The sequence below is a fragment of the Streptomyces sp. KL116D genome (assembly GCF_030766975.1).
GTDB classification, from domain to species: domain Bacteria; phylum Actinomycetota; class Actinomycetes; order Streptomycetales; family Streptomycetaceae; genus Streptomyces; species Streptomyces longispororuber_A.
The window spans coordinates 1-46,392 of the sequence record NZ_JASERH010000081.1; the positions used below are offsets into that span (position 1 = coordinate 1).

At 72.5% G+C, this 46,392-nt stretch carries 36 protein-coding genes and 1 pseudogene; 12 read left to right on the plus strand and 25 right to left on the minus strand.

Annotated features, from left to right (window positions below; all coding sequences use genetic code 11):
- Positions 1-20 precede the first annotated feature (20 nt).
- The 7 genes from RBJ77_RS30985 to RBJ77_RS31015 all read left to right on the plus strand — a co-directional run bounded on the left by RBJ77_RS30985 (position 21) and on the right by RBJ77_RS31015 (position 7,797).
- Positions 21-1,223 carry an ROK family protein gene (locus RBJ77_RS30985; protein WP_372348003.1) on the plus strand — a complete coding sequence of 401 codons (1,203 nt, stop codon included), beginning with the start codon at positions 21-23 and terminating at the stop codon, positions 1,221-1,223.
- Positions 1,224-1,562: 339 nt separating this feature from the next.
- A complete protein-coding gene (locus RBJ77_RS30990) occupies positions 1,563-2,585 on the plus strand; it encodes an acetamidase/formamidase family protein (protein ID WP_372348004.1) in 1,023 nt (340 codons plus the stop codon).
- Between the two features lie 62 nt (positions 2,586-2,647).
- Positions 2,648-3,271, plus strand: a complete 624-nt coding sequence (locus RBJ77_RS30995; RefSeq protein ID WP_255972679.1) for an N-acetylmuramoyl-L-alanine amidase — start codon at positions 2,648-2,650, stop codon at positions 3,269-3,271.
- A gap of 118 nt (positions 3,272-3,389) precedes the next feature.
- Positions 3,390-4,649, plus strand: coding sequence for a GAF domain-containing protein (locus RBJ77_RS31000; protein ID WP_372348005.1), 1,260 nt, complete (start codon positions 3,390-3,392; stop codon positions 4,647-4,649).
- Between the two features lie 97 nt (positions 4,650-4,746).
- On the plus strand, positions 4,747-6,270 hold the full coding sequence (locus RBJ77_RS31005; protein WP_255972683.1) for an aldehyde dehydrogenase family protein: 1,524 nt from the start codon (positions 4,747-4,749) through the stop codon (positions 6,268-6,270).
- A gap of 140 nt (positions 6,271-6,410) precedes the next feature.
- Positions 6,411-6,914 (plus strand): hypothetical protein, encoded by a 504-nt coding sequence (locus tag RBJ77_RS31010; protein ID WP_372348006.1) that lies wholly within the window; start codon positions 6,411-6,413, stop codon positions 6,912-6,914.
- 217 nt (positions 6,915-7,131) lie between these two features.
- Entirely contained in the window at positions 7,132-7,797 is a 666-nt protein-coding gene (locus tag RBJ77_RS31015) for a phosphatase PAP2 family protein (protein ID WP_372348007.1), read from the plus strand.
- Positions 7,798-7,804: 7 nt separating this feature from the next.
- Here RBJ77_RS31015 and RBJ77_RS31020 read toward each other — a convergent pair whose 3' ends face one another.
- The 24 genes from RBJ77_RS31020 to RBJ77_RS31135 all read right to left on the minus strand — a co-directional run bounded on the left by RBJ77_RS31020 (position 7,805) and on the right by RBJ77_RS31135 (position 38,294).
- Entirely contained in the window at positions 7,805-9,130 is a 1,326-nt protein-coding gene (locus tag RBJ77_RS31020; protein WP_372348008.1) for a glutamate-1-semialdehyde 2,1-aminomutase, read from the minus strand.
- A 7-nt stretch (positions 9,131-9,137) separates the two neighbouring features.
- The gene (gene rfbC / locus RBJ77_RS31025; protein ID WP_372348009.1) at positions 9,138-9,689 is read right to left on the minus strand and encodes a dTDP-4-dehydrorhamnose 3,5-epimerase; all 552 of its coding nucleotides are present in this window, start codon (positions 9,687-9,689) and stop codon (positions 9,138-9,140) included.
- Complete coding sequence (locus RBJ77_RS31030) at positions 9,686-10,876, minus strand: polysaccharide pyruvyl transferase family protein (protein WP_372348010.1); 1,191 nt, start codon at positions 10,874-10,876, stop codon at positions 9,686-9,688. The genes rfbC and RBJ77_RS31030 overlap by 4 nt, the downstream gene beginning before the upstream one ends.
- On the minus strand, positions 10,873-11,820 hold the full coding sequence (locus RBJ77_RS31035; RefSeq protein ID WP_372348011.1) for a glycosyltransferase family 2 protein: 948 nt from the start codon (positions 11,818-11,820) through the stop codon (positions 10,873-10,875). Before RBJ77_RS31035 ends, RBJ77_RS31030 begins: the two co-directional genes overlap by 4 nt.
- Positions 11,817-13,124: a hypothetical protein gene (locus tag RBJ77_RS31040; RefSeq protein WP_372348012.1), complete on the minus strand. Its 1,308-nt coding sequence runs from the start codon at positions 13,122-13,124 to the stop codon at positions 11,817-11,819. The genes RBJ77_RS31035 and RBJ77_RS31040 overlap by 4 nt, the downstream gene beginning before the upstream one ends.
- Positions 13,121-14,404, minus strand: coding sequence for a DUF4910 domain-containing protein (locus RBJ77_RS31045; protein ID WP_372348013.1), 1,284 nt, complete (start codon positions 14,402-14,404; stop codon positions 13,121-13,123). Before RBJ77_RS31045 ends, RBJ77_RS31040 begins: the two co-directional genes overlap by 4 nt.
- The gene (locus RBJ77_RS31050; protein ID WP_372348014.1) at positions 14,392-15,417 is read right to left on the minus strand and encodes an NAD-dependent epimerase/dehydratase family protein; all 1,026 of its coding nucleotides are present in this window, start codon (positions 15,415-15,417) and stop codon (positions 14,392-14,394) included. The genes RBJ77_RS31045 and RBJ77_RS31050 overlap by 13 nt, the downstream gene beginning before the upstream one ends.
- 3 nt (positions 15,418-15,420) lie before the next feature.
- Positions 15,421-16,068, minus strand: coding sequence for a PIG-L deacetylase family protein (locus RBJ77_RS31055; protein WP_372348015.1), 648 nt, complete (start codon positions 16,066-16,068; stop codon positions 15,421-15,423).
- The gene (locus tag RBJ77_RS31060) at positions 16,065-16,862 is read right to left on the minus strand and encodes a glucose-1-phosphate cytidylyltransferase (protein WP_372348016.1); all 798 of its coding nucleotides are present in this window, start codon (positions 16,860-16,862) and stop codon (positions 16,065-16,067) included. The genes RBJ77_RS31055 and RBJ77_RS31060 overlap by 4 nt, the downstream gene beginning before the upstream one ends.
- Positions 16,859-18,112 (minus strand): class I SAM-dependent methyltransferase, encoded by a 1,254-nt coding sequence (locus RBJ77_RS31065; protein ID WP_372348017.1) that lies wholly within the window; start codon positions 18,110-18,112, stop codon positions 16,859-16,861. The genes RBJ77_RS31060 and RBJ77_RS31065 overlap by 4 nt, the downstream gene beginning before the upstream one ends.
- Positions 18,109-19,320 (minus strand): glycosyltransferase, encoded by a 1,212-nt coding sequence (locus tag RBJ77_RS31070; RefSeq protein ID WP_372348018.1) that lies wholly within the window; start codon positions 19,318-19,320, stop codon positions 18,109-18,111. The genes RBJ77_RS31065 and RBJ77_RS31070 overlap by 4 nt, the downstream gene beginning before the upstream one ends.
- Positions 19,321-19,322: 2 nt before the next feature.
- On the minus strand, positions 19,323-20,558 hold the full coding sequence (locus RBJ77_RS31075; RefSeq protein ID WP_372348019.1) for an O-antigen ligase domain-containing protein: 1,236 nt from the start codon (positions 20,556-20,558) through the stop codon (positions 19,323-19,325).
- Between the two features lies 1 nt (position 20,559).
- A complete protein-coding gene (locus tag RBJ77_RS31080; RefSeq protein ID WP_372348020.1) occupies positions 20,560-22,122 on the minus strand; it encodes a right-handed parallel beta-helix repeat-containing protein in 1,563 nt (520 codons plus the stop codon).
- A 9-nt stretch (positions 22,123-22,131) separates the two neighbouring features.
- Positions 22,132-24,069, minus strand: a complete 1,938-nt coding sequence (locus RBJ77_RS31085) for an alginate lyase family protein (RefSeq protein WP_372348021.1) — start codon at positions 24,067-24,069, stop codon at positions 22,132-22,134.
- Positions 24,066-26,243: a bi-domain-containing oxidoreductase gene (locus RBJ77_RS31090; protein WP_372348022.1), complete on the minus strand. Its 2,178-nt coding sequence runs from the start codon at positions 26,241-26,243 to the stop codon at positions 24,066-24,068. The genes RBJ77_RS31085 and RBJ77_RS31090 overlap by 4 nt, the downstream gene beginning before the upstream one ends.
- A 32-nt stretch (positions 26,244-26,275) precedes the next feature.
- Positions 26,276-28,204 (minus strand): asparagine synthase (glutamine-hydrolyzing), encoded by a 1,929-nt coding sequence (asnB, locus tag RBJ77_RS31095; RefSeq protein ID WP_372348023.1) that lies wholly within the window; start codon positions 28,202-28,204, stop codon positions 26,276-26,278.
- A 3-nt stretch (positions 28,205-28,207) separates the two neighbouring features.
- Entirely contained in the window at positions 28,208-29,728 is a 1,521-nt protein-coding gene (locus RBJ77_RS31100) for a Wzz/FepE/Etk N-terminal domain-containing protein (RefSeq protein WP_372348024.1), read from the minus strand.
- Positions 29,725-31,095: a Wzz/FepE/Etk N-terminal domain-containing protein gene (locus RBJ77_RS31105; RefSeq protein WP_372348025.1), complete on the minus strand. Its 1,371-nt coding sequence runs from the start codon at positions 31,093-31,095 to the stop codon at positions 29,725-29,727. Before RBJ77_RS31105 ends, RBJ77_RS31100 begins: the two co-directional genes overlap by 4 nt.
- Complete coding sequence (locus RBJ77_RS31110) at positions 31,092-32,297, minus strand: glycosyltransferase family 4 protein (protein WP_372348036.1); 1,206 nt, start codon at positions 32,295-32,297, stop codon at positions 31,092-31,094. Before RBJ77_RS31110 ends, RBJ77_RS31105 begins: the two co-directional genes overlap by 4 nt.
- Before the next feature lie 148 nt (positions 32,298-32,445).
- Entirely contained in the window at positions 32,446-33,762 is a 1,317-nt protein-coding gene (locus RBJ77_RS31115) for a nucleotide sugar dehydrogenase (RefSeq protein WP_372348026.1), read from the minus strand.
- Between the two features lie 79 nt (positions 33,763-33,841).
- Positions 33,842-35,320 (minus strand): sugar transferase, encoded by a 1,479-nt coding sequence (locus RBJ77_RS31120; protein WP_372348027.1) that lies wholly within the window; start codon positions 35,318-35,320, stop codon positions 33,842-33,844.
- A 793-nt stretch (positions 35,321-36,113) separates the two neighbouring features.
- A complete protein-coding gene (locus RBJ77_RS31125) occupies positions 36,114-36,260 on the minus strand; it encodes a hypothetical protein (RefSeq protein ID WP_372348028.1) in 147 nt (48 codons plus the stop codon).
- Positions 36,261-36,525: 265 nt separating this feature from the next.
- Entirely contained in the window at positions 36,526-37,311 is a 786-nt protein-coding gene (locus RBJ77_RS31130) for a class II aldolase/adducin family protein (RefSeq protein WP_372348029.1), read from the minus strand.
- Complete coding sequence (locus tag RBJ77_RS31135) at positions 37,308-38,294, minus strand: C-terminal binding protein (protein ID WP_372348030.1); 987 nt, start codon at positions 38,292-38,294, stop codon at positions 37,308-37,310. Before RBJ77_RS31135 ends, RBJ77_RS31130 begins: the two co-directional genes overlap by 4 nt.
- Positions 38,295-38,462: 168 nt before the next feature.
- Here RBJ77_RS31135 and RBJ77_RS31140 point away from each other — a divergent pair, with 168 nt between their 5' ends.
- The 3 genes from RBJ77_RS31140 to RBJ77_RS31150 all read left to right on the plus strand — a co-directional run bounded on the left by RBJ77_RS31140 (position 38,463) and on the right by RBJ77_RS31150 (position 42,667).
- Positions 38,463-39,362 (plus strand): Lrp/AsnC family transcriptional regulator, encoded by a 900-nt coding sequence (locus RBJ77_RS31140; RefSeq protein ID WP_372348031.1) that lies wholly within the window; start codon positions 38,463-38,465, stop codon positions 39,360-39,362.
- Positions 39,363-39,534: 172 nt separating this feature from the next.
- On the plus strand, positions 39,535-41,190 hold the full coding sequence (locus tag RBJ77_RS31145) for an amidohydrolase (RefSeq protein WP_372348032.1): 1,656 nt from the start codon (positions 39,535-39,537) through the stop codon (positions 41,188-41,190).
- A 127-nt stretch (positions 41,191-41,317) separates the two neighbouring features.
- Positions 41,318-42,667: an MFS transporter gene (locus RBJ77_RS31150; RefSeq protein WP_372348033.1), complete on the plus strand. Its 1,350-nt coding sequence runs from the start codon at positions 41,318-41,320 to the stop codon at positions 42,665-42,667.
- Positions 42,668-42,755: 88 nt separating this feature from the next.
- Here the strand turns inward: RBJ77_RS31150 and RBJ77_RS31155 are convergent, their stop codons facing one another.
- The gene (locus RBJ77_RS31155; protein ID WP_372348034.1) at positions 42,756-44,570 is read right to left on the minus strand and encodes an alkyl/aryl-sulfatase; all 1,815 of its coding nucleotides are present in this window, start codon (positions 44,568-44,570) and stop codon (positions 42,756-42,758) included.
- Positions 44,571-44,721: 151 nt separating this feature from the next.
- Between RBJ77_RS31155 and RBJ77_RS31160 the strand changes: the two genes are divergently transcribed.
- Both RBJ77_RS31160 and RBJ77_RS31165 read left to right on the plus strand, forming a co-directional pair.
- Positions 44,722-45,921 (plus strand): AAA family ATPase, encoded by a 1,200-nt coding sequence (locus RBJ77_RS31160; protein WP_372348035.1) that lies wholly within the window; start codon positions 44,722-44,724, stop codon positions 45,919-45,921.
- A 5-nt stretch (positions 45,922-45,926) separates the two neighbouring features.
- Positions 45,927-46,392: pseudogene (locus tag RBJ77_RS31165) on the plus strand (hypothetical protein); the annotation flags it as partial.

Consider the following 46,392-nt stretch of genomic DNA (forward strand, 5'->3'; position numbering starts at 1 on the left):
CGCCCTGGGAACATGGCCGCATGACCGCACCACTGCACCGGTCCCGCCCGGGGACGCCCGACACCCAGCAGGGCATGCGCCGCCGCAATCTGTCCCGCGTGATGTACGCGGTCGCCGCCGAGGGATCGCTGTCGCGGGCCGCGGTCGCCCAGCACATCGGGCTGACCAGGGCCGCCGTGTCCACGCTGGTCGACGAGCTGATCAGGGCCGGGCTCCTGGAGGAACTGGGGCCGCAGCGGCCGGGCGGCGTGGGCCGGCCCGGTTCGGCGCTCACGGTCAGTGGCCGGGGCCCGGCCGGGCTCGGCGCGGAGGTCGGGGTCGACCACCTGGCGGTGTGCGCGGTGGACCTGCGCGGCGAGGTGCGGGCGCGCGCCGAGCGCCGGGTCGGCAACCGGGGCCGGGCGCCGGAGCCCGTCCTGGCCGAACTCGCCGCGCTGGTGCGGCAGGTGAGCGCGGAGGCCGAGGCTGCCGGGCTGCGTCCGGCCGGTCTCGCGGTCGCGGTGCCGGGTCTGGTCGCGCGCGGCACCCACACCGTGGTGCGCGCCCCCAACCTGGACTGGCACGGCACCGACGTCGCCGCGCTGCTGCCCGGCGACGTCCCGCTGACCGTCGACAACGAGGCCAACTTCGGGGCGCTCGCCGAACTCTGGCTCGGCACCGAGTCCCCCGCGGACTTCCTGCACGTGTCGGCGGAGATCGGCATCGGCGCAGCCCTCGTCGTCGACGGCCGGCTGCTGCGCGGCACCCGGGGGTTCGCGGGCGAGCTGGGCCACGTGCCGGTCCGCCCCGAGGGCCCGGCCTGTCCGTGCGGCGGGCGCGGCTGCCTGGAGCAGTACGCGGGCGAGGAGGCGGTGCTGCGCGCGGCCGGCGTCGAACCGGGCGCCGACCGGGTCTCGCTGCTCGCCGAGCGGGCGGCCGCGGGCGACACGGACACCCGGCGTGCGCTGCGCGCCGCCGGTACCGCGCTCGGGATCGCCCTGACCGGCGCGGTCAACCTCCTCGACCCGCGCGCGGTGGTCCTCGGCGGCGCCCTCTCCCGCCTGGCCCCCTGGCTCCTGCCGTCCCTGGAACGCGAGTTGACGCGCCGCACGGCCACGCCCGAGGACGGGGTGGCCGTCTCCCACCTGGGCTCGGACGGCCCGCTGCTCGGAGCGGCGCACTCCGTGGTCCGCACGGTCCTCGACGATCCGATCGGGGTGGCGGGGCAGATACCCGGGGCGTGAAGTGACGGGCCCGGGGCGGCGGGTCCGAGGCGGCGGGGCTCCGTCGACGAGGTGCCGCCACCCGGGCGCGGCCCGCACCCGGCACCCGTCATCCCGCGGCCCCCACTCGGCGCCCCGCGGCCCGCACCCGCACCCGCACCCGCACCCGCACCCGCACCCGCAAGAGTTCGGACTCGCCAGAGGTTCGGACCTCTGACGTGCGGTTGTTCACAACGAACGGGTTGTCCACAGGCGGGTCGCGCCCTCTTCCGCCCCAACCTGCGGGCGCCGTACCGTACTTCACGCGAGGCCGCTCCACCGCCTCGCGGCCACCCCCCTGCAGAGCGGAGCACCGCCGTCATGAGCGACCCCCGGATGCTGACCGTCCGGCCCGGACCCGGCGAGTACGCCTGGACGTTCGGCGGAGCGCCGCCCGTCGCGCGCATCGCGCCGGGCACCGTGCTGGACCTCTTCACCGAGGACTGCTTCGCCGGGCGGGTGCGGTCGGAGAAGGACCTCGTCTCGCAGGTCTGCGAGTTCCCGTACCTCAATCCGCAGACGGGCCCCTTCCACGTCGAGGGCGCGGAGCCCGGCGACACGGTCGCCGTGCACTTCGTGTCGGTGGAGCCGGCCCGCGACTGGGCGGCGTCCACGACCGTGCCGCTGTTCGGCGCGCTGACCTCCACGCACACCACGGCCACGCTGCAGCCGCCCCTGGAGGAGGCCGTCTGGATCTGGCAGCTCGACCGGGAGCGCCGCACGGCCCGGTTCGCCGCCCGGGACGGCGAGTTCACCGTCGACCTGCCGATGGACCCGATGCACGGCACGGTGGGAGTGGCACCGGCGAACCTGGAGGTCCGCTCGGCCCTCGTCCCGGACGCGCACGGCGGCAACATGGACACGCCGGAGATGCGGGCGGGCGTCACCTGCTACCTCGGGGTGAACGTCGAGGGCGCGCTGCTGAGCCTCGGCGACGGCCACGCACGGCAGGGCGAGGGCGAGACGTGCGGCGTGGCCGTGGAGTGCGCCATGCGGACCGTCGTCATCGTCGAGCTCCTCAAGGGCGTGGCGACGCCCTGGCCGCGGATCGAGTCGGACACCCACATCGTGTCGACCGGTTCGGCGCGCCCGCTGGAGGACGCGTTCCGGATCTCCCAGCTCGACCTGGTGCAGTGGCTCGTACGGGACTACGGATTCAGTGAGCTGGACGCGTACCAGTTCGCCACCCAGACCGTCGAGTCACCGCTCGCGAACGTCTGCGACACCAACTACACGTGCGTCGCCAAGCTCCGCAAGGAGTGGCTGCCCGCACGTGAGACGCACCGCGGCATCCACGCCCGGCTGCGCGAGATCGCGGCGACGCTGCCCCGCCCCGAGCGCTGACGGGCGCCGCGGCGCCGCCGGTTCCCCCCCACCGTCCGAGCCCTTCGAAAGGCAGGATCGTCATGGACCGAGCAAGACACGTTCCCGACCAGGCCGGTCGCCCGCGCCCGACCCGCCGCCGTCTCCTCCAGGCCGGTGCGCTGGCCGCCGTGCCCGGTGCACTCCTGCCCGCGGGCCGGGCCGGCGCCCGGGCCCTGGCCGTCGACTACCCGCCGGCCGAGTCCGTCCCCGCCAGCACCTCCAACTACACGGCGTCCAGCCGCCCTTCCTCGTATCCGATCGACTACGTGATCATCCACGTCACGCAGGAGACGTACGCCGACACCCTCGCCATCTTCAAGAACTCCGCCAAACAGGTCTCCGCCCACTACCTCGTCCGCTCCGCCGACGGGCACGTCGCGCAGTGCGTGCGGGAGAAGAACGTCGCCTGGCACGCGGGCAACTGGGACTACAACACGCGCAGCATCGGCATCGAGCACGAGGGCTGGGTGGATCAGCCGGAGTACTTCACCGACGCCATGTACCAGCAGTCGGCGGCGCTCACCGCTTCGATCTGCGCCCGTTACGGCATCCCGATGGACCGTGAGCACATCCTCGGCCACGTCGAGGTGCCGGGCACCGACCACACCGACCCCGGCCCCTACTGGGACTGGACGCGGTACATCAGGATGGTCAACTTCGTCTGATCTCCACACCCGTGTGCGGCATGTGCCACCTCGCGACATCTGTGTCCGGCTCCTTGTCGACCCGCTCCCCCGGAGCGACGATGGCCCCAGCGCCGCATCGCCGTTCCTGGAGGCCGAGTTGACCGATCCGTGGGTCGCCCTGGAGCCGGGCGCCGATCCGTCCGAGCGGGTGCGGGCGCTGCGCCGTGCCCATGAGCGCTTCACGGCGGCGGGCACGGTGGCCCGGCCGGTGCGGCCGGTGGTCGCCGCGTCGTGGCGGCGCTCGGCGGGCGCCCACGTCAACCCGGACGCCTCGGCGTCGGTCGAGCTGACGGACGGGGATCTCGGGGCGTACCGCGCGGAGCATCCGCTGACCCGGGTCATGCCGCTGTTCCGGGAACTGATGGGCACGTTCGCGACCGACGGCGAGCACCTCCTCGCGGTGTGCGACGCGCACGGCCGGCTCCTGTACGTGGAGGGCCACGCCGGGACGCGGCAGCGGGCGGGCCGGATGAACTTCGTGCCGGGTGCCCGCTGGTCGGAATCCGCGATGGGCACGAACGCGCCGGGCACGGCCGTGGCCGTCGACCGCCCGGTCCAGGTGTTCGCCGCCGAGCACTTCATCCGCAAGGTGCAGCCGTGGACGTGCGCGGCGGCACCGGTGCACGACCCCCGGTCGGGGCGGCTGCTCGGCGCGGTCGACATCACCGGCGGCGACGGGCTCGCGCACCCGCACAGTCTGGCGTTCGTGCAGGCGGTGGCGCGCGCCGCCGAATCCCAACTCGCCCTGCTCACACCGCCGTCCACGACGGACCAGGGACTGCGCCTGAACGTGCTGGGCCGCGACGAGGCCCTGCTCCTCACCCCGTCGGGCCACAAGATCAGGCTCAGCCGCCGGCACAGCGAACTGCTGGTCCTCCTGGCCCGCCACCCCGAGGGCCTGACCGGCGACGAACTGCTCTGCTTCCTGTACGAGGACGAGTCCGTGACGCCGGTGACGCTGCGGGCCGAACTGGCCCGGCTGCGCCGGGTGCTGGGCCCGGACGTGCTCAGATCCCGCCCCTACCGGCTGGCCGCGCCGGTCGACTCGGACCTGGCCACGGTCGAGCGACGCCTCGCCTCCGGTGCGGTGACGGCGGCGGCGTCCGCGTACACGGGACCGCTGCTGCCCGCCTCGCAGGCACCCGCGGTGGCGCGGGTGCGGCGCAGGCTCGCCGACGAGCTGCGGGCCGCGCTCGTCGCGCGCGGCGATCCGGACCTGCTCGCGGACTGGGCGCACGCGCCGTGGGGCGAGGACGACCTCGACGTGTGGCGGGCGCTCGCGGCGGCCCGCCCGACGCCGCCGGTCCTGGCCCGGCTGGCGGCGCTCGACGGCGAACAGGGCTACGCCGCGACGTAACTGTTCGGTACGACGCAACGTAGCTGCAACGTCGGCACTCCTAACCTCCGGCGCGAAAGCTGCCCAACGGCGGGCAGCCCGCACAGGAGGCCCCCAGATGACCCGTTACGCAGCGCCCGGCACGCAGGGCTCCGTCGTCTCCTACCAGGCCCGCTACGACCACTTCATCGGCGGCGAGTACGTACCGCCGGCCCTCGGCAAGTACTTCGAGAACCCGAGCCCGGTCAACGGTCAGCCGTTCACGGAGATCGCCCGCGGCACCGCGGAGGACGTCGAGCGCGCCCTCGACGCGGCGCACGCCGCCGCGCCCGCGTGGGGTCGCACCTCGCCGGGCGCCCGCGCGGACATCCTCCTGAAGATCGCCGACCGCATGGAGCAGAACCTCGAACTCCTCGCCGTCGCCGAGAGCTGGGAGAACGGCAAGCCGGTCCGCGAGACCCTGGCCGCCGACATCCCCCTCGCCATCGACCACTTCCGCTACTTCGCGGGCGCGGTCCGCGCGCAGGAGGGGTCGCTCTCGGAGATCGACGACGACACGATCGCCTACCACTTCCACGAGCCGCTGGGCGTGGTCGCGCAGATCATCCCGTGGAACTTCCCGATCCTGATGGCGACGTGGAAGCTGGCCCCGGCGCTGGCGGCGGGCAACGCGGTGGTCATCAAGCCGGCCGAGCAGACCCCCGCGTCGATCCACGTGTGGCTGTCCCTCGTCGCGGACCTGATCCCGGCGGGCGTGGTGAACGTCGTCAACGGCTTCGGCGTGGAAGCGGGCAAGCCGCTGGCCTCCAGCGCGCGCGTCGCGAAGGTCGCGTTCACCGGGGAGACCACGACGGGGCGCCTGATCATGCAGTACGCCTCGGAGAACATCAAGCCGGTCACCCTCGAACTCGGCGGCAAGTCCCCGAACATCTTCTTCGACGACGTCTGGGCCAAGGACGACGACTTCCGCGACAAGGCCCTCGAGGGCTTCACGATGTTCGCCCTGAACCAGGGCGAGGTCTGCACCTGCCCGTCCCGCGCGCTGATCCAGCAGGGCCACTACAGCGAGTTCCTCGACGCGGCCGTCGCCCGCACCGAGGCCATCAAGCCCGGCCACCCCCTGGACACCGACACGATGATCGGCGCCCAGGCCTCCAACGACCAGCTCCAGAAGATCCTCTCCTACCTGGACATCGGCCAGCAGGAGGGCGCGAAGGTCCTCACCGGCGGCCAGCGCATCGAGTACGACGGCGAACTGGCGGGCGGCTACTACGTCCAGCCCACGATCTTCGAGGGCAACAACCGCATGCGGATCTTCCAGGAGGAGATCTTCGGCCCGGTCGTCTCGGTCGCCTCGTTCGCCGACTACGACGACGCCATCAAGATCGCCAACGACACCCTGTACGGCCTCGGCGCCGGCGTCTGGACCCGCGACATCAACACGGCCTACCGCGCGGGCCGCTCCATCCAGGCGGGCCGCGTCTGGACGAACTGCTACCACGCGTACCCGGCACACGCCGCGTTCGGCGGGTACAAGCAGTCCGGGATCGGCCGCGAGAACCACAAGATGATGCTGGACCACTACCAGCAGACGAAGAACCTTCTGGTGTCGTACTCGGCACAGAAGCTCGGGTTCTTCTAGAGCCTCACGTCGGGTGCCTGGAGGGGGCTCCGCCCCGCCCTTCCAGGCACCCGGCGGACATCAGCGATTCGATGCGAGCAGGCCATGGATCTCCATCGAAGGACTGCTGTCCGCCTCTTACAGCTGGAACAATCTTGCGCATGTCCGAGACTGACGCGACCCTGCTCGCCGCACTGATCGGGGCCGGAGCTGCGATATACGTAGGAATGCTGGCGTACAAGTCAACGGGTCGACAACCGAGCGAGAATGCGAACGCCCAGCGGAGTCACGCTGTTTGGGACAGCCTCCGGGGCATCTACACGGAGTTCGTACTCACTTCGAAGGAACTCGAGCAGTTCAGCGACCTGGACTTTGCGGGTGGAGCGAACTCGCGGGTCTCCGAAGTCGCCGACAAGCTGAACGATCTGTACGTTCGGATGGAACTCGAAGGCCCGGACGGTGGCACCGTCCTGCTCGCAGCGAGAAGCGTCATCGAGCACCTTGCGGAGCTCCGCTTGCTGGCCGGCGAGTACAAAAGAACTGACATCCCCTCACACGTCGAGACTTTTCGCACGCGCCTTCGGGACGAAACCCGCGATCTGCGGACAAGCACTCGGATCTTGCAAGAAGAAGTTCGTACAGAACTGAGACGTAGTGCGCCCTAGGCAGTTGTCTCGGAGCGGCGGGACCGGGCCCAGTCGGGGATCCAGGGCATGTCTCCGGCCAACCCCCAGCACCCTTTTACGCCGATATCTCCCCACCCAGTCGATTTCGCCCACCCCCTCCACCCCCATACGCCAAGATGCCAGATGAGAGATCCGGCTTCGGGAGCTAGACGACGGGGGGCTCGCGTTGGGGCGCGTGGTGGATGTGGAGCGGGGGGTGACGCGGCCGGTGGCGGTGGAGGTGTTGCCCGGGGTGGTGCGGGTGTGGGTCGGGGTGGTCGCGGGGGTGGCCGCGTCGGTGGTTGCTCTGGTCGGGGTGGTGTACGCCGGGCACAGTGAGTCGGGGCGGGTGGACCGGTGGTTCGTGTTGCCGACGGAGGACAGCGTGGGGCCGCCCTGGCGGCGCGTCGCGCTGGCCACGGATTTCTGGGGGGAGCCCGCCGGTGCGGCGATCCTCGTCGGGGTCGGTGTCGTGGGGTGTCTGCTGCTGTTGCGGTGGCCCCGCGCGGCCGTGTTCCTCGTCGCCGGGGCCGGTGCGTCCGTGGTGACGGCGACCGTGGTCAAGTCCCTGGTCGGACGCACCATTCATGGTCCGGGCAATCTGTCCTATCCGAGCGGGCACACCGCCTTCGCCACCGCGCTCGCCCTCGTGGTGGCGCTGCTCGTGAGCGGCCGGCTCGGCCTGGGCAGGGCGGCCGGCACGCTGCTCGTGCTCGGGGCGGGGCTGGTGGCCGGCGCCGTGATGGGGTGGGCCCAGGTCTCCCTGAGCGCGCACTACCCGACCGATGCCCTCGGCGGCTGGTGCACCGCGCTCGCGGTGGTGCCGGCGACCGGGTGGCTGGTCGACCGGGCGGCGGACGCCACCCGGCGCCGGCCCGGCTGACGTCCCCTCACGCCAGGCGGCGGAAGACGGGCTTCACCGGCCGTCCCCCCACCCACGGCGTGGGATCGCCGGCGTCCAGTGCCTTGCGGTAGACCGCACACGCCTGCGCGACCACGTCGACGGTGTGGTCGATGTCGGCGTCGGTGAGCGCGCTGCTCACCACGAACGACGGGGCGAGGACGCCGCCCGCGAGGAGGTGGCGCAGGAACAGGGTGCGGTACTCCTGCGACGGCTGCCCGTGCTGGTCGAGGGTGCCGAAGACCAGGTTGCTGGACCGGCCCCTGACGACCACGTGCTCGGCGACGCCCATGGCCGCCGCCGCGTCCCTGACCCCGGCGGCCAGCCGCTCGCCGAGCGCGTGCAGGCGCGCGGTGATGCCCTCCTCCACATAGGTGGTCTGTACGGCCATCGCGGCCGCCAGGGAGTGCGTCTCGGCGCCGTGCGTGGTGGACAGCAGGAACACCCGGTCGCCGAAGTGGCGCAGCCCGCCCCGCTCCATCAGGTCGCGGCGCCCGGCGAGCGCGGAGACCGCGAACCCGTTGCCCAGCGCCTTGCCGAACGTGGACAGGTCGGGGACGACGCCGTACAGACCTTGGGCGCCCGCCTCCGACCAGCGCAGGCCCGTGATCATCTCGTCGAAGACGAGGACGCAGCCGTGCCGGTCGGCCAGGGCGCGCAGTCCTTCGAGGTAGCCGGGCGGCGGCTCGGTGTGGGCGGCGGGTTCGAGAATGAGGCAGGCGATCTCGTCCTCGTACCGGGTGAGGAGTTCCTCCGTGGCGACCAGGTCCCCGTACGGGAAGGAGACCGTCAACTCGGTGGTCTGCGACGGGATTCCGGCGGACATCGGGGTGGTGCCGATGAACCAGTCGTCGACGGAGAAGAACGGATGGTCGCCGCAGATCGCCACCCGACGGCGTCCGGTGACGGCGCGCGCGAGGCGGACCGCGGCGGTGGTGACGTCGGAGCCGTTCTTCGCGAACTTCACCATGTCGGCGGTCGGCACGGTGGCCAGGAAGCGTTCCGCGGCGTCGAGTTCCAGGACGGACGGCCGGGCGAAGTTGCTGCCGCGGTCGAGTTCCCGCCGGACCGCCTCGGTGACGCGCGGGTGGGCGTGTCCGAGGCTGACCGACCGCAGGCCGGAGCCGTACTCGACGTAGCGGTTGCCGTCGATGTCCCACACGTGTGCGCCGCGGCCGTGGCTGATGACCGGGGCCAGGTGTTCGGGGTACTGGTCGTCGCCCTTGGCGTAGGTGTGCGCGCCGCCGGGGATCAGTTCGTGCAGCCGCTCGTTGGCCTCGTGCGACCGGGGCAGCCGGAAGTCCTCGGTGTCCACGTCCGGATCAACTCCCCGTTTCCGCGAGTGCTTCGGCGAGGCCCGGTGCCTCCCGGTCCCGTGCCGACATCGACACCGGCGGCATGGGCCAGGGGACGGCCAGTTCGGGGTCGTCGTGGGCGATCGTCACGTCCTCGGCCGGATCGTGCGGGCGGTCGATCCGGTACGAGGTGTCGGCGGTCTCGGTCAGCGCCTGGAAGCCGTGCGCGCAGCCCGCCGGGATGTAGAGGGTCGTCTGCGTCTCACCGGACAGCTCGAACGTGGCCACGTTGCGGTACGTCGGGGAGTCCGGCCGCAGGTCCACGACGACGTCGAAGATCCGCCCGTACGAGCAGCGCACCAGCTTGGCCTCGCCCTTGCCGGACCGCAGGTGCAGGCCGCGCAGTACGCCCCGCACGGATCGGGAGACGCTGTCCTGGACGAAGGCGTCCGGGTCGAGGCCCACCGAGCGGACCACGTCGGCGTCGAAGGTGCGGCAGAAGAAGCCGCGTTCGTCGGCGTACGGCGTCGGTTCGAACAGGAACGCTCCGGTGATCTCCGGAACTTCGCTTGCCTTCATGAAGCCTTCCTCGGGGCGTGGCGCAGCAGTGCGGTCAAGTCGGCGAACTGGCGCTGGAGTTGGGCGGTGACGGTTCGGTTCCGCTCGGTGAGGGTCGTCCTCAGTTCCGCCGAGCGCTTCTCGACCTCGCGGAACTGTTCGAGCAGCAGGTCGGCGTCGACCTCGCGGGCCGGGTGGCAGTACGGGCCGAGGCCCATGCGGTCCATCAGCGCGTCGCTCTTCGCGGCGTAGCTGAGGGCGAGGGTCGGGGTGCCGGCCTTCAGCGCGCAGACGAGGTTGTGGTAGCGGGTGGCGACGACGGTGTCGGCGGCCGCCGTCTCCTTCATCAGGTCGGCGAGCGAACCGGCTTCGGCGGCGGTGACCAGCGGTGAGTCGACCGCGTCGAGGATCGCGGCGACCACCGGGGCGTCGCACGCGTCGCCGGTGAGCAGCCGGACGGTCCTGCCGTCGTCGGCCAGGGCGCGGACGAACCGGGTCGTCCCGTCGAGGTAGCGCCGGTGGATCTCGTCGGCCCGGGCACGGTCGTCGTTGCCGCCGTGGAAGTCCATGACGCCGACGCAGACCGTGCCGGGCGCGGGGCCCGCGGGCGGTGTCGGCAGGGCGAACGCGAGGTCGGGGTAGACCTCGTCGCGCGCGGTGTCCACGCCCATCTCCCGCATCGCGTCGCGGGACTGGGTGTCCCGGTACGAGCGGTAGCGGGCGAGCCGCGCCGACCAGCGGACCAGGGTGCGGGTCGGCCGGTTGCCGATCGGGGCGGCGCCGACGCCGACCAGCGCGACCCGGGTGCCGACAAGCCGGCCGCTGGCGCAGAGCAGGAACAGCGCGTACGGGAAGCCCCAGGACCGCAGCGGCAGGGTGGCCTCCAGGACGCCCATGCCGGGCACGATCACCACGTCGTGCCGGCGCACCCACGCGGCGGTGCGCACGACGTCGACGAGCTTGCCGATCCCCTTGCCCGCGACGGCACTCGCCCGGGACGCGGTGCGGTACTCGCCGCGGTACCAGTGCAGCCGCGTCGCGGGGATCCCGTACCGGGCCGTGACGGCCTCGGGTCCGCCGCAGAGCGCGTCCACGGCCGCGTCGGGGTGCTCGGCGCGGAGGTGTCCGAGGACGGCTTCGAGGGATCCGTCGTTGCCGAGGTTGCCGGAGCCGAGCAGGCCGAACACCCCGACGCGGACGGCGGTCACGTGCGCCTCCCCTCGCGGCCGGCGACGAGGTCGTCGACGGAGACGGTCAGCTTGGCCGGGTCGACCGGGGCCCGGTCCTCGACCCGCTCGCCGGCGCCCGGCCTGGCCCGGCTGGTCGCCCACTCGACGAGGTGGCGGTAGCAGGCGCGCCGGTCGGCGGCGGACAGCGGTGCCCGGCGGATCGCCGCGACGAAGCCCCAGACGTACTCGGCGAGCAGCCGGGGCGTCGGGTGCAGCGGGCCCGCCCTGCGCGGGTCGAGGTTGACGCACCGGGAGCGCTTGGAGGGGTTGGCCCGCTCGGCGCGGGTGGGGTGGTCGCGGCGGAAGTACAGCAGCTCGGGCACCTGGTGGAAGGGTCCGTGCAGACCGATCTCGGCGACGAAGGTGCGGTCCGCGTGGTGGTAGCTGTCGTGCGGCTTGACCCGGCGCAGCACGTCGGCCCTGATCACCCCGTAGAAGTCGTCGCCGCCGGGCTCGAACAGCATGCTGCGGAACCGCTCGGGCGCCCGCGGCGAGTCGGTGGCCAGCGTGTACGCGTAGGGGACCTTGACCTGGCCGTCCTCGTCGATGACCGCCTGGTCGGCGTGGGCGAGGATCACTGAAGGTCGCTCGTCCAGCGCGTCCACGCAGCGCCGCAACAGGTCCCTGGCGTACAGGTCGTCGTGCGAGGCCCACTTGAAGAGTTCGCCGTGGCACTGGGTGAACACGTAGTTGTGGTTCGGTGCGGCGCCGATGTTGCGGGGCAGCCGGATGTAGCGGATGCGCGCGTCCTGCGCGGCGTACTTGCGGCAGATGTCCTGGGTGCCGTCGGTCGAGGCGTTGTCGGTGATGACCAGTTCGAAGTCCTCGTACGTCTGGCCCAGCAGCGCGTCGAGCGACTCGGCCAGGTACTCCTCGCCGTTGTACACGGGCAGGCCGATGCTCAGCCTGGGGTGGGAGGTCATGTCGTCCTCACTTCGGGGATGGGGGTGGGGCGGCGCTCGCGCAGGGCGGACCGCAGCTGCAGCCACCACACGGCCGAGCCGCAGACCGTCGCGGCGGCGACGCCCCAGGCCGAGCCGACCGTGCCCGCCGCGGCCGCGCCGCCGAGCCCGCCGATGACGTAGCAGGTGGACGCGATCAGCTGGCTGCGCAGGCTGCGCCGGGCCGCGGCGAGCGCGCGCAGTCCGGCCGCGGCGCCGGTGCCGAGGCCCGCGCCCGCGACGCCGAGCGTGACCGGCACGATGAGCTGCGACGCGGCGGGCCAGACGTCGCCGAGGGCGAGTTCGCCGAGCCGGTCCGGCATCAGCAGCAGCGCCGCGCCCCACAGCAGCGCGGCGACGGCCTGCACGCCGCCGAGCAGCAGGCAGAAGACGCCCAGGCGGTGCGGTGCCCGGCGCAGCACCCGGGCCGCTTCGGCGACGGTGACCAGCGAGAGTCCCATCAGGACGGCCATGAACGGGCCGAGCAGCAGTTCGGCGCCGCGCACCACGCCCACCGCGCTGACGCCGACGATCGCGCCGAGCCCATAGGCGCGCAGCTGGCCGGCGCCGCTCACCCCGACGTTCTCGATCAGGTAGCGGCTGCCGAGGTCGCGGTGGTCGCGCAGCCACGCGCGGGCCCCGGTCGCACGGGGCCGGATGCCGGACTGGAACCAGCCGTACGCCGCCGCGACCGCGGCGGAGCCGCCCCAGGCCAGCACGAAGGCCGCCACGCTGCCCACGCGGGCCGCGACGACCATCGCCGGGACGAGGGCGACGCCCCACACGACGTCGTTCACGAACGCCTTCCGGCCGGTCCCGGCCGCGAAGAACGCGAACCGCCAGGCGTCCTGCAGCAGGAGCCCCGGCAGGACCACGCCGAGGCAGGCGAACGCGGGCCCCACGTGGCCGCCGACGGCGAGCCCGGCCACCAGGGACACCGCGCCGAGGGCGGCGCCGACGCCGAGCGCGGTGCCGGACGAGCGGGCCACCGCCGTCCGCCAGGACGCGTCGGGCACGCCGCTGAACCGCACCACGAGCGGGTCGGTGGCCAGGCCGCGGGAGACGCTGAGCACCACGCCGTAGGTCACCCAGGCCAGGCTGAACACGCCGAACGCGGTCAGTCCGAGGGAGCGGGCCACGTAGATGCCCACCACGAAGTTGGACAGGCTGGAGGCCGCCTGGTCGGCAAGTCCCCAGGACAGCCGGCCGACGATGGCCCGCCGGGCGTGTCCGGCCCGGGCCGCCGGTGTGGTCGTCTTCTCCCCCTCGGTGGTCACCGGAGTCATGCCTTGATCAGCCCAGCGCCGTGCAGGGCGTCGGCCGCGCCCGCGACGGTGTCGAACGGCAGCCCCGACCGCTCGGCGACGTCGAGCAGGCTGTGCTCGCCGTCGGAGAGGCTGAGCACCCAGAGCATGGCCATCTGGGCCTGCTGGGTGTCGCTGCGCCCGCCGAGCGCCTCGTACAACCCGCGTCGTCCCAGCTGTGGTTCGCCGTAGGGGCTGAGGTTGACGTAGCTGCGGTTGCGGTCGAGGACGTCGAACGCCTCGCGGCACACCGCGAGGGTGTCGGCCATCGCCTCGGGCGAGACGAAGTCCGGGTTGTCGGCCGAGGTGTGGTACTCGGGGTAGCCCGCGTACGGGGTGCGGCTGAGCGAGCCCACGCCGAGGTCGAACCCGGGCGAGCAGTACTGCCGCTCGTCGTAGCCGTACGGGGTGAACTCGTCGACGCGGTGGGGGCGTTCGGACGTGGTGAGCACGTGCCGCAGCACCCGGTCGATCTCCGCGTCGCCGCGTCTGCTCTGTTTGTAGGTGAGCGAGCCGCGGTCGCCCGCGCAGGCCAGCACGAGGCCGTGCTTGACCTGCTCGATCCGGTCCGCGTTGCGGGCCAGCCAGGTGATCGCGCCGATGGTGCCGGGCGCGAAGACGAACCGGTAGGTGTAGTAGGGCGATCGCTCGGCGAGCGCCCGGGCCAGGTAGGTCGCCACGGCGATGCCGGCCAGGTTGTCGTTGGCGAGCGACGGGTGGCAGACGTGGCAGGAGACGATCACCTCGTCGGGGACCTGGCCGGGGATCACGTGCTCGGCGTAGGTGAGGTGACCGTCGGCGAGCGTGGAGTCGATCCGTACCTCGTACTCGCCGTCCGGCAGCGCGTCGAGGGTCTCCTGGGCCAGGCAGAAGCCCCACTGCGGCTTGTAGTAACTGGTGCGGTACGGCACCCAGTTCGGGTGGTCGGGCAGGGTGTGCAGATGGGCGCGGAGTTCGGTGAGCGGCATGGTCGTCGCCACCGGCACGCTGTAGCCGAGCACGTGCAGGCTGGACGCGGCGAAGTCGACGACCCGCCGGCCGGTGGCGTCGGCGACGTAGGCGTCGCGGATGTTCCACTCCTGCGGCACCGTCCAGTCGAGGACCTGGGTCCCGGTCGGTACCTCGTGCGTCCGCAACGGCAGGTACTCGCCGACGATGTCCAGGGTGGCGCGCACCCCGTCGCCGGTGATGCTCCGGCACAGCGGGTACAGCCGCCGCACCAGTGCGTGCATCTCCTCGCCGGCCGCCGTCATCGGCGCCACCGCAGGGTGTCGTCGACGGCGCCCGCGTCGGACGCCGCGCGGAGCACGGCGAGGCGGGTGAAGCGCTGCTCGAAGTCCTCCTTGGTCAGCCCGAACTCCCGATAGGCCTCGGCGAGTTCGAGGGCGCCCCGCTTGACCGTCCATTCGCAGTCGAAGCCGGGGATGGCGGCACGGAAGCGGGCGAAGTCGACCCGGTACGAGCGCGGGTCGGCGCCGTTCTCCCCGGTGATCCGCACCTTCGCGCCGGACACCGCCTCGGCGACCTGTTCGGCGATCTCGGCGACGGTGACGTTGTTGACCTCGCTGCCGATGTTGAAGGCCCGGTCGTGCACGGCCTCGCGGGGCGCGGTCAGCGCGGCGGTGAAGGCGCGGGCGATGTCGGCGGCGTGCACCAGCGGGCGCCACGGCGTGCCGTCGGAGAGGACGAGGACCTCGCCGGACAGCAGCGCGTGGCCCACCAGGTTGTTCAGCACGATGTCGGCGCGCAGCCGCGGCGAGTAGCCGAAGGCGGTGGCGTTGCGCATGTACACCGGCGTGAAGTCGTCGTCGGCCAGGGCGTGCAGGTCGTCCTCGACGCGCACCTTGGACTCCGCGTACGGCGTGACGGGGCGCAACGGGGCGTCCTCGGCGACCAGTTCGTCACCGCCGGCGGCGCCGTACACCGAGCAGGTGGACGCGTACAGGAAACGGGTCACGCCGGCGTCGCGGGCCAGTCGGGCCAGTCGGACGGACGCGTGGTGGTTGATGTCGTAGGTGAGTTCAGGGGCGAGCGATCCCAGCGGGTCGTTGGAGAGCGCGGCCAGGTGGATCACGGCGTCCACCCCGGCCACGTGCTCGGCCGTGACGTCGCGCAGGTCGACCCGCTGCCCGGGCGGGTCCGCGGGCGTCGGGCCGAGGACACAGTCGGCGAACAGGCCGGCGTCGAGACCGACGACCTCGTGCCCGGCGGCCGTGAGGACCGGGGCCATCACGGTGCCCAGGTAGCCCTGGTGTCCGGTGAGCAGTACGCGCAAGGTTCAGTCCCCCAGGTCGAGCGTGAGTTTGGTGGCGGCGAACGCCTCGGCGTAGCGGGCGTGGCATTCGATGCCGCGGATGCGGGCGAGGCCGAGGAAGGCCTCGCGGTCGTACCAGGGCCGGTGCCGCTGCGAGGGGTAGTGCTCCTGCAGCAGCCTGACCTTCTGTTCGGCGAGTTCCGGCGTCAGCGGCTGGTACGCGGACGGGCGGCCGAGGTCGCCGTCCCACTTGACGATCTCGTAGCCGAGCACGAGGTGGTCGCGGAACGCGGTGGGGATCAACCGGGCCAGGCCGCGGTGGTCCTGGTGCGCGTCGTCGGTGCGCGGGGCCAGGACCAGGTCGGGGTCGGTCCGCTCGCGCAGTTCCTCGACGGCGGCCTTGGCCTCCTCCCAGTGCGCGGGCATCCGGCCGTCCGGCAGTTTGAGCACGGTCAGGCGCAGGTCGGCGTCCGGGCAGAACGCGGCGAGCGCGGCCTGCTCCTCCTGCTCGCGGTCGGTGCCGCCGCCGGAGAGCACGAGGGCGTCGACCCGGACTCCCGGGCGCGCGCGGCAGATCGCGAGCAGGGTGCCGCCCGCGCCGATGGCGATGTCGTCGCAGTGCGCGCCCACCGCGACGATCCGGTCCAGGGGTCCGGCCCCGAGCCGGATCACGCGGACCCCACGACGGCGGCGTCGCGTTCCCACACGGCCCACGGGCGGTCGCCCCTGGCGTAGGCGTCGTCGAGGGCGGCGCGCTCCTTCACCGTGTCGGTCGGCTTCCAGAAGCCGCGGTGCTGGTGGGCCACGAGCCGTCCCTGCTTGGCGAGTTGGGCGCAGCCGTCGGCGACCAGGTCACCGTTCTCCGGTATGTGGTCGAAGACTTCCTGGCGGAGCACGAAGTAGCCGCCGTTCTCCCACAGCGGCATGTCGCTCACCGCGGTGATGCCGCCCACCAGACCGTCCTCGCCCAGGTCCACGCAGTGGAACGAGGACTGCGGCGGCACCACCATCATCGACGCGCCGGCGTCCCGCCCGGCGAAGGAGTCGATCATCTGCGGCAGCGGTGCGTCGGTCAGCACGTCGGCGTAGTTGGCGAGGAACATCTCGTCGCCGTCCAGGTGGTCGCGGACCCGGCGCAGCCGCTCGCCGATCGGTGACTCGATGCCGGTCTGCGCGAACGTGATCGTCCAGTCGGCTATGTCGGTGGAGAGCAGCTCGGTCCGCCCGCCGCGCAGCACGAAGTCGTTGGACGTCGTCTCCTCGTAGTTGAGGAAGAAGTTCTTGATGTGGTGGGCGCCGTAGCCGAGGCACAGGATGAACTCCTTGTGCCCGAAGTGCGCGTAGTAGCGCATGACGTGCCAGATCAGCGGCCTGGGGCCGACCATCGCCATCGGCTTGGGCACGTCGTCGGAGGTTCCGTTGCGCATGCGCATCCCGTAACCGCCGCAGAACAGGACGACCTTCATGCTGTTACCTCTTTCACCGGCGTGGCCTCGACGACGCTCAGTTCCGGGATGGGGAAGACGAGCCGGCCGCCCCACTCGTGCACGTAGGACAGCTGCTCGACCAGTTCGGTCCGCAGGTTCCACGGCAGGACGAGGACGTAGTCGGGCCGGTCGGCCTGGATCTGCTCGGGCGGCAGGATCGGGATGCGGGTGCCCGGGGTGAACCTGCCGTGCTTGTAGGGGTTGCGGTCGACCGTGTACGCGAGCAGGTCGGGCCGGATGCCGCAGTGGTTGAGCAGCGTGTTGCCCTTGCCGGGGGCGCCGTAGCCGACGACCGACCTGCCCTCCTCGGCCGCGGTGATGAGGAAGGCGAGGAGGTCGCGGCGCACCTTGGCGACCCGGGCGGAGAACTCGGTGTACCCGGACAGCTCCTGCAGTCCGGCGGCCTTCTCCCGGGCGAGCACGTCGGCCACCCGCTCGCTCGGCTCGCCGGCCGTCTCGGCGGGCCGGGCCCACAGCCGGATGGAGCCGCCGTGCGTGGGCAGCAACTCGACGTCGACGAGGGCGAGTCCGCCGCCGGCGAGGGCCCGGATCGCGGAGGCGACCGTGTAGTACTGGAAGTGCTCGTGGTAGATCGTGTCGTACTGGTTCTCCTCGATCAGCGTCAGCAGGTGCTGCACCTCGATGGAGACCCAGCCGTCGTCGGCGACCAGGGCGCGCAGCCCCTGCGTGAAGCCGACGACGTCGGGGATGTGCGCGTACACGTTGTTGGCGACGACCAGGTCGGCCGGGCCGTGCTCGGCGCGGACGGCCGAGCCGGTGTCCGGGCTCAGGAACGCGGTGAGCGTGGGCACACCCGCCTCCCGGGCCGCGGCGCCGACGTTCACCGACGGTTCGACGCCCAGGCAGCGGATCCCCCGGTCCACCACGTGCTTCAGCAGGTACCCGTCGTTGCTGGCGACCTCGACCACGAAGGAGTCGGGTCCGAGTCCCGCCTTCGTGGCCGCGTCGGCGACGAAGGTGCGCGCGTGCTCCACCCAGGACGTCGAGAAGGAGGAGAAGTACGCGTACTCGCTGAACGTGTCCTCGGGCGTGATCAGCGGCGGGATCTGCGCCAGCCAGCAGTCCGTGCAGACCCGCAGGTGGAGCGGGTACGCCGGTTCCGGCTGGTCGAGTCGGTCCGCGGCGAGGAAGCTCTCGCACGGTGGCGTCGCCCCGAGATCGACGACGCTGGCCATGGCTTCCGAGCCGCAGAGTCGGCATCGTGTCATCTACTGTCCCCCATTTTTTCGGTCCGCCCCGCGATGGCGGTGCGGTACTCGTCCACCAGGCGTTCAAGCCCCACGGCCGGGCTGAAGCACTGTTCGTAGCGGCTCCTGGCCGCCCGGCCCATCTCCTCGTTGCGGGCCGGGTCGGCCGTGATCCGGCGCAGGCAGGACACCAGTGACGCGGTGTCGCCCGGCCGGTGCAGCAGTCCGGTCACCCCGTCCTCGACGAGTTCGACGAAGGCGCCGTGTCCGGCGGCCACGGCCGGTACCCCCGCCGCCATCGCCTCCGCGACGACCAGGCCGAACGTCTCCATGGCCATCGAGGGCGCCACGACCGCGACCGATCGCGCGACGGCCTGCCGGACCTGGTCCGGTGTCAGCAGGCCGACGTAGCGCACGTCGTCGCGGTCCGCCGCCCAGGCGGACACCTCCGGCTCCATCGGCCCGGCGCCGGCCAGCACGAGCGGCACGCCCACGCCGCCGCCCGCGGCGATCTCGTCCCACGCGGCCATCAGCAGCCGCATCCCCTTGGCCTCCGCGAGCCGCCCGAGGAACAGCACCTGCTCGCCGGCGCCCGCCCGCCGTGATTCCGGCTCCGGGACGAAGTTGTGCTTCACGGTCAGCCGCTCGGCCGGCATGCCGGAGCGCACCAGGACGTCGCGTTGGGCCGCGGAGATGCAGAAGAACCGCGCGACGCCGGACCACCACCGCCGCCGGTTCGCCGTCAGGCTGACCGCGAGCGGCACGGTCGCCAGGCGGGAGTTGCGGTAGCAGCCGTGCCGGACGGCGGGCAGTGACGCCACCGATCCGACGCACTCGGTGCAGGCCCTGCCGTCCCGGTGCAGGGTGCCGGGCGGGCAGACCTGCGTGTAGTTGTGCAGCGTGGCGACGGCGGGCACGCCCGCGTCGGCGCAGGCGGCGAGGACCGCGGGCGACAGCAGTGGGAAGACGTTGTGGATGTGCACCACGTCCGGCCGCTCGGCCCGCAGCCGGGCGGTGAGCTCCTTGCGCACGGCGGGGTTCCACGGCACCAGGAGCGGCACCGCGGCCTTGCCGCGCAGGGACTTTCCGGCGATGTCGTCGCTGCGCCGCTCGAACGTGTCGACCCGGTGTCCGGCCGCCCGCAGCAGCCCCACTTCCTGGTCGACGACGCGGTTCTCCCCGCTCGGCTGCGCCGACGAGTAGCGGTTGTGCACCACGAGGACGTGCATGGTCAGGTCACCTCCCGGTCCCGGGCCCAGCGCGGGATCGGTCGTCGGGGGGCCGCGGGCGCCACGAGGGGCACATCCGTGGCGGGGGCGGGGACCGCGAGGAGCGAGGCGGCCAGGGCCAGGTGCAGCAGGTACGCCGAGGCGTCGCCGAGGCCGGCCTCGGTGTACGAGGAGATCGCGACGTAGCTGATCAGGAAGATCGCGCAGGCCCTGGCCAGCGACGGTGGCCGCAGCAGGGCGACGGTGCCGAGGACGAGGACGAGGGCGGCGACGATGCCGACGCCGATCAGGCCCTGCTCGTTGTAGACGGCCAGCCAGCTGTTGTCGATCGGCAGCCCGCCGAACGACTTGTCGCCCAGGCCGGTGCCGAACAGCTGCTCCACGGTGGTCCGGTGGGCCGCGAGCAGCGCGTCCCAGACCTTGGCGCGGCCGGTGAGGCTGGTGAAGTACTCCTTGCTCTGGCCGCGCAGGAACCACGCCTGGAGCGCGGAGGCGAACCCGACGCCGGCCACGGTGGCGACGACCACCGACCAGGCGAAGAACCGGCGGGCGGCGGCGCTGGTCAGCACGAGCGAGCCGATGGCCAGCACCAGGCCGAGGAGCATGCCCACCGTCGCGGTCCGGGTGTGGGTGAGGGCGAGCAGGACGAAGGACGGCACGATGATCACCGCGGCGGTCCTCCGGTCGGTCCTGCGGCCCAGCAGGAGCAGCACGGTGAGCCCGATGATGACGGCGGCGTACTGTCCGATCTGCGGCGGGGTGAGCGGCCACAGGGCGCCGACGAGGCGTCCGCCGTACAGCTCGGGCATGGCCGCGCCCGGCGAGATGACCAGGCCGGCGGCGGCCGTCGCGAGGGCCGCGCAGTACATCCGGATGTGGTAGCGGACGAAGGTGTCGCTCCCGTCCCACCAGCGGCTGAGCAGCCACAGGGTGGCGACGAAGAGGGTCAGGCGGGCGCACCGGAACAGCGCGCCGAACCCGGACTCCAGGTCGGCGCTGGAGATCACGCTGGGCACCAGCAGCAGGCTCAGCAGGAACACGAAGGCGGTCGGCCGGATGCGCAGCTTGAGGTTGGCCGCGAGCGCCAGCGCGAACGCGGCGACCAGCGCGCCCATGGTGACCATCTGGATGAGGGAGCGGGGGATCGTGACGATGGTCTTGGCCCCGGCGGAGCCGAGCGTGTTGAGGCCCAGCAGCGCCCAGGCGATCCCGACGGTCTTCGGCGTGTGCTCGCTCACCTCAACCACCCTCCCGTGACCGGAAGGTGCTGCCCGCGTCCTGCCGGTAGGGCGTGCTCTGCCACTGCGCGCGGTCGAGTGCCTGGCTCGGGTCCTGGACGACGAACGTCCACGGCCCCCGGTAGGTGTTGTCGTGCCAGCGGTTGTGCTGCTTGCGGGTGATCGCCTGCGCGACCCGCACGCCTTTGTACGGCGACCACTTCGGGTACGTGCCGTAGTTGGCGAGCACCGCCATGCGGTCGCACTTGTCCTCGCACTTGACCACGGACTTGTCCAGCAGGAAGCGGTTGGCGTGGATGTCCACGCGCTGCGTCTTCCACCGGCAGTCGTCGTACAGCGGCGGGTCGGCGATGGCGGGCTTCTTGCAGCGGGCCGTGTCCTTCACCAGCAGCGTGCAGTAGCTGCCCGAGGTGTTGGCGGGGCTGTTGCAGAACCGGTCGGCGCTCTCCCACAGGGTGATGCCGTTCCAGTTGTTCTCCAGCACGTTCCGGTAGACGTCGATCTTGTCCGTGCGGGCCTTGATCCGTGGTTCGCCGCCGGCCTCGGACAGATAGACGGTGCCGAACGGGAAGTTGTCGCCGCGGTCGGCGGACCTGCGGCCCTCGACCCAGTTGTTCCGCCGGATCGTGTTGTTCCGGATGATCGCGTTGTAGCTGATCTCGTAGATCAGCGCGGCCCCGTTGTTGTTCTCGATCAGGTTGTTCTCGATGAGGAAGTCGTTGTTGTTGGTGTCCGCCCAGAACCCGGCTCCGAGGTTGTCGTGCACCCAGTTGCCGCGGATGTCCGCGCCGTTGACGGCCCAGAACTTCATGCCTCCGGTGCAGCCGCAGCCGGGCCTGCGCTTCTCCCAGTCGTCGGTGTTGTTGCCGACGATCTCGTTGCCCTCGACCACCAGGCCGCGGATGGAGTCGCCCTCCTTGTAGCCGTTGATGCCGTACTGGCCGTTGCCGCGCAGGCAGTTGCCGCGGATCTGCTGGCGGGCTCCGGTCATCAGCCCGGCGCCCGAGTTGTACTGGATCGTGGAGTGCTCGATCACCCAGCCGTCGGCCGAGCCGTGGTTGACCACGCCCTCGTCCTGCGGCGGGACGAAGCCCTGCACGGTCAGGGAGCTGATGGTGACGTCGGAGGCGTGGCCGCCGAACGCGTACTGGTTGGTCTTGCGACCGTCGAGGACGGCGCCCGGCGCGCCCAGGTAGCGGTCCCCCTTCTTCGGGATGACCTGGGCGTACTGCGCCTTCTCCAGCAGGTGCTTGCCGGGCTTCAGCCAGAACGTGGTGTTCGGCGGGCTGTTCTTCGTCTTCGTGAACAGGTCGTTGACCACCTTGGGGTCGACCGTCACCGCGCCCTTCGGCGGCTTCGTGGGACCTGGCCCGGGCTTGGCGCACACCTTGGCCGTCGACGCCACCGACGCGGGGGCCCCGGCCGTGGCGGCCCCGGACCCGGACCCGGACGACGAGCCCTTCGACTTCGCCGGGGTGTCCGACGTCCCCGTGCAGCCGGTCACCACGAGCAGGGCGAGCGTCAGTGCCGCCGCCGCGGGTGCCCCGTGCCTCTTGATCCCCACGCGTGCCCCCTAGCCGTCGAACCTGAGCACGGTGGTGAACCCCTGCCCGCCGTCGGCGACACCGGTGCCGATCAGCGTGGTGGCGGGTTCCTTGCGCCCGAAGCCTGCGGAGTACCAGCCGAGCGGCGGCTCCGTCTGCCCGCGGTGCGCCTGCCAGGACAGCCGCCCCGGCAGGTCGAGCACGGCGGAGCGGTCCTCGCCGTCCCGGGTCCAGCTGAGCACCGCGCGGTTCTCGGTGAGGTCGGCGGTGATCTCCGGGCCGAGGTGGAAGGCGAGACGTACGTCGCGGCGCGGGCCCCGCACCTCGTCCATCACCGTCAACTCGCCTGATTCCGCCGCCAGTTCCACGCTGCGCCGGTGCACGGAGCCCTGGTAGCCGTCGTGTTCGGCCTGCCAGCGGGCGGCGCCGGCCGTCAGGACGCGGCTGTCGGCGTGCCGGGTCCACAGGAACGGGCCGCCGGACACGGACTGGTCGGTGCGGTCCAGCTCCAGCGTGTTGTGGCCGATGGTCGACCGGAAGTACTGCCGCCACTCGGGCTGCCCGTGGTAGCAGTACGTCCCCGGGTCGGCGAGCACGTCGACGCCGTCGTGCCGGACCTCCACGGACAGGGCGTCCGCGTGGGCGTGCGCGGCGATGGACAGGAAGCCGTGCGGGCCCGCGTCGCAGCGGCACCAGATCCCTCCGGGCCCGCGCAGCACGGTGAGCCCGGCGTCGGCGAAGTGGGCGGGGCGGGCCGCGGGGCGCGTCGGCTTCCTGGCGCCGGGCACGCCGGGGCGGATCAGCGCGGCGAGCAGCGGGGTGCGCACATCGGTGCCGGTCACCTCCGGCCACCAGGCGAGCCGGCCGAACACGGCGTCCCCGGTGGCGAGCAGCGAGCCCCACCGGTCGGTGCCCGCACCGTCCACGACCAGACCGTGCCCGTCGTCGGCGTCGCCCTGGCGCGGCGGCCGTAACCGGCTGTCGACGACGGCCGCGAGCGCGTCGGTCATCCGCAGCAGCACGAGCCGGGTCGTCGCGGGAACGGGCACGTGCGCGGCGTCCGCCTCGGCCACGGCGGCCAGGCCCAGCTCCAGGACGAGGCCGTGGTACTCGCTGGCCAGTTCGCGGTTGAGCCCGGACAGGAAGGTGTTGGCGCGCAGCTGCCGGTCCAGCGAGCGCAGTGCCCGGTCCCGCCAGCGCTCCGACGACGGGAACCAGCCGAACGCGCAGGCCGCCGCGAACTGCCCGGCGGTCTCGGCGATGACGTGGTTGTTGGCCGACGACCCCCGGCTGGGGAACGCGGCCAGCCACCGCTGGTGGTGCCAGATCTGGTTCTGCGCCACCGGGTTGCCCTCGAACAGCTCGGCCGCGCCCGGCCAGCCGTCGAGCAGCCGGCGCACCCACACCCAGGACAGCAGGCGGATGCCCAGCTCGATGCCGCTGATCCAGTGCACGCCGCGCAGCGGCGGGTTGGCCGCCCACCACGACCGCAGGTGCTCGGCGACGCGCTCCGCGTACCGCTCGTTCCCGGTGATCGCGTAGGCGGCGGCCAGCACGGTCAGGTACTGGTGGCGGGACAGCTCCCAGATCTGCTTGATGTCGCCGACCGCGTCCTCGTCGCGGTACGGCAGGCCGAAGGCGTAGCCGAACGGTGCCCGGCGGCCGGTCTTCGGGTCGTACCACCAGTCCGGGTCGGTCAGGTCGTCGCGGACCACCCCGAAGTACTCGACGTGCCCGTACATCAGCCGGTCCGCCTCGGCGACGAGGCGCTTCGCGGCGTCCGGCGCGATCGCGGCGATCGTCCCGGGCGGCAGCGCCGCGGTGAACCGGGCGCCGGTCACCGGCGGGCAGGTCGGCCGCGCCGTGCGCCACCGCCGCCTGCGCGCCACGTCGACGGCCCGGCCGCCGGCCTCCCGCGGCCCCATCCGGGACAGGCGCCGCAGGTACCAGCCCACGCTCATGCTCATCGCGACTTCTCCAACGCCACCGGCGCACCCGCGGCCAGCGCCGACTGCACGGCGAGGGTCGCCGCGGTGGTGGCGGCCAGCGAGTCGAGCGACACCGGCATCGGGCCGCCGCTGCGCACCGCCTTGATGAACGAGGCCAGTTCGGCGTTCTGGCCCTTGTCCCTGGCCTTCGGCAGCCGGGAGCTGACCCATCGCTTGCGGGCGTGGACGGAGGCCCGCACGAAGTCGTCGAGCCGCAGCACCTTGCCGTCCGCGATGAGGTCGAGCGTCTCCTTCGGGAAGCCCGCGGCGCCGGTGGTGACGTAGCTGATGGTGGCGGTGGATCCGTCGGGGTAGCGCAGGACGATCTGGAGGTCGTCGTTGCCGGGGGTGGCGACGGCGTACACCGAGACCGGGTCGGCGTCGAGCAGCCAGCTCGCCGTGTCGATGAAGTGGCCGCCCTCACCGGCGAACCGGCTTCCCTCGGTGCCCTGTTGGAGGTACCAGCTGCCGTGCTGCAACCGGCCCGCGTTGACCAGGTAGCGCAGGCTCGCCGGGCCGCTGCGGGCGCCGAACCGCTGCTTGGCCTCCTGGAGCAGCGGGGCGAACCGGCGGTTGAAGCCCACCTGCAGCCGGTCGTTGCCGGACTCCTCCACCGCGGCCAGGACGCCGGCGAGCTCCTCCTCGGACAGGGCCAGCGGCTTCTCCACGAACACGGCCTTTCCGGCGAGGAGCGCCCGCCGGGTCAGTTCGGCGTGCGAGCTGTGCCGGGTCACGACGAACACCGCGTCGACGGTCTTGTCGTCGAGCACGGCGTCGAGGTCGGTGGTCGCCTCGGCGAAGCCGAACTTCCGCTGCGCGTTGGCCGCGGACAGGGCCGTCGTGGTGACGACCGTCTGGAGGGCGACGCCCTCGCGCTGCGCCAGGTGCGGCAGCAGCATCGACGCCGCGTAGTTCCCGGCGCCGACGAACGCGAGCCGGACCGGGGAGGTGCCGGAGCGGGCCGGGGCGGCGGGTGCGGTGCGGGGCGCCGCGGGCACGGTGATCTCCGGGGCCCGGGTCTCCGTCTCCTGCTCGGGGTACCGGAACAGGACGGCCACGGCCTTGAGTTCGCCGTCCTTCAGGCTCCGGTACGTCTCGACGGCGTCGTCGAAGTCGGCGACGTGGGAGACCAGGGGCTCCACGTCGACGTCGCCGCGCGCGACGAGGTCGAGGAAGCACGCCAGGTTGCGGCGCTCGGTCCAGCGCACGTAACCGATCGGGTAGTCGCGGCCCTCCAGCTCGTACTCCGGGTCGTAGCGCCCGGGGCCGTAGCTGCGCGAGAAGCGGACGTCGAGCTCCTTCTCGTAGTACGCGTTCCACGGCAGGTCCAACCGGCACTTGCCGATGTCGACGACCCGGCCGCGGTCCCGGCAGAGCCGGGCGGCCAGCTCGACGGGCTGGTTGCTGCCGCCGCCGGCCGCCAGGTACACCTGGTCCACGCCGTGCCCGCCGGTGAGTTCGGCGACGGCGGACTCCACGGCCGGCGACCCGGGGTCGCCGCAGGCCGCTGCGCCCAGGCGCTCGGCGAGTTCGCAGCGCGCCGGGTCGGGGTCGGCCCCGACGACGCGGACGCCCGAGGCGACGAGGAGCTGGACGACCAGCTGTCCGATCAGGCCGAGGCCGATGACCAGCGCCACTTCGCCGAGCCTGGACTCGCCCTGGCGGACGCCCTGCATGGCGATCGAGCCGACGGTGCCGAACGCGGCGTGCCGGGGCGCGAGGCCGTCCGGCACCGGCGTGTAGAGGTTCCTCGGCACCCAGTTCAGCTCGGCGTGCAGCGCGTGCTCGTTGCCCGCGCAGGCCACGAGGTCGCCGACCTTGACGTCGTCGATCCCGGCGCCGACCTGCTCGACCACGCCGCACAGCGAGTAGCCGAGCGGTGTGTAGGAGTCGAGCTTGCCCATCACCTTGCGGTAGGTGGCGGGCACCCCGTTGGTGGCCACGCTCTGCATGACCTTGGCGACCTGGTCGGGGCGCGAGCGGGCCTTGCCCACCATCGACATGCCCGCCTCGGACACCTTCATGAGCTCGGTCCCGGTCGAAATCAGCGAATAGGCGGTGCGCACCAGCACGCCGCCCGGCTTGCAGGCCGGCGCCGGCACGTCGAGCACCGCGAGCTCGCCGCTCTTGTAGTTCTGGACAACCTGTTTCACCCGAGCTCCTCTTGATTCCACTCTCAACGCCGTCAGGCCGCTTGGCTCTGGCCGGAGCCAGAGGTCGCGCCGCGATACCAGTACTCGAGGGTCAGCACGTGCCACAGATGCTTGGAGAAGTCCCGCTGCCCGGCGGCGTCCTCGGCGACCATCCGGGCCAGCGCGTCCCGGCGCAGCAGACCGGAGTTGACCAGCTCGCCGTCGTTCACCACCTCGCGGACCAGCGGTGCCAGATCCCGGCTCATCCAGGCCCGCAGCGGGGCGCTGAACAGGCCCTTGGGCCGGTAGACGATCTCCCGGGGCAGGATCGAGGTGGCCGCCTCCTTGAGGACCGCCTTGCCCTGCCGTCCGACGATCTTGCGGTCGCCGGGGAACGCGAACGCCGCCCTGACCACCTCGACGTCCACGTACGGCACCCGCACCTCGGTCGACGCGGCCATGCTGGAGCGGTCCGTGTACGCGAGGTTGAGGCCCGGCAGGAACATCCGGGCGTCGCCCAGGCACATGCGGTTGACGAAGTCGTCGAGGTCGTTGTCCGCGTAGACGTCCGCGTGCTCGGTCAGCACGTCGTCGACCGTCCCGGCCAGGTCCGGATCGACGAGGGCGAGCAGTTCCTCCTGGTCGTACATGGTGTAGCTGCGCCGGAACGCGGTCTCCTCCGGCAGGTCCGCGAAGGACAGGAACCGCTTGGCGAAGCGCACCGACCGGTAGCCCCGGCGGGCCGTGGCGACCGGCAGCCGGTCCACGGCCGCGGACACGCCGCGCCGCAGGGGGCGTGGCACGCGCTGGTAGCGCACGGCGAGGAGGTTGGCCAGGTGCTTGCGGTACCCGGCGAACAGCTCGTCGGCGCCCATCCCGGAGAGCATCACCTTGACCCCGGCCTCCCGGGCGGCCGAGCAGATCAGGTACGTGTTGATCGCGGCGGGGTCGCCGATCGGCTCGTCCAGGTGGTACGTCATCTGCGGCAGCAGGTCGAGCACGTCGGGGGCGATCTCGATCTCGTGCAGGTCGACGCCGAACTGCCGGGCCACCTGCCGGGCGTAGCGCAGGTCGTCGGGCATCGCCTCGAACCTGGCGTCCTCGGCGCGGAACCCGATCGTGTAGGCCGAGATGCCGGGTCGGTGGCGGGCGGCCAGCGCGGTCAGATAGCTGGAGTCGAGTCCGCCGGAGAGGAAGGTCGCGACGGGGACGTCGGAGAGCAGGTGCTGCTTCGTCGACTCCTCGACGATGGCGGCGAGGTCGGGGCGCTCCCCGGCCAGGGCCCGCTCGCGGCCCTCGGCGGCGACGTCCTTCAGGTTCCAGAACCGGCCGCGCTGCACGCTGCCGTCGGGCCGGCACCTGAGCCAGCTGCCCGGCGGCAGCTTCTCCGCCTCGCGGAACGCGCAGCGCGAGTCGGGCACCCAGTAGTAGAGGAGCGAGGCCACCAGCGCCGCGTGGTCCACTTCGAGGGATCCGCCGGTGGCGGCGGCGAGCGCCTTCAGCTCGGAGGCGAACACCAGGCCCGTGCCGCGCCGCAGCAGGAACAGCGGCTTGATGCCCAACTGGTCGCGGGCCAGAACCAGTTCGCCGGTGCGCTCGTCGAAGACGCCGAACGCGAACATGCCGCGCAGCCGGGGCAGGCAGTCGGTGCCCCAGCGCCGCCAGGCCTCCAGCAGCACCTCGGTGTCGGAGGTGCCGCGGAACCGGACGCCGGCGGCCGTCAGCTCGGCGCGCAGTTCGGGCGCGTTGTACAGCTCTCCGTTGTAGGTGAGGGACAGACCGTCCGAGACCATGGGCTGGGCGCCGGTCCCCGACAGGTCGATGATGGCCAGCCGGCGGTGCCCCAGGTGCACTTCGCCGTCGCCGACGGGATGGCTGTACCGGCCCGACCCGTCGGGGCCGCGGTGGGCGAGGGTGTCGGTGAGCCGGTCGGTCACGACCTTCCCGTCGGGCCAGCGGTACGTGCCTGCGATGCCACACATGTGCTAGCGGCCCTCCTGGTCGTTGTCGGCGCCGCGTGCGGCCCACGCCGGCAGCCGCTCGGTCCGCTGCTGGCCCGTCCCGTTCTGCCGGGCCGGCCGCTCGCTGCGGCCGCGGAGCGCGGTCTGCAGTCCGTCCCACAGCGTGCCGTCGGTCCTGTCCCGCGGGTCGGGGTCGATCAGCACCACTCCGATCACCGGAATGTGCTGGTCCGCGAGCTGGCGCGCCACGGTGTGCAGCCAGGCGGCGCTGCCGTGCCCGGCCCGGACCACGAGCACGGTCTGAGTGCCCAGGTACTGGAGGTCGGTCCACGCCGTGCCGGGTGCCACCGAGCCGACGCCGAGCCGGCGTTCCTGGTGCGGCACGGTCGCGGCGCGCTCGCCGCCGACCACGGTGACGTTCCCCGACTTCGGGGCGCGGCCGGCGAGTTGCGGTCCGGGCAGCCCGTCGACGACGGTCACGGGTCCCTCGGTCGCCAGTGCCCCGGCGAGGTCGAGGGCGATCACGCTCGCGCCGCGCGCGCAGCCCAGTTCGAGGAGGGACACGTCGTCGGTGGAGCCGCGCACGGTGCGGGCGAGGTGGGCGGTGAGCCGTTCGCGGGTCGCCCGGGTCCTGCGGCGCCGCCACGGCCTGCCCGAGTGGTGCGGCAGTTCCGCGATGACCGAGGCGCCGAGGTTCGCGGCGATGTCCCGGCGCAGGACGGGACGGTCGGCCACCACGACGCCGACCGCGGCCAGCGCGAGGCCGAGGACGAGCCCGAGGACGAGCCCGATCCCGGCGTCGGTGGCGGCGGTCTTGGGCAGGGAGTGCCGCACCGCGCGCGGGGCGTCCACGATCTGGGTGCCGGCGACGACCTTGGGCGTGCCGGTGCGGGCCTCCGCGGCGCGCTGGTCGAAGTCGGCGATGCGCGAGTTGAGTTCGGCGCGGCGGGCGAAGAGCGTCTCGATGCTCGCCGACTCGTTCGGGTCGGTGTCCGGTGACCGGCTGCCGATCTCCTTGTTCACCTCGGCGAGTTCGGTGCGCATCCGGTCCCGCTGGTCGAGCAGGGCCTTGGCCTCGGCGTTCGCCGCGCTGCGCATGCGCCGGACGTGGTCGGCGATGAACACGTCGGCCAGCGCCTCGGCCCGGGCCACGGCGTCCGCGTCGCTGTCACCGACGACGTCGATCTGCAGCAGGTTGTTGGTCAGGCCTGTGCCCCGGTAGTCCCGCAGGAAGTCCTCGGGGTTCTCCGACGAGCCGAGGGTCCGCAGCGCCTGGCCGGCGATCCGGGTGGTGCCCAGGACCTCGACGTCGGTGCGGATCAGCGTGCCGGTGTCGTTCGGCTGGTCCTCGGCGTGCGCGACCAGCACCTTCACCGTCGCGCTCGGCGGTGGCGGCTTCAGGACCGCGAGGGCCGCGCCGGCCAGCAGTCCCAGGAGCGCCAGGGCGCACCAGAGGCGGCGGCGCCTGCGGACCGCCACCACGAGGGCGTGCAGATCGAGGAGGGGGGTGGAGGCGGACGACTCGGATGTCTTGCTCGTCGTCACACTGAACCTCCTGTCGCGTGACCGCGAACCGCGAGTGCTGGGGTGGCCTGGTCCGGCGGCCTGCCGGTGGAGCGGTCGTGGCGGGCCTGGACCCGGTCCGCGACGACGGTGCCGACGACGTCGTGTCTGCCGTCCGCGCACGCCTCGGCGATGTCCGCGAGTTCCTCGGCGGTCCTGCTGCCGGCGCTGAGGACGATCAGGGCGCCGGACTCGGGGCCGCGGTCCGGCACCGTCGGCCGGTCCACGGAGACCTCCACCAGCCGCAGCGCCATATCGCCCTGGGCTTCGGTGACGAGCTGTTCGGCGGCCCGGCGGGCGATGTCGTCGCCGTCCGGGACGACGACCAGCAGCCGCCGGGGTCCCGGCAGTTGGTCCCGCAGGTGGGTGCAGACCCGCCGGTAGCGGATCCGCCGTCCCGCCTCGTCGCCCGAGGGCTGCGGGGCCGGGGTGTCCCAGCGGGTGTCGACGCCGAGGAACGCGCGGATCCGGGCCCGTGCGCCCCGGGCCTCCGGCCGGCTCGGGTGCCGTTCGGCGGGGACGTCGACGGTGCCGAGGAGCGGCCCGCCGAGGACCGCGGCGATCTCGGGTCCGGTGCGCGGGCGACGGTTGGACCGGGCGCCGACGAGATGGCCGATCACCGCGGCCAGCAGGAACAACAGGGCGCCGCCGACGACGAGTTGGGTCCTCGTCGGCGGTGCCTCGCTGGTCGGCCGGGCGGCCGGGCCCATGACGACCATGCCGGCCTTGTCGTTCGCCGGGTCGGCCTGGTCGAGCTTGGTCATGGCCTCCTCCAGCGAGGTGCGCAGCTTCTCGAGGGCGGTGCGGGCCTGGACGCTCTCCACGCTCTGCCCGGGGTCGGCCGCGTTCGCCAGGTCGGTGATGCGCCGGTTGGTCTCCACGACCTTCTTGCGCAGCGCCTCGGTGCCGGTGGCGGCGTCGGCGTCGGTGGAGCCGCCGGAGATCTGTGCGGCGAAGCTGACGAACTGCTTGGCCAGCCGGTCGGCGAGCTGCTGGGCGCGCTTCGGGGTCTCGGCCGTGCCGGTGAGCTTGATGATGTTCCCGTCGGCGGCCTTGGCGGCCACGCTGTCGCGCAGGTCGCTGCCGGTGACGCCCTTCCAGTCGAGGGAGTCGGCCACCCGGTCGACGACCGACGAACTGGTCGCGACGTCCACCTCGGTCAGCAGTTCCCGCTCTTCCCACTGGCCCGGCAGCAGGATCGATGCCGTCGCCGTGTACTTGGGCGGGAACACCAGCACCGAGGCGCCGAGGCCGACCAGCGCGCCCGCCACGGCGACGACGGTCAGCAGCCGCCACCGCCGTCGGAGAATCCGCCCGATCGAGACCAGGCGTATCGTGTCCTCGCTCACCTGCCCGGCCTCTTCCCTGTGCGCGCCGGGTCGCCCGCCGGGCCGCGGCCACGGCAGGCGGCGGCGTAGGCGGCGAGCAGCGACGCCTGGGAGTTCTCCCAGGCCAGCTCTCCGGTGATCCGCTCCTGACCGGTCTTGCCCATCCGGATCCGCTTCTCGGGGTCGTCGAGGAGTTCCTCGATCAGCCCGGCGAACTCGTCCTCGTCGTTGGCGCGCGCGTAGACGGCGGCGTCGCCGGCGGAGACGCGCGCCTCGCGGAGGTCGAACGAGACGATCGGCCGGCCCATGGCCATGTACTCCAGGACCTTGTTCATGGTCGACACGTCGTTGAGCGGATTGCGCGGGTCGGGCGAGAGGCAGACGTCCGCGGTGGACAGGTAGCGCACCAGGTCGGCGTCCGGGATGCGGCCGGTGAACTGCACCTGGTCGGACAGTCCGAGTTCTTGGGACAGCTCGACCATGGCGTCGAAGGCGTCGCCGGAGCCGACGAACACGGCGTGCCAGTCGGTCCGTCCGTAGGAGTCGCGCAGTTTCGCGAGCGCCCGCAGCGCGTAGTCGACGCCGTCCTGCGGGCCCATGACGCCCAGGTAGCACAGCAGATGGGGCTTGCCGCGCTTCAACTCCGGTTCGGCGGGCACCGGTTGGAACCGCTCGACGGCGGGTGCGCTGCGCACCACGAAGACGTCTTCGGGGCGTTGTCCGCCCCGGCGTATGGCGACGTCCCGGTAGCTCTCGTTCGTGGCGAGCACGATGTCCGCGGCGCGGTAGGTGCGCCGTTCGAGTGCGCACACGGCGCGGTAGAGCAGGTCCTTGCCGCGGTCGAACCGGGACAGGTACAGCTCGGGGACCAGGTCGTGCTGGTCGAAGACGAACCGAGCGCCGCGCCGCCGCGACCACCGCGCCGCCAGGAGCAGCAGGTCGGGCGGGTTGCAGGCGTGGACCACGTGGACGGGGCCCACCTTGCGGGCGAGGCGGGCGGTGTGCCAGAGCGCCGAGCCGTACTCGCGCAGGTAGCCGGCCGGTCCGCCGGTGGCCGCGCGCAGCGGGTAGCGGTGGATCCGCACCCCGTCGATCACCGCTTCGGGTTCCGTGTCCCGCTTCTCTCCGCGGGGGCAGATGACGTGCACCGTCCAGCCCGCGTCGCGCAGGGTCGTGCACTCCTGCCAGACCCGCCGGTCGAACGGCACGGACAGGTTCTCCACCAGGATGAGCGCGCGCCGGCCGTGACCGTCGTCGCCGCGCGCCGCGGTGCTGTTGGCCGCGGCGCGGAGTTCTCCCGTGCCACGCGCTTCGGTGCCGTTCGCTTCGGTGCCGTGTGCGTCGGTGCCGTTCGCTTCGGTGCTGCGTGCTTTACCAGACAAGGCCCATGTACCCCGGTTCGGTCCGGCGCGTCTCGGCGTCGGGAAGGCGGATGAGATCGACGATCACCGGGTCGTCACCGTGGGGCAGCGCGGCGAGCACGGCCGGGTCCTTGGTGCCGACCAGGCACACCTCGGCGTGCTCCAGCACCTCGTCGACGGAGTCCGCGAGCAGCTGCGCGAGGTGCGGCAGCCGGGTCTCGATGTACTCGCGGTTCGCGCCGATCAGCCGGGAGAGGCTCACGTTGGCGTCGTAGATCCGCAGGTCGTATCCCTTGCCGAAGAGCCGCTCGGCCAGCTCGACGAGCGGGCTCTCGCGGAGGTCGTCGGTACCGGGCTTGAAGGACAGGCCGAACAGGCCCACCCGCCGCTTCCCGGTGCGCTCGACCAGCTCCACCGCGCGTTGCAGATGGGCGGAGTTCGAGGGCAGCACGTGGGAGAGGATGGGCACGGCGACGTCGGCGCGCTGCGCGGCGTGCACCAGGCTGCGCAGGTCCTTGGGCAGGCAGGAGCCGCCGAAGGCGAACCCGGGCCGCAGGTACGCGGGGCTGACGTTCAGTTTGCGGTCGGCGAGGAACACGTCCATGACCTGGTGCGGGTCGACGCCGAGCGCCTGGCAGACCGCGCCCAGCTCGTTCGCGAAGCCGATCTTGAGGCCGTGGAACGCGTTGTCCGCGTACTTGATCGCCTCGGCCGTCTGGACGGGCACCCGGAACACCTCGCCGGGCAGGCCCTCGTACAGGGCGGCCACGGCGTCGCCACTGCCCGGGTCGAGTTCGCCGATGACGGTCTTGGGCGGGTCGAAGAAGTCCCGGACACTGGTGCCCTCGCGCAGGAACTCCGGGTTGACCGCGACGCCGAGGTCGACGCCGGCGGTGCCGCCGACGGTCTTCTCCAGGATCGGCAGCAGCAGGTTCAGGCAGGTGCCCGGGAGCATGGTGCTGCGGAACACGACGGTGTGCCGTCCGCCGCGCTCGGCGAGCGCCGTCCCGATCTGTTCGGTGACCCGCTCCAAGTAGGTGGTGCACAGGCTGCCGTTGGCCTCCGAGGGCGTGCCGACGCAGATCAGCGACACCTCGCTGCCCAGGATCGCCTCCCGGACGTCGGTTGTGGCGCGTAAGGCGCCGGTCCGTACGACGTCGGCGGTGAGTTCCCCGATCCGTTCCTCGACCACCGGCGCCTTGCCGTCGTTGACCAGGTCGACCTTCACCTGGTTGACGTCCACGCCGATGACTTCGTGGCCCATGCTGGCCAGGCACGCGGCCGACACGCAGCCCACGTAGCCGAGTCCGAACACGCTGACTCTCATGACTCGTTCCTCCCCCTGTGCAGGCCCTGGTGGCCTGCGGTCCGCGCGCCGGTCGACCGGCGCCCCCCGTCCCCGCGCATCAGTACGCCCCCTGCCCGTGCAGCACCGCGCGCAGCGTCTTCCACAAGATCACCGCGTCCAGGGCGAGCGACCAGTCCTCCACGTACCGCAGGTCGAGCCGGACCGCTTCCTCCCACGGCAGGTCGCTGCGTCCGCTGATCTGCCACAGGCCGGTGAGTCCCGGCTTGACGAGGAGCCGCCGCCGGATGTCCGGGCCGTACGCCGCCGACTCCTCCGGCAGCGGAGGGCGCGGGCCGACGAGTGACATCGATCCGGTGAGTACGTTGAGGAGCTGCGGGAGCTCGTCGAGCGAGTAACGGCGCAGTACCGATCCGACCCGGGTCACCCGCGGGTCGCGGCGGAGCTTGAACAACAGGCCCGCGCCCTCGTTGAGTTCGGCGAGCTCGGCCCGTGCTCCGTGCGCGCCGGTGACCATGGTGCGGAACTTGAAGATGGTGAACTCGCGGCCGTCCTTGCCGACCCGGCGCTGGCGGTAGAGCGCGCCGCCCCGGCTGTCCATCAGCACGAGCATTCCGACGAGCATCATCAGCGGCGCGAGCAGCACCAGCAGGAACGCCGCGCCCAGCCGGTCGACGACTCCCTTGATCGCCCGGCGGCCGCCGGTGAAGGTCGGCATGCTGACCCGCAGCAGCGGGATCCCGAGCACCGCGTCGACGTGCAGCCGCGGTCCGGCCACTTCCATCAGCACGGGGGCCACGACCATCTCGGCGTCGCTGCCCTCCAGGTTCCAGGCCAGCCGCTGCAGCCGGTCCGGGGACCAGTGCGGGGCCGGGGTGACGGCGACGACGCGGTAGCCGTCGCGGTGCACGTGGTTGGCGGCGTCGGTGAGCGGGCCGACGACCGGGACGCCGTCCAGGTGGTCGCCGTCGAGGCCGAGCCCGTCCGGGGTGCACACCGCTTCCACGCGCCAGCCGAGGTGCGGGAACTTGCGGGTGCGGACGATCAGGTCGCGCACGGTGGCCGGGCTGCCGGCGGCGAGCACCGGTCTCAGGCATCGCCCTTCCTTGCGCTGCTTGTGCAGCCAGAGGCGGAGCAGATACCGCTCGGTCATCGTGACGAGCGCGATCGCGGGGATCGCGACGAAGATCCAGAGCTTGATGTTGCGCGAGGTCAGGGCGATCCCGCCGAGCGCGAGCACGACGGTCGCCGTGAACAGCGAGCGGCCGAGCCGGCGGAACTCCTCGGCGCCCTGGCCGAGGACGGCCGGGGCCCAGGCCCTGCTCACCGCGAGCGCCGCCAGCACCAGGAGTTCGGTGCCGAAGGCGAGAATGCCCCACTTCTCGTGCCAGTTGGCCGCGTCCCTGACCCCGAAGAAGTTGCCGATCGAGGCCACGACCATGGCCGTGGCCACGGTGTCGCTGGTGATCACGGTACGCCGGTACCGCTGCTCCCAGTCCTTCGCGGGCTGACTGATGACCCCGTTCGTCAGACGCCCGCGCGCCGACGGAAAAGGGCCGACTAATCCCCCCTGCCGCACAGAACCCCCCCGGTCCCCAGTGGTACAACGTGGTCGCCCAACACAGTGCCTCCCCCCGGGAGACCCCCGTCTCCCGCACGCTTCCTCCCCCGGGAGGCCCCCGCCCCCCGCGCGCCGCGCTGCTCTCCCCGGCGAGAGACCCCCGTCTCCCGCACGTCACATCCCGGCTACCGCTGCCCTGCTCGTGCGACTCGCCCTGGTCCGGGCGGAGCCGCACGTCCTGCCGGGCGTCCGAGGTGCTCCGGTACCCCTGGTGACTCGAATGCTCCCCGCACCCGAAGTCCCCCTGGACGTACCAGAGTTGGTCCCCCTTACGCCTGGCGCCGCAGACACTCCTGCTGCATATCTGTGGCTCCGGACTTATAGATCATCATTTGTCACTTCGTGTCCCAGCATGCGAAGCACGGTCAATCTAGACCATCGGAACCCGCCTGGAGAGAGGGATGTGTGTAATTTGTGCTCAAGATTTGAAGCCGGTTCCGCGAACGGGTGGCGCCAGCGGGTGCCATGACGGCCATGGCATGCCGTGTGACCTGTGATGACGCGGATTTTCCGGGTCTTCAACGCACCCGTGGAGCCGCAGCGTCCATCACATTCGCCTCAAGTCCCTTGACTGAAGCGGATGTTGATTCCGGGCAACAAAACGGAACGGCTTCGCACATGGCCGGATCCGCTCGCCGCGCCGGTCCGTTCGGGGGCGCGGCGGACGTGGCCGGAAAGTGGAGGCGGAGTTCGGCCACCCGAACGCCGTGCGCGACGGCGTCCGGTGGGCGGCGGGGCCTCGGCGCACGTCTCACGGGTGGCCGAACAGCCCCGCGGGGCGGCAGTCGCGCAGGTCGGACGGGGCGTCGACGACCGGGGTGAGCGACCGCCGCGCGCCGCCCTCACCGGAAAGGGGCGAGCGGGTGTCCGCGGCTCGCTCCTCACACGCGGTCGGCAAGTACCGAAGTCGCCTCGGGCACTGAGGTCGCCGTGGTCGTCCGCTTCCCGGGCGGCGCCACGGGGTGGGTGAGGGCGCCCGGGAGAGCGTGCCGGTGGAGGACACGACTGGCGCCCGCTGCCGCACGCAGCGATGCGGACACGGGCGGCAGCCGCACCCATGCGCAACACACGTGCGGCGCAAGGGAGTTCCGGACAGATGTGCCGCGCGCCCGGCCCGCCCCGGACACGCCCCGGGGCGGGCTCCATCCTGCGCGGACCGGGGTTCAGTCCTTGTAGTCGGGCGCGGTGCGCTCGACGAGCCGCAGCAGGGCGGCCCAGGCGAGGTCGTACGCGTCGTGGTCCTCGAAGTCGGACGACGCCTCGCCGGTGAGCTGCCGCGCGGTGTACTCGGCGACCGGCGCCGACGGCAGGACCAGCGGGGTGCCGCCCGCCTGGGCGGTCACCTGGATCTCGCAGGCCTTCTCCAGGTAGTACATGCGCAGGAACGCCTGCTTGGCGCTGTCGCCGACGGTGAGCAGACCGTGGTTGCGCAGGATCAGCGCGGGGTGTCCGCCGAGGTCGGCGACGAGGCGCTCCTGCTCGTCGAGGTTGAGGGCGACGCCCTCGTAGTCGTGGTAGCCGACGCGGTCGTGGAACTCCATCGACATCTGGTTGACCGGCAGCAGGCCGCCCTGCTGGGCGGCGACGGCGCAGCCCGCCCTGGTGTGGGTGTGCAGCACGCAGTGGGCGTCGTGGCGGGCCTTGTGGATCGCGCTGTGGATCACGAAGCCGGCCGGGTTGACCGGGTGCCGGGTCGGCTCGACGGGGTTGCCGGCCAGGTCGATCTTGACCAGGTTCGAGGCGGTGATCTCCTCGAAGAGGAGACCGTAGGGGTTGATGAGGAAGTGGTTGTCGGGCCCGGGCAGCCGCTGCGAGATGTGCGTGAAGATCAGGTCGGTCATCCGGAAGTGCGCGACCAGCCGGTAGACGGCGGCCAGTTCGCGGCGCAGGCGCAGTTCCTCCGCGGCCTGGTCCGTCGGTGCGTCGGGGGTGGTGAGGATGTCGGTCACGCGAGGGCTCCTTCGGGGGCGGCCGTGGTGTCGGGGACGACGACCGGGGTGTGCGGGCGGCCGGTGGTCCACCAGGCGATGACGTTGCGCGCGGGTTCGGTGACGTAGGCGCGCAGCGAGGCGTCGGTGAGGAAGGCGCTGTGCGGGGAGAGCAGCAGGCGCGGGTGGCTGCGCAGCCGGTCGTCGGCGGCGGGCGGCTCCACGGGGAAGACGTCCAGGGCGGCGCCCGCGAGCTGTCCGGCGTCGAGCGCGGCGAGCAGGGCGCCGGGGTTCACGAGGTCGCCGCGGGAGACGTTGACGAGGAGGCTGCCGGGGCGCATCCGGGCCAGCAGCGGTCCGTCGACCATGCCCCGGGTCAGCGGGGTCGAGGGGACGTGCAGGGAGAGCGCGTCGGCGGTGGAGACGAGGGTGTCGAGGTCGACCCGTTCGACGCCGTCGGGCCAGTCGGCGGCGTGCGGGTCGTGGGCGACGACGCGGCCGAGGACGGGGGCGGCGAGCCGGGCGAGGGTGCGGGCGATGCGGCCCATGCCCAGCAGGCCGAGGGTCAACTCGCTCGCACGGCGCGGCACTTCGGTGAAGTCGGTGTTCCAGCCGCCACCGCGGACCACGGCGTCGGCCTGCGGCAGCCGCCGGGCGAGCGCGAGCAGCTGGGCGAGGGCGTGCACGGCGACGTCCTCGGTGGCCGAGTGCGGCAGGTTCGACACCCACAGGCCGCGGCGGGCCGCCTCGGCGGTGTCGATCATGTCGTACCCCGCGGACATGGTGGCCAGCATCCGCACCCGGGGCAGCCGGTCGAGCAGTGCGGCGTCGATCCGCGCGTAGCCGACGATCAGCGCGTCGGCGTCGTGCGCGGCGGCGGCGATCGCCTCCGGGTCACGGCTCCCGACGACCCGGACCTCGAAGCCCGCTTCGGACAGCAGCCGCACCGCGGGCTCGGGGTCGAGCTCCTCCGTGTCGGTGATGACGGCAACGGGTGCACTCACGCGCCACACTCCAGTAATGATTCGATCGTTGGGCAGGAGTGAAACTTACGTTTCCTTCGCGTCATCTGTCCAGGGCCGCCGAGACGGCTGCACTGCTGGCACGTAAGAATGAGCCCGGAGACCGGCCGGACCCGCGGCCGCGCCCTGGACGACGGAGGAGACCGGCACGTGGATCTCGACGAGACCGACCTGGCGATCGTGCGGAGCCTGCAGACCGACGGCCGGCTGACCTACGAGACGCTGGCGCAGCAGGTGGGTCTGTCCCGGCCGGCCACCCGGATGCGGGTGCAGCGACTGCAGGAGACGGGCGCGGTGCGGGTGGTGGCCATCGTGCACCCGGCGGTGCGCGGGCTGACCGCGTCGGCGCACCTCGCGATCGACACGGACGGCGCCTCGGCCCCGGTCGCGCGGGAGATCGCCACGCTGCCGCAGGCCCCGTTCGTGACGCTGACCAGCGGGCGGCGCTCGATCATGGCGGAGCTGCGCACGGCCGACGCGACCGAGCTGGAGCGGACCATCGAGCACATCCGGGCCCTCAAGGGCGTGCGGCGAGTGGATCCGCTGATCGCGACCCGGCACGTGAAGGACCCCTACCTGCTGGGCGGCGAGCCGGCCGTCACCCTCCAGGACGCCACGGACGACCGGATCCTCGCCGAGCTGGAGGAGGACGGCCGGCTGCCGTTCGCCGAACTGGCCGCGCGCGTGGGCCTGTCGGCCGGCGCCACCCGCTCGCGCACCCTGCGCCTGCTGGAGGGCGGGGTGGCGAAGGTCGTCGCCCTGGTGCGCCCCGACGTCCTGGGCATGGGCTATCTGTGCGGTTTCAGCCTGCGGGTCGACGGCGCGGCGGCGCCGGTGGCCGAGCGGGTCGCCCGGTTCGACCGTGTGACGTTCCTGTCGACCTGCCTGGGCCGCGCGGAGCTGGTCGGCACGATCACCGCCGAGTCGTTCGCCGCGGTGCGCACGACGCTGGAGGAGATGCGCGAACTGACGGCGGTGCGCGAGGTGGAGAGCTGGCTGCACCTGGAGCTGGTCAAGGAGCGGTACGACCTCGGCCCCAGAACGGCCTGACAGGACGACAGGGGATCCGACAGTCGATCCGGAATCAAAAGAGCGATTCAACTTTACAAAACTTCTTAACCATCCCCACTGGTCAATCAGTCGTTCGCTCTCTATGGTTCAGCAAGCCGAATCGTCTGTCGGCACTTCCCCCTGAACGTCTTTGGTCGAAAGCAGGCCTGCCATGCCCCGACACCCCGAGTCCCCCGAGCGCACCCTGCTCGTCACCGGCGCCGCCGTCGCCGCCGCGGGCACCCCGGTCCGCGCCGAGGCGCTGGCCGTGCGCGGCGACCGCGTCGTGCACGTGGGCACCGCCCAGGACGCCCGCGCCGCGCTCGGCGGCCGCGCCGACGAGGAACTCGCCCTGGACGGCGGCCTGGTCCACCCCGGTTTCGTCGACGCCCACTGCCACCCCGTGATGTACGGGCAGGCGCTCGCCTGGGTCGATCTGCGGCCCGAGCGCGTCGGCGACATCGACACCCTGGTCGCGGTGCTCCGCGAGGCCGCCCGCGACCTGCCCGCCGGCGTCCCGGTGCGCGGCTTCGGCTACGAGCACCGCCGTCTGGCCGAGGGCCGCCACCCCAGCTGCCACGACCTGGACCGCGTCGCCGACGACCGCGAGGTCTACGTCATGAACGCCTCCGGGCACGGCGGCGTCGTCAACTCCCACACCCTGCGCACCTGCCGCATCACCGCGGGCACCCCGTCCCCCGAGGGCGGCAGCATCGGGCACTTCGCGAACGGCGAGCCCGACGGACAGCTGTGGGACGCGGCCTGCGACCTGCTCACCGGCCCGGCCGGCGTGAAGATCGGCAACCACGGCCCGAACTTCCACCTCTCCGAGCCCGACGCGATCATGAACGACCACCTGCTGCGCGCCCAGGAGGTGTTCCTCGCCGCCGGTGTCACCACGATCGGCGACGCCCAGGTCTCGCGCCGCGAGATGGAGACCTACCTGCGCGCCCGCACCGACGGCTCGCTGCGCATGCGCGTGAGCGCCTACCTCACCTCGGCGCTGCTCGACACCGCCCTCGAACTCGGCGCGGTGCGCGGCTTCGGCGACGACCTCTTCCGCATCCAGGGCGTGAAGTTCTACGCCGACGGCACGCTCGGCGGCTGGACCGCCTACTTCCCGGAGGGCTACGCCGCCGACTGCTGCCACCACGGGCAGCTGTACCACTCGGTCGAGGAGTACGCGGACATCGTGCGCCGCGCCCACGCCGCCGGTCTGCAGACCGCGACCCACGCCCAGTCGCCGTACGCCATCGGCATGGTGCTCGACGCGATCGAGAAGGCACAGGCCGACCGGCCGCGCGACGACATGCGGCACCGCATCGAGCACTGCGGGCTGCCCACCGACGAGCAGATCGGGCGGATGGGCAGCCTCGGCGTCGTCCCCGTCATGCAGCCGCAGCACCACCTGCGCACCGGCGACGGCACGCTGACCGCCGTCGGCGACCTCGGCCACCGCTACAACCCGGCGGGCCTGTGCCCGGCCGCCGGCGTCCCGGTCGTCTTCTCCTCGGACGCCCCGGTCGCCCCGCCCGCCCCGCTGGAGGCCGTGGCCGCCGCCGCGACCCGCCGCACCGTGCTCGGCACCGTCCTCGGCGACGAGGCGCTGCGCCTGCCCGTCGAGGCCGGTCTGCACGCGCACACCGGTGCCGCCGCGCGCGCCCTGCACCGCGAGCACGCGGTCGGCGCCCTCGCGCCCGGCATGCTCGCGGACTTCACCGTCCTGGACGCCGATCCCCTGACGGTGTCCGCCGACGAACTCACCGGCATCCGCGTGCGCGAGACCTGGGTCGGCGGCAGCCGCGCCTGGGCCGCACCGGGCCGCTGACCCACTCCCCCGGCGGCCGGACGATCCCGTCCGTGGCCCGGCCGCCGGGCCCGGCTCCGCGCCGACGCCACTCCCCACGCCCGAGCAGTTCCCGTCCCCGACCGCACTCCTTCCGCCGGAGGCCCCCGTGCCGGACCGCACCACCACCCGCTCGCCGCAGAGCCCGTTCAGAACGGCCTTCGCCGCTCTGTCCGGAACCTCCATCGAGTGGTACGACTTCTATGCCTTCGCCACCGCGGCGGCGATCGTCTTCAACGACGTCTTCTTCCCCGCCGACATGCCGACGGCCCTGAAGACGATCTCCTCCTTCGCCACCTTCGCGGTCGGCTTCCTGCTGCGCCCGCTCGGCGGCATCGTCTTCGGTCACATCGGTGACCGGGTCGGCCGCAAGAAGACCCTCGTCATCACCCTGCTGATGATGGGCGTCGCGTCGTTCGCGATCGGTCTGCTGCCCACCTACGACCAGGTCGGCGTGCTCTCCCCGATCCTGCTCATCGTGCTCCGCCTCGTCCAGGGCATCGCGATCGGCGGCGAGTGGGGCGGCGCGGTGCTCATCGCCGTCGAGAACGCGCCGGAGGGCAAGGCGACGTTCTTCGGCTCGTTCGCCCAACTCGGCTCGTCCGTGGGCGCGTTGCTCTCCACCGGCATGTTCAGCCTGATGAACCTCTTCGGCGACGCGGCGTTCGACTCGTGGGGCTGGCGCGTGCCGTTCCTGGCCTCCGCCATCCTCGTCGTCATCGGTCTGGTCGTGCGCACCAAGCTGGAGGACTCCCCGGTGATGGACGAGGTCCACACCCGGCAGGAGAAGGGCGGGGTCGGCAAGCTGCCCGTGGCGGAGGTGCTGCGCAAGGACTGGAAGACGGTCCTGGTGGGCGTCTTCTCCCTGGCCACGGCCACCGGCGGCTACTACGTGGTGACCAGCTACCTCCTCTCGTACGGCACCGAGGACCAGCACCTGTCCGAGTCGATGCTGCTCAACGGGCTCTCGCTCGCGGCGTTCCTGGAGCTCGTCGTCACCCCGTTCCTGTCGCTGCTCGGCGACAAGGTGGGCGCGCACCGCGTCGTGGTCGGCGGGCTCGCGGGCGTGGTGCTGCTCTCGATACCGCAGTTCATGGTCCTGGGCACGGGCAGCGTCGTCGGGATCTACCTGATGATGCTGGCCATGCGGTTCGTGATGTCCGCGCTGTACGGGCCGATGGCGGCGATCCTCGCCGACGGGTTCGACCCGCACGTGCGCTACACCGGCATCTCGCTGTCGTACCAGGTCTGCAACCTGGTCTTCGCGGGCTTCGCCCCGGTCACCGCCGTGTGGCTGTCCGCGCTGGCCGGTGGCGCGTACTGGCCGCCGGCCGTCGCGCTGATGGTGGTCTCCGCGGTCGGCATCTGGTGCACGCTGCGGCTGCGCGCCTACAGCGCACGCCGCGTCGCCGCCCAGGCTCCGGCCGCCCCGGCCCGGCCGGTGACCGCGCACGCATGACCGCTCCGGCCCGCGAAGACCGGGCCCCGCAACCGCGTGGAGGCGCTGCGGGGCCGGCCGCAGGACGCGAAGGTCGGGCCGTCGGGATTCAGGGCGTCACGATCGGGAAGTTCGGGTCGGGTTCGTCGAGCGTGCCCAGGAGCAGCGCCAGGACGGCGGCGTCGCCCTCCTGCCCGATGCCGTCGAGGCCGTGGCCGGCGAGCAGTCCGATCAGCTGCGCCTTGGTGAGCGTCAGGGTCAGGTCGGCGCTGGTGTCCCGGGGGTCCGCGTAGTGGATGAGCGCCCCGTTGGAGAGCTCCATGCGGTACGTCTCGCCCAGGTCGATCACGTTCCACAGGATGGTCAGGCGCACGCCCCAGGCGCGCGGCCCGTTGACGCGGATGGCGAGCGAGTCGAAGGCCTGGGTGACGGAGAGCGCGGAGGCCAGGCTCGCGGCGAGCGCGATCGCGGTCTTCGGCACGCCGTCGCGCAGTTCGTGGGCGCCTTCGAGGAAGAAGTTGCGCCAGGTCGAGCACTCGGCGCCGTACCCGAGCCGGGTCAGGACGTCGGCGAGGAGTTCCCTGGCGCCCGCGTGGTCCGGCGCGCCGAAGACGACGTGCGAGGCCAGTTCGGCGGCGAACCGCAGATCGCCCTCGTCGGCGAAGGTGCGGGCGGTCTCGACGGCCCGGTCGGCGCCGCCGAGCGCCCGCACGTACCGCTCGCCCTGGGCCTGCGGCGGGTGCTGCCACAGATGGGCCGGGTTGCCGTCGAACCAGCCCATGTACCGCTGGTAGACGGCCTTCACGCCGTGCGACACGGAGCCGTAGTAGCCGCGGACGTGCCAGGCCTTCGCCAGCTCGGGCGGCAGCTGGATCTCCTCGGCGATCTCGATGCCGGTCAGCCCGGTGTTCATCATGCGCAGCGTCTGGTCGTGCAGGTAGCCGTACATGTCGCGCTGCTCGGAGAGGAAGCGGACGATGCGGTCGGTGCCCCAGGTCGGCCAGTGGTGCGAGGCGTAGACGACGTCGGCCTCGTGCCCGTACAGCTCGATGGCCTCGTTGAGGTAGCGGGACCACATCCGGGCGTCGCGGATCTGGGCGCCGCGCAGGGTGAGCAGGTTGTGGAGGGTGTGGCAGGAGTTCTCGGCCATGCACAGGGCGCGCCGCTCGGGGAGGTAGAAGTTCATCTCCGCGGGGGCCTCGGTGCCCGGTGTCATCTGGAAGACGAAGCGGACGCCGTCCAGGACTTCTTCCTGGCCGGTCTTCGTGATGGTCAGGTTGGGCGGGATCAGCCCGACGGCGCCGGTCGACGTGGCCATGCCCAGGCCCATGTTGACCTGCCCCGTGGGGCCGAACGGCGTGCCGGCCGCGCCGAAGTACATGCCGCGCCGGATCATCGCCGTGCCCGCGTACACGTTCTCGGAGACGGCGTGCTCCATGAAGTGCTCGGGGGCCACCACGGGGACGTCCGAGTCCGGGCTGATCACACCGCGCACGCCGCCGAAGTGGTCGACGTGCGGATGGGTGTAGACCACGGCGGTGACCGGCCGGTCGCCCCGGTGGGCGCGGTACAGGCCGAGCGCCGCCGCGGCGACCTCCGCGGAGACCAGCGGGTCGACGACGATCACGCCGCGCTCGCCCTCGATCAGCGACATGTTGGACAGGTCGAGTCCGCGCACCTGGTAGAGGCCGTCGGTCACCTCGTACAGGCCCTGGCGGGCGCAGAGCGCGGCCTGCCGCCACAGGCTCGGGTGCACGGTGTCGGCGGGCTCGGACTGCTCCATGAGGTAGGCGTAGGCGTCGCTGTTCCAGACGATGGCCCCGTCCGCGTTCCTGACGACCCCTGGTTCCAGCGCGGCGACGAATCCCCGGTCGGCGTCCTGCGCGTCGGTGCCGTCGTCCACGGGAAGGTCGGTCGTGGTCATGGGGTCCTCCTGCGTCCGGGTGACTGCGCCTCAGCCTGGTCCCGGCCTGTCTGAGGAGCCATCGGGCTGGGGCCGTACGGGTGAATCCCGGACGACCGCCCGCGCTATGTTGTCCGGGGTGCCCGTACGGGCGCGGGGGCGGGAGTTGTGCATGGACGGGCCGGAGGCACAGGACACGGCGGGGCGGCTGCGGGCCGTCTGCGACGAGCTCGCGGACCGGTTCTACGAGCGGGCCGACGTGGTGCGGACACTGGTGGTGACGCTGCTGGCGGGGCAGCACTCGCTGCTCCTCGGACCACCGGGGACGGCCAAGTCCGAGCTGGCCCGGGAGCTCACGGGCCGGGTGGTGGGCGCCTCGTACTGGGAGATCCTGCTGTCGAAGTTCACCGCGCCGACCCGGATGTTCGGGCCGATCGACGTCGCCGCGCTGGCCAGGGGCGAGTACCGGCAGGTCTACGACGGCCGGGCGACGACGGCGCACATCGCGTTCGTCGACGAGATCTTCAAGTGCTCGACGGCGGCGCTGAACGAGACGCTCGGCTATCTCAACGAGCGGATCTACCACCCGGAGAACGGCGGCGAACCGGTGCGCTGCCCGCTGATCGGGGCCATCACGGCGAGCAACGAACTGCCCGGCGGGGAGGACACCGCCGCGATCTACGACCGGCTCCTGGTCCGGATCGAGGTCGGCTATCTGGAGGACCCCACGAACTTCGCGGCCCTGGTCCGCTCCGCCGTCAACCGGCCGGCCGCACCGGCCCGGACCACGGTCGGCCTGGCAGCGCTGCAGCACGCCGTCGCCGAGGACGTCCCGGCCGTGGCCGTGCCCGACGCGATCGTGGACGCGGTGTGCGCCCTGCGGGCGGCCCTGCGCCGCAAGGAGCTCGTCGCCTCCGACCGGCGCTGGCGGCAGGCCGTGCGGCTGCTCCAGGCGTCCGCGTACCTGGACGGCCGGGCGGCGGTCGGCGAGCGGGACCTCCCGGTCCTGACGCATGTGCTGTGGGACTCCCCCGCCGACCGGCCCACCGTGGAGCGCGAGGTGCTGCACCTGGTCAATCCCGATGCCAAGGAAGCACTCGAACTGGGCGACACCATCGAGGAGTTGGCGGCCCATCTGGACGCGATGGCGGGACAGTCCCGGGAGGCGCTGAGCGACTGGGTGATCAGGAAGGCGCACCACCAGTTGGCCATGGCGGGCAAGCGGCTCGAGCAGCTTCACGCGGAGGCGGTGGACGCCGGGCGGTCCACCGCCACCATCGACCGGGTCACCGGGCGGCAGCGCGCCGTGCGCGCCCGGGTGCTCACCGAGGCCCTGGGCGTGGACGCGTCGACGGTACAGGCGCAGCTCTGAACGCCGTGGACCCGCCCGGCGACCCGGCGGGCGCGGCCGCGACCTGGCTGGTGCGGGCTGCCGGGACCGGGCGGCACACGACGGCCGTGGTCGCGGACCACGTCGACCGTCTCACCTGGCGCGACACCTACGAGCAGGCGGCCGGACTGCGCGAGCTCGCCGAGGAGTTGAGCGCCCGCCACGCCCACGCCGCCGACCTCCTCGCGGACGCGTTCCTGGCCGCGTACCTGGCCGTTCCCCGGCTGCGCGCACCGGCGGAGATGGACCCGTCCCGGCTGCCCCACCACGAGGCCGTCACCGCGCTCGCACAGTCGCCGGAGTTCACCGCGCTGCGCCGTGGGACGGCCGGTGACCCGTATGCCGCCGCGCTGGCCGTACTCGCCCAGAGCGCCGCGCTGCGCCGGATCCTGGAGCGCGCCGAGGAGGCCGGGGCGCGGGCCGAGCGGGCCGGGGCGACGCGGCGGGACGCCG

Coding starts and splice junctions, on each gene's coding strand:
- RBJ77_RS30985 (WP_372348003.1), top strand. CDS start 21: ATGACCGCACCACTGCACCGGTCCCGCCCGGGGACGCCCGACACCCAG.
- RBJ77_RS30990 (WP_372348004.1), top strand. CDS start 1,563: ATGAGCGACCCCCGGATGCTGACCGTCCGGCCCGGACCCGGCGAGTAC.
- RBJ77_RS30995 (WP_255972679.1), top strand. CDS start 2,648: ATGGACCGAGCAAGACACGTTCCCGACCAGGCCGGTCGCCCGCGCCCG.
- RBJ77_RS31005 (WP_255972683.1), top strand. CDS start 4,747: ATGACCCGTTACGCAGCGCCCGGCACGCAGGGCTCCGTCGTCTCCTAC.
- RBJ77_RS31010 (WP_372348006.1), top strand. CDS start 6,411: ATGTCCGAGACTGACGCGACCCTGCTCGCCGCACTGATCGGGGCCGGA.
- rfbC (WP_372348009.1), bottom strand. CDS start 9,689: ATGAAGGCAAGCGAAGTTCCGGAGATCACCGGAGCGTTCCTGTTCGAA.
- RBJ77_RS31035 (WP_372348011.1), bottom strand. CDS start 11,820: ATGACCTCCCACCCCAGGCTGAGCATCGGCCTGCCCGTGTACAACGGC.
- RBJ77_RS31040 (WP_372348012.1), bottom strand. CDS start 13,124: ATGACTCCGGTGACCACCGAGGGGGAGAAGACGACCACACCGGCGGCC.
- RBJ77_RS31060 (WP_372348016.1), bottom strand. CDS start 16,862: ATGAAGGTCGTCCTGTTCTGCGGCGGTTACGGGATGCGCATGCGCAAC.
- RBJ77_RS31065 (WP_372348017.1), bottom strand. CDS start 18,112: ATGACACGATGCCGACTCTGCGGCTCGGAAGCCATGGCCAGCGTCGTC.
- RBJ77_RS31070 (WP_372348018.1), bottom strand. CDS start 19,320: ATGCACGTCCTCGTGGTGCACAACCGCTACTCGTCGGCGCAGCCGAGC.
- RBJ77_RS31085 (WP_372348021.1), bottom strand. CDS start 24,069: ATGAGCATGAGCGTGGGCTGGTACCTGCGGCGCCTGTCCCGGATGGGG.
- asnB (WP_372348023.1), bottom strand. CDS start 28,204: ATGTGTGGCATCGCAGGCACGTACCGCTGGCCCGACGGGAAGGTCGTG.
- RBJ77_RS31115 (WP_372348026.1), bottom strand. CDS start 33,762: ATGAGAGTCAGCGTGTTCGGACTCGGCTACGTGGGCTGCGTGTCGGCC.
- RBJ77_RS31145 (WP_372348032.1), top strand. CDS start 39,535: ATGCCCCGACACCCCGAGTCCCCCGAGCGCACCCTGCTCGTCACCGGC.
- RBJ77_RS31155 (WP_372348034.1), bottom strand. CDS start 44,570: ATGACCACGACCGACCTTCCCGTGGACGACGGCACCGACGCGCAGGAC.
- RBJ77_RS31160 (WP_372348035.1), top strand. CDS start 44,722: ATGGACGGGCCGGAGGCACAGGACACGGCGGGGCGGCTGCGGGCCGTC.